This is a genomic window from Sphingomonas liriopis (assembly GCF_024211255.1).
GTDB classification, from domain to species: domain Bacteria; phylum Pseudomonadota; class Alphaproteobacteria; order Sphingomonadales; family Sphingomonadaceae; genus Sphingomonas; species Sphingomonas liriopis.
In genome coordinates this window covers 1-56,590 of sequence record NZ_JAMLDY010000015.1, presented here as the reverse complement: position 1 = coordinate 56,590, position 56,590 = coordinate 1, and the positions used below count along the sequence as shown (strand labels likewise).

At 69.5% G+C, this 56,590-nt stretch carries 55 protein-coding genes and 1 pseudogene (1 of these 56 cut by a window edge); 38 read left to right on the top strand and 18 right to left on the bottom strand.

Annotated features, from left to right (window positions below; genetic code table 11):
* From M9979_RS12825 to M9979_RS12805, 5 genes are all read left to right on the top strand, one after another.
* A protein-coding gene (locus M9979_RS12825; RefSeq protein ID WP_254289757.1) for an SDR family oxidoreductase crosses the window boundary here: on the top strand, positions 1-588 show its 3' portion. Its footprint begins 474 nt before the window's first position; the window shows 588 of its 1,062 coding nt (coding positions 475-1,062); its start codon lies off the left edge, out of view; the stop codon is at positions 586-588.
* A gap of 112 nt (positions 589-700) precedes the next feature.
* Positions 701-1,723, top strand: coding sequence for a glycosyl transferase family 2 (locus tag M9979_RS12820; RefSeq protein WP_254289756.1), 1,023 nt, complete (start codon positions 701-703; stop codon positions 1,721-1,723).
* Complete coding sequence (locus M9979_RS12815) at positions 1,720-2,709, top strand: acyl-CoA dehydrogenase family protein (protein WP_254289755.1); 990 nt, start codon at positions 1,720-1,722, stop codon at positions 2,707-2,709. The genes M9979_RS12820 and M9979_RS12815 overlap by 4 nt, the downstream gene beginning before the upstream one ends.
* A complete protein-coding gene (locus M9979_RS12810; RefSeq protein ID WP_254289754.1) occupies positions 2,706-3,344 on the top strand; it encodes a PIG-L deacetylase family protein in 639 nt (212 codons plus the stop codon). The genes M9979_RS12815 and M9979_RS12810 overlap by 4 nt, the downstream gene beginning before the upstream one ends.
* Complete coding sequence (locus tag M9979_RS12805; protein WP_254289753.1) at positions 3,341-3,910, top strand: class I SAM-dependent methyltransferase; 570 nt, start codon at positions 3,341-3,343, stop codon at positions 3,908-3,910. The genes M9979_RS12810 and M9979_RS12805 overlap by 4 nt, the downstream gene beginning before the upstream one ends.
* Before the next feature lie 23 nt (positions 3,911-3,933).
* Here M9979_RS12805 and M9979_RS12800 read toward each other — a convergent pair whose 3' ends face one another.
* Positions 3,934-6,021 carry a catalase gene (locus M9979_RS12800; RefSeq protein WP_254289752.1) on the bottom strand — a complete coding sequence of 696 codons (2,088 nt, stop codon included), beginning with the start codon at positions 6,019-6,021 and terminating at the stop codon, positions 3,934-3,936.
* A gap of 200 nt (positions 6,022-6,221) precedes the next feature.
* On the opposite strand from M9979_RS12800, the gene M9979_RS12795 reads away from it, so the two are divergent.
* From M9979_RS12795 to M9979_RS12740, 12 genes are all read left to right on the top strand, one after another.
* Positions 6,222-8,963 (top strand): TonB-dependent receptor, encoded by a 2,742-nt coding sequence (locus tag M9979_RS12795; RefSeq protein ID WP_254289751.1) that lies wholly within the window; start codon positions 6,222-6,224, stop codon positions 8,961-8,963.
* Positions 8,964-9,013: 50 nt separating this feature from the next.
* Positions 9,014-10,801: a methyl-accepting chemotaxis protein gene (locus tag M9979_RS12790; protein WP_254289750.1), complete on the top strand. Its 1,788-nt coding sequence runs from the start codon at positions 9,014-9,016 to the stop codon at positions 10,799-10,801.
* A 26-nt stretch (positions 10,802-10,827) separates the two neighbouring features.
* Positions 10,828-11,937 carry a DUF2332 domain-containing protein gene (locus tag M9979_RS12785; RefSeq protein ID WP_254289749.1) on the top strand — a complete coding sequence of 370 codons (1,110 nt, stop codon included), beginning with the start codon at positions 10,828-10,830 and terminating at the stop codon, positions 11,935-11,937.
* A 46-nt stretch (positions 11,938-11,983) separates the two neighbouring features.
* On the top strand, positions 11,984-13,483 hold the full coding sequence (locus tag M9979_RS12780) for a carboxylesterase/lipase family protein (RefSeq protein WP_254289748.1): 1,500 nt from the start codon (positions 11,984-11,986) through the stop codon (positions 13,481-13,483).
* Between the two features lie 202 nt (positions 13,484-13,685).
* On the top strand, positions 13,686-14,447 hold the full coding sequence (locus M9979_RS12775) for an SDR family NAD(P)-dependent oxidoreductase (protein WP_254289747.1): 762 nt from the start codon (positions 13,686-13,688) through the stop codon (positions 14,445-14,447).
* Positions 14,448-14,564: 117 nt separating this feature from the next.
* Entirely contained in the window at positions 14,565-16,742 is a 2,178-nt protein-coding gene (locus M9979_RS12770) for a TonB-dependent receptor (protein WP_254289746.1), read from the top strand.
* 4 nt (positions 16,743-16,746) lie between these two features.
* Positions 16,747-18,144, top strand: coding sequence for an FAD-binding oxidoreductase (locus M9979_RS12765; protein ID WP_254289745.1), 1,398 nt, complete (start codon positions 16,747-16,749; stop codon positions 18,142-18,144).
* A gap of 148 nt (positions 18,145-18,292) precedes the next feature.
* Complete coding sequence (locus tag M9979_RS12760) at positions 18,293-19,597, top strand: MFS transporter (protein WP_254289744.1); 1,305 nt, start codon at positions 18,293-18,295, stop codon at positions 19,595-19,597.
* Between the two features lie 44 nt (positions 19,598-19,641).
* The gene (locus M9979_RS12755) at positions 19,642-20,385 is read left to right on the top strand and encodes a helix-turn-helix transcriptional regulator (RefSeq protein WP_254289743.1); all 744 of its coding nucleotides are present in this window, start codon (positions 19,642-19,644) and stop codon (positions 20,383-20,385) included.
* Positions 20,382-21,068 carry a FadR/GntR family transcriptional regulator gene (locus tag M9979_RS12750; protein ID WP_254289742.1) on the top strand — a complete coding sequence of 229 codons (687 nt, stop codon included), beginning with the start codon at positions 20,382-20,384 and terminating at the stop codon, positions 21,066-21,068. Before M9979_RS12755 ends, M9979_RS12750 begins: the two co-directional genes overlap by 4 nt.
* 516 nt (positions 21,069-21,584) lie before the next feature.
* A complete protein-coding gene (locus tag M9979_RS12745; protein WP_254289741.1) occupies positions 21,585-22,634 on the top strand; it encodes a metallophosphoesterase in 1,050 nt (349 codons plus the stop codon).
* A gap of 54 nt (positions 22,635-22,688) precedes the next feature.
* Complete coding sequence (locus M9979_RS12740) at positions 22,689-22,997, top strand: hypothetical protein (RefSeq protein WP_254289740.1); 309 nt, start codon at positions 22,689-22,691, stop codon at positions 22,995-22,997.
* Positions 22,998-23,031: 34 nt separating this feature from the next.
* Here the strand turns inward: M9979_RS12740 and M9979_RS12735 are convergent, their stop codons facing one another.
* On the bottom strand, positions 23,032-23,310 hold the full coding sequence (locus tag M9979_RS12735) for a hypothetical protein (protein ID WP_254289739.1): 279 nt from the start codon (positions 23,308-23,310) through the stop codon (positions 23,032-23,034).
* A 180-nt stretch (positions 23,311-23,490) separates the two neighbouring features.
* Here M9979_RS12735 and M9979_RS12730 point away from each other — a divergent pair, with 180 nt between their 5' ends.
* A complete protein-coding gene (locus M9979_RS12730) occupies positions 23,491-24,219 on the top strand; it encodes a Crp/Fnr family transcriptional regulator (RefSeq protein WP_254289738.1) in 729 nt (242 codons plus the stop codon).
* Positions 24,220-24,233: 14 nt separating this feature from the next.
* On the opposite strand, the gene M9979_RS12725 is transcribed toward M9979_RS12730, so the two are convergent.
* Positions 24,234-24,899 carry a UPF0149 family protein gene (locus tag M9979_RS12725; RefSeq protein WP_254289737.1) on the bottom strand — a complete coding sequence of 222 codons (666 nt, stop codon included), beginning with the start codon at positions 24,897-24,899 and terminating at the stop codon, positions 24,234-24,236.
* Positions 24,900-24,944: 45 nt separating this feature from the next.
* Positions 24,945-25,115, bottom strand: a complete 171-nt coding sequence (locus tag M9979_RS12720; RefSeq protein WP_254289736.1) for a hypothetical protein — start codon at positions 25,113-25,115, stop codon at positions 24,945-24,947.
* Positions 25,116-25,277: 162 nt separating this feature from the next.
* Here M9979_RS12720 and M9979_RS12715 point away from each other — a divergent pair, with 162 nt between their 5' ends.
* Complete coding sequence (locus M9979_RS12715; RefSeq protein ID WP_254289735.1) at positions 25,278-25,895, top strand: OB-fold-containig protein; 618 nt, start codon at positions 25,278-25,280, stop codon at positions 25,893-25,895.
* A gap of 34 nt (positions 25,896-25,929) precedes the next feature.
* Complete coding sequence (locus tag M9979_RS12710; protein ID WP_254289734.1) at positions 25,930-27,645, top strand: flotillin family protein; 1,716 nt, start codon at positions 25,930-25,932, stop codon at positions 27,643-27,645.
* 250 nt (positions 27,646-27,895) lie between these two features.
* Here the strand turns inward: M9979_RS12710 and M9979_RS12705 are convergent, their stop codons facing one another.
* Positions 27,896-30,064, bottom strand: coding sequence for a prolyl oligopeptidase family serine peptidase (locus tag M9979_RS12705; RefSeq protein WP_254289733.1), 2,169 nt, complete (start codon positions 30,062-30,064; stop codon positions 27,896-27,898).
* A gap of 178 nt (positions 30,065-30,242) precedes the next feature.
* Here M9979_RS12705 and M9979_RS12700 point away from each other — a divergent pair, with 178 nt between their 5' ends.
* From M9979_RS12700 to M9979_RS12680, 6 genes are all read left to right on the top strand, one after another.
* A complete protein-coding gene (locus tag M9979_RS12700; RefSeq protein WP_254289732.1) occupies positions 30,243-30,875 on the top strand; it encodes a peroxiredoxin in 633 nt (210 codons plus the stop codon).
* A 2-nt stretch (positions 30,876-30,877) separates the two neighbouring features.
* Positions 30,878-31,792: a fatty acid desaturase gene (locus M9979_RS12695; protein ID WP_254289731.1), complete on the top strand. Its 915-nt coding sequence runs from the start codon at positions 30,878-30,880 to the stop codon at positions 31,790-31,792.
* Entirely contained in the window at positions 31,789-32,598 is an 810-nt protein-coding gene (locus M9979_RS12690) for a phosphate/phosphite/phosphonate ABC transporter substrate-binding protein (RefSeq protein WP_254289730.1), read from the top strand. Before M9979_RS12695 ends, M9979_RS12690 begins: the two co-directional genes overlap by 4 nt.
* A 100-nt stretch (positions 32,599-32,698) precedes the next feature.
* Positions 32,699-33,226 (top strand): DUF3526 domain-containing protein, encoded by a 528-nt coding sequence (locus tag M9979_RS12685; protein ID WP_422922066.1) that lies wholly within the window; start codon positions 32,699-32,701, stop codon positions 33,224-33,226.
* Positions 33,196-33,387, top strand: coding sequence for a DUF3526 domain-containing protein (locus M9979_RS17425; RefSeq protein WP_422922082.1), 192 nt, complete (start codon positions 33,196-33,198; stop codon positions 33,385-33,387). Before M9979_RS12685 ends, M9979_RS17425 begins: the two co-directional genes overlap by 31 nt.
* 122 nt (positions 33,388-33,509) lie before the next feature.
* Positions 33,510-33,968 carry a vgr related protein gene (locus M9979_RS12680; RefSeq protein ID WP_254289729.1) on the top strand — a complete coding sequence of 153 codons (459 nt, stop codon included), beginning with the start codon at positions 33,510-33,512 and terminating at the stop codon, positions 33,966-33,968.
* A 16-nt stretch (positions 33,969-33,984) separates the two neighbouring features.
* Here the strand turns inward: M9979_RS12680 and M9979_RS12675 are convergent, their stop codons facing one another.
* A complete protein-coding gene (locus M9979_RS12675) occupies positions 33,985-35,211 on the bottom strand; it encodes a threonine synthase (RefSeq protein WP_254289728.1) in 1,227 nt (408 codons plus the stop codon).
* 72 nt (positions 35,212-35,283) lie between these two features.
* On the opposite strand from M9979_RS12675, the gene M9979_RS12670 reads away from it, so the two are divergent.
* Together M9979_RS12670 and M9979_RS12665 are read left to right on the top strand one after the other, a co-directional pair.
* Positions 35,284-35,553, top strand: coding sequence for a BrnT family toxin (locus M9979_RS12670; protein WP_254289727.1), 270 nt, complete (start codon positions 35,284-35,286; stop codon positions 35,551-35,553).
* Complete coding sequence (locus M9979_RS12665) at positions 35,522-35,776, top strand: BrnA antitoxin family protein (protein WP_254289726.1); 255 nt, start codon at positions 35,522-35,524, stop codon at positions 35,774-35,776. Before M9979_RS12670 ends, M9979_RS12665 begins: the two co-directional genes overlap by 32 nt.
* A 21-nt stretch (positions 35,777-35,797) precedes the next feature.
* On the opposite strand, the gene grpE is transcribed toward M9979_RS12665, so the two are convergent.
* Both grpE and hrcA read right to left on the bottom strand, forming a co-directional pair.
* Positions 35,798-36,352 carry a nucleotide exchange factor GrpE gene (gene grpE / locus M9979_RS12660; protein WP_254289725.1) on the bottom strand — a complete coding sequence of 185 codons (555 nt, stop codon included), beginning with the start codon at positions 36,350-36,352 and terminating at the stop codon, positions 35,798-35,800.
* Between the two features lie 16 nt (positions 36,353-36,368).
* Positions 36,369-37,409: a heat-inducible transcriptional repressor HrcA gene (gene hrcA, locus M9979_RS12655; protein WP_254289724.1), complete on the bottom strand. Its 1,041-nt coding sequence runs from the start codon at positions 37,407-37,409 to the stop codon at positions 36,369-36,371.
* A 260-nt stretch (positions 37,410-37,669) separates the two neighbouring features.
* On the opposite strand from hrcA, the gene rph reads away from it, so the two are divergent.
* Genes rph through M9979_RS12640 form a run of 3 tightly spaced genes read left to right on the top strand, consistent with a single transcriptional unit; the run spans position 37,670 to position 39,669 of the window.
* Positions 37,670-38,383: a ribonuclease PH gene (gene rph, locus M9979_RS12650; protein WP_254289723.1), complete on the top strand. Its 714-nt coding sequence runs from the start codon at positions 37,670-37,672 to the stop codon at positions 38,381-38,383.
* Entirely contained in the window at positions 38,380-39,006 is a 627-nt protein-coding gene (gene rdgB, locus M9979_RS12645; RefSeq protein ID WP_254289722.1) for an RdgB/HAM1 family non-canonical purine NTP pyrophosphatase, read from the top strand. Before rph ends, rdgB begins: the two co-directional genes overlap by 4 nt.
* Positions 39,007-39,009: 3 nt before the next feature.
* Complete coding sequence (locus tag M9979_RS12640; protein ID WP_254289721.1) at positions 39,010-39,669, top strand: GNAT family N-acetyltransferase; 660 nt, start codon at positions 39,010-39,012, stop codon at positions 39,667-39,669.
* A gap of 99 nt (positions 39,670-39,768) precedes the next feature.
* Here M9979_RS12640 and M9979_RS12635 read toward each other — a convergent pair whose 3' ends face one another.
* A complete protein-coding gene (locus M9979_RS12635) occupies positions 39,769-40,329 on the bottom strand; it encodes a CAP domain-containing protein (RefSeq protein ID WP_422922062.1) in 561 nt (186 codons plus the stop codon).
* Positions 40,330-40,350: 21 nt separating this feature from the next.
* Here M9979_RS12635 and hemW point away from each other — a divergent pair, with 21 nt between their 5' ends.
* Positions 40,351-41,511 carry a radical SAM family heme chaperone HemW gene (gene hemW, locus M9979_RS12630; protein WP_254289719.1) on the top strand — a complete coding sequence of 387 codons (1,161 nt, stop codon included), beginning with the start codon at positions 40,351-40,353 and terminating at the stop codon, positions 41,509-41,511.
* Positions 41,512-41,729: 218 nt separating this feature from the next.
* Here the strand turns inward: hemW and M9979_RS12625 are convergent, their stop codons facing one another.
* Positions 41,730-42,929: a penicillin-binding protein activator gene (locus tag M9979_RS12625; protein WP_254289718.1), complete on the bottom strand. Its 1,200-nt coding sequence runs from the start codon at positions 42,927-42,929 to the stop codon at positions 41,730-41,732.
* Here M9979_RS12625 and rsmI point away from each other — a divergent pair.
* From rsmI to M9979_RS12605, 4 genes are all read left to right on the top strand, one after another.
* On the top strand, positions 42,928-43,794 hold the full coding sequence (gene rsmI, locus M9979_RS12620; protein WP_254289717.1) for a 16S rRNA (cytidine(1402)-2'-O)-methyltransferase: 867 nt from the start codon (positions 42,928-42,930) through the stop codon (positions 43,792-43,794). The two genes, M9979_RS12625 and rsmI, sit on opposite strands and share 2 nt — an antisense overlap.
* A gap of 69 nt (positions 43,795-43,863) precedes the next feature.
* Entirely contained in the window at positions 43,864-44,247 is a 384-nt protein-coding gene (locus M9979_RS12615) for a YraN family protein (protein ID WP_254289716.1), read from the top strand.
* A gap of 255 nt (positions 44,248-44,502) precedes the next feature.
* On the top strand, positions 44,503-45,459 hold the full coding sequence (gene gshB / locus M9979_RS12610; protein ID WP_254289715.1) for a glutathione synthase: 957 nt from the start codon (positions 44,503-44,505) through the stop codon (positions 45,457-45,459).
* A 146-nt stretch (positions 45,460-45,605) separates the two neighbouring features.
* Positions 45,606-46,208, top strand: coding sequence for a DedA family protein (locus M9979_RS12605; RefSeq protein ID WP_254289714.1), 603 nt, complete (start codon positions 45,606-45,608; stop codon positions 46,206-46,208).
* A 34-nt stretch (positions 46,209-46,242) separates the two neighbouring features.
* On the opposite strand, the gene M9979_RS12600 is transcribed toward M9979_RS12605, so the two are convergent.
* Positions 46,243-47,139 (bottom strand): tyrosine recombinase XerC, encoded by an 897-nt coding sequence (locus M9979_RS12600; RefSeq protein ID WP_254289713.1) that lies wholly within the window; start codon positions 47,137-47,139, stop codon positions 46,243-46,245.
* Positions 47,140-47,215: 76 nt separating this feature from the next.
* On the opposite strand from M9979_RS12600, the gene M9979_RS12595 reads away from it, so the two are divergent.
* Together M9979_RS12595 and M9979_RS12590 are read left to right on the top strand one after the other, a co-directional pair.
* Complete coding sequence (locus M9979_RS12595) at positions 47,216-48,670, top strand: diguanylate cyclase domain-containing protein (protein ID WP_254289712.1); 1,455 nt, start codon at positions 47,216-47,218, stop codon at positions 48,668-48,670.
* A 41-nt stretch (positions 48,671-48,711) separates the two neighbouring features.
* On the top strand, positions 48,712-50,883 hold the full coding sequence (locus M9979_RS12590) for a primosomal protein N' (RefSeq protein ID WP_254289711.1): 2,172 nt from the start codon (positions 48,712-48,714) through the stop codon (positions 50,881-50,883).
* 30 nt (positions 50,884-50,913) lie between these two features.
* On the opposite strand, the gene M9979_RS12585 is transcribed toward M9979_RS12590, so the two are convergent.
* The 7 genes and pseudogenes from M9979_RS12585 to M9979_RS12555 form a co-directional block, all read right to left on the bottom strand.
* A complete protein-coding gene (locus M9979_RS12585) occupies positions 50,914-51,165 on the bottom strand; it encodes an ATP synthase F1 subunit epsilon (protein ID WP_254289710.1) in 252 nt (83 codons plus the stop codon).
* Positions 51,166-51,303: 138 nt separating this feature from the next.
* Complete coding sequence (gene atpD / locus M9979_RS12580) at positions 51,304-52,785, bottom strand: F0F1 ATP synthase subunit beta (protein ID WP_254289709.1); 1,482 nt, start codon at positions 52,783-52,785, stop codon at positions 51,304-51,306.
* 27 nt (positions 52,786-52,812) lie between these two features.
* Positions 52,813-53,085 (bottom strand): hypothetical protein, encoded by a 273-nt coding sequence (locus tag M9979_RS12575; RefSeq protein ID WP_254289708.1) that lies wholly within the window; start codon positions 53,083-53,085, stop codon positions 52,813-52,815.
* Between the two features lie 66 nt (positions 53,086-53,151).
* A complete protein-coding gene (locus M9979_RS12570; RefSeq protein WP_254289707.1) occupies positions 53,152-54,045 on the bottom strand; it encodes a F0F1 ATP synthase subunit gamma in 894 nt (297 codons plus the stop codon).
* A gap of 148 nt (positions 54,046-54,193) precedes the next feature.
* Positions 54,194-55,723: a F0F1 ATP synthase subunit alpha gene (atpA, locus tag M9979_RS12565; protein ID WP_254289706.1), complete on the bottom strand. Its 1,530-nt coding sequence runs from the start codon at positions 55,721-55,723 to the stop codon at positions 54,194-54,196.
* A gap of 5 nt (positions 55,724-55,728) precedes the next feature.
* The gene (locus M9979_RS12560) at positions 55,729-56,310 is read right to left on the bottom strand and encodes a F0F1 ATP synthase subunit delta (RefSeq protein ID WP_254289705.1); all 582 of its coding nucleotides are present in this window, start codon (positions 56,308-56,310) and stop codon (positions 55,729-55,731) included.
* 168 nt (positions 56,311-56,478) lie between these two features.
* Positions 56,479-56,590 (bottom strand): annotated as a pseudogene (locus M9979_RS12555) (IS110 family transposase); the annotation flags it as partial.

The following is a 56,590-nucleotide window of genomic DNA, read 5'->3' as shown; positions in this document are numbered from 1 at the left end:
GGCTTCACGTGGAGCGTCCACCGCCCGCATACGGTGATCGGCATGGCGGTCGGCAATGCGATGAACATGGGGACGACGCTCGCCGCCTATGCGACGCTGTGCCGCGAGACCGGGCGGCCGTTCACCTTCCCCGGCTCGGCGGCGCAGTGGAACGGCCTCACCGACATGACCGACGCGCGCCAGCTCGCGCGGCACCTGCTGTGGGCGGCAACCACGCCCGCCGCGGCGAACGAAGCCTTCAACGTCGTCGATGGCGACGTCTTCCGCTGGAGCTGGATGTGGCCGCGGATCGCCGACTGGTTCGGGGTGGAGGCCGCGCCGTTCGACGGCACCGTCCGCCCGCTCGAAGCGCAGATGGCGGATGACGCCGGCCTGTGGCGCGCCATCGCCGCACGCGAAGGACTCGCCGAAGCCGATCTGTCGCGGCTCGCCTCGCCCTGGCATACCGACGCCGATCTGGGCCGCCCGATCGAGGTGGTGACCGATATGTCGAAGAGCCGCCGGCTGGGCTTCACCGCCTACCAGCCGACCGACGACGCCTTCTTCGACCTGTTCGCGCAACTGCGCGACCAGCGCCTGATCCCCTGAGGGCGATATGCGCCGATAACGCGTTAAACTTGATCCAGATATAGTGGACCACCCCCCGACTTGCGCTACGGCAAGGGCCGGCATCACCGCCGTCGTTGGAGGCATGATGCCCGTGCCATTGCCCGTCATCGTCTGCATCCCCGCCCGTGACGAGGCGGCGGCGTTGCCGGCGCTGTTCGCAGCACTGTCCGCGCTGGCGGCGGACGAGCCAGCGATGGCGGTCTGCCTGTATCTCGACGGCGACGACGGCGGCAGCGCCGAATGGCTGCGGCGCAACGCGGCGCTTCATCCCTTCGCGCTCGACGTCGCGGTCGGCGATGCCGCGGGCGAGCCCAATGCCGGCGCCGCGCGCCGTGCCGCGATGGCGATGGGGCTCGACCGGCTGGGCACGCGCGACGGGCTGCTGTTCACCACCGACGCCGACAGCCAGCCGCGCCGCGGCTGGATCGCCGCGGGCCGCGCCGCTTTGGCTTCGGCCGATGTCGCCGCCGGCCGGATCGTCCGCCGCGCCGCCACCGCCGACCCCGAACAGGCGCGGATCGAGCGCTATTACGACCGCCTCCACGCCTATCGCCGGCTGGTCGATCCGGTGCCGTGGGAAGCGCGCGACACGCATCATTTCAGCGGCGGCGCCAATATCGCGATCCGCGCGGCCGCCTATCGCGCGATCGGCGGGTTCCGACCGCTGCCCTTCGCCGAGGATGCGACGCTGCTCGACGATGCCGCACGCGCAGGCCTGCGCGTGCGGCGCGACGGCGCGATGCTGGTCGAAACCTCGTCGCGCCGCCACGGCCGCGCCGTACAGGGGCTCGCCAGCGCCTTGCGCGCGCTCGACGACGGCCAGGCGCCGCGCATGTCGCATCCCGACGGCGCGGCATGGCAATGGGCCGCGCAGGCCGCCGCCCGCCACGCCTTCGCGACGATCGACGATTCCGCGGTGCGCCTGCGGCTGGCCGAGCGGCTGGGGCTGACCGGCGACCATATCCTGGGCGTCGCGCGCGATTGCGCCAATGCGGAGGCGTTCGCGATGCGCATCGTCCCCGCCGCCTCGCTGCCGACCGACGGCGTCTCGCTCGCCGAAGCGGAGGAGGCATTGGCCCGGCTCGAGGCGGCATTATGCGAGGTGGCGGCATGACCGACATGGCGATCCGCCTGCGCGCGGCGATCGCGGCGGCGGGCTGGGATCATGCGCCGCCGCGCGACCCGCGCGATGCCGCCGAGTATCTCGCGATCCTGCGCCCGCTCCATGCCACCGGCCGGCGCGATCTGCCGCTCGGCCGGCTGCTGGAGGGGCATGTCGACGCCGGGCAGATCGTCCAGCGCTACGGCAACCCCGATCAGGTCGCGCGGCTGCGCCACGCGCTCGCCGGTGGGGCGATGCTCGGCGTGTGGAACGCCGCGCTGCCCGGCGAGCCGCTGGCCCTCGCCGACGGGCGGCTGCGCGGCGCCAAGAGCTACGCCTCGGGCGCCGGCGTCCTGACCCATGCGCTGGTCACCGCGCAGGGCGACGGCGGCACCCGCCTGCTGCTGCTCGACCTCGCCGCGACACCGCCGGTCGTCGACCGCGACTGGTGGCGGACGACCGGGATGCAGCGGTCGGAGACGCATCGGGTCCGCTGGCCCGACGTGGCGGTCGACGACGACGCCGCGATCGGCGAACCCGATTCCTACGCGCGCGAACCGTATTTCAGCGGCGGCGCGCTGCGCTTCGTCGCGGTCCACGCCGGCGGCATCGCCGGGCTGTGCGATCAGGTCCGCGACCATCTCGTCGCCACCGGCCGCGCCGACGATCCGTTCCAGGCCGCCCGGCTCGCTGAGGCGTTCTGGCTTGCCGATCAGGCCGCGGCCTTCGTCCGCCGCGCCGCCGTCGACTGGTTCGAGCACGACGGCGAGGCCCGGCTCGCACGCATCGCCGCGACGCGGCTCGCCGTGACCGACGCGGCGGAACGCGCCATCGCGCTCGCGCAGGCCGCGGTCGGGCTCGCCGGGCAATTCCTCGACCATCCGCTGTCCGCGCTGCTCGCCGACCTCGCCGTCTATCTGCGCCAGCCCGCCCCCGATGCGCAGCGGCTGCGCGTCGGCCGCGCGGTGCGCGACGGCCTGCTGTCGCCATCGCTGTGAGGCTGGCGCTGCGTCGCCCGCGGCGGGCATTGATCGTCGCGCCGCATCCCGATGACGAGGTCATCGGCGCCGCCGGCCTGATCCAGCTGCTCCGCCGCCGCGGCACGCGCGTGGGCGTCGCGATCGTCAGCGATGGCGCCGCCTCGCATCCCGGCAGCCTGCGCTGGCCCCGCCCCCGCCTGATCGCCGCACGCCGCCGCGAAAGCCTGCGCGCGCTGCGCCGGCTCGGCATCCCGGCGGGCGACGTCGCCTTCCTCGGCCTGCCCGACAGCCGCCTCTCCGATGGCGTACCGTCCGGCACCCTCCGCCGCCTGACCCGCGGCATCGACCTGATCGTCGGCCCGGCGGCGAGCGATGCGCACCCCGATCACCAGGCCGTGGCGGCGGCGTTGCATCGCCTGCCCGGCCGCGCGCGCCGCCTGACCTATCAGGTCTGGCCACCGCGCACCGCGATCGGCGCGCGGGCCCGCACGCTCGTCGTGCCGGGTGGAACGGCCGCCAAACGCTCGCTGATCCGCCTCCACGCGACGCAATTGGGGATGATCCGCGACGACCCCGCCGGCTTCGCGATCGCGGCCCACGAACTCGCCGCCTTCGCGCACCCGATCGAGACGTTCGTCGAGCTGCGGCGATGAGCGCGATCCGCCTCGACGGCTTCGCCGACAAATTCGCCGCCGACGCCGATCCATGGGGCACGTTCCGCAACCGCGACGAGGCGGTCAAGCGTACCGCGATCCTCCACGCGCTGGGCCCGGGCCCCATCGGCCGCGTGCTCGAACTCGCCAGCGGCAACGGCTCGAACAGCGCCGAACTCGCCCCGCGCGCGCTCCGCCTCGATGCGACCGAGGGCACCGCGGAGGGCACGCGGCTGACCGCACAGGCGATCCGCCCCTACCCCCGCGCCCGCGCGATCGAGCTGGCGCTCCCCGCCCGCCCGCCGCGCTGCACCTACGATGCGATTCTCATCGCCGAACTGCTCTATTATCTCGACCGCCACGCGATGGCACAGGTCGCCCGCGAATGCGTCGCGGCGCTACGCCCCGGTGGCCGCCTGATCCTCGCGCACCATCGCATCGACTTCTACGATTTCGCGCAGCACGCCGCGGGCATCCACACCCGGTTCCTGCACGAAACGGCGCGCGACTGGCGGGTCACCCCCGTCCGCGCCACGCGCCGCTGGCAGGTGATCGTCGCGCGCTGACCGGCGCGACGATCACGCCGTCTTCACGCCAGCGTACGGACGTTCGGTTCGCGATCCCAATAGCGCTTCTTCGCCGCCTCGACGAAGCCACCCAGATCGGTCACGCCCTCGTCCGCCTCGACGCCCGCCTTGTCGAGCAACGGCTTGGCCTCGGCATTGAAGCCGATCGCCTTCAGATGCCCGAACGCATCCATCACCCATTGCACCGCCGCGCCTTCCTTGACGAGCTTGGCGGTCGCCTCCTTCGACAGGATCACCGCGCAGGCATCGAGCGTCGCCGAGGGCTGGCCGAACAGCTGCGAATCCGCCGCCACCGACGATCCGTCCGACAGCGGCACCTTGCCGACCTTCGGCGCTACGACGATGGCACGCCCGCCGGCGTCCTTCACCGCATCCTTGAGCGACGCCAGCGCCTTGGCATCGCTGCCGTCGGCGATCAGGATACCGACCGAGCGCCCCTCAAGCGTATGCTTCTCGAGCGGCCCGCGGATGATCCGCAGCGCCGGCGACGGGTCCATGTCGAGCACCGGCGCCGCGGTCGGTGACGCTTCCGGCAAGTCCATCGCCAGCCCGTCGGCAACGCGCGCGGCCAGGTCCTCGTCGACGTTGCGCAGATTCGCCATCACCGCGGTGCGGATATGCTCGATGCCGACCTTGGACAGTTCGAACACCAGTGCCGAGGCGAGATGCGCCTGCTCCGCCGGATCGATCGAGCGGAAGAACAATCGCGCCTGGCTGTAATGATCCGCGAAGCTCTCCGGCCGGATGCGCAGCTTCTGGCCCTCTTCCTCCGACGGGAAGGTCTTGTACCCCTTGTCCGGGTCCTCGCGCGCGCCGGCCTCCTCGCCGACCTTGGCGAGGCTGTTGGGCTCGTAGTTCGCACGCCCCTTGGGCACCGCCATCTGCATATGCCCGTCGCGCTGCTGGTTCATGAAGGGGCAGCCCGCCGCCTCGGCGCGCCCCTTGGCCGCATTGATCGGCAGCTGGTGGAAGTTCACCGACCCCAGCCGCGACAGCTGCGTATCGGTATAGGAGAACAACCGCCCCTGCAGCAGCGGATCGTTGGAGAAGCCGATGCCCGGCACGACATGGCTCGGCACGAACGCCGCCTGCTCGGTCTCGGCAAAGAAATTGTCGGGATAGCGATCGAGCACCATCTTGCCGACGATCTTCACCGGCAGCACTTCCTCCGGGATGATCTTGGTCGCGTCAAGCACGTCGTAGGGCTGGCTGTTGGCGAACTCCTCGTCGAACAGCTGCACGCCCAATTCCCACGTCGGGAAATCGCCGCGGTCGATCCGCTCGAACAGGTCGCGGCGCTGGAAATCGGGATCGGCGCCGGCGATCTTCACCGTCTCGTCCCAGATCGTCGAGGCGAGGCCCGCCTTCGGCTTCCAGTGGAACTTGACGAAGGTGCTCTTTCCTTCCTTGTTGATGAAGCGGAAGGTGTGGACGCCGAACCCCTCCATATTGGCAAAGGTGCGCGGCAGCGTGCGGTCCGACATCGCCCACATGATCATGTGGGTCGATTCGGGCATCAAACTGATGAAGTCCCAGAAGGTGTCGTGCGCGGTCGCCGCCTGCGGATAGCCGCGGTCGGCCTCCATCTTGGCAGCGTGGATCAGGTCGGGGAATTTGATCGCATCCTGGATGAAGAACACCGGGATGTTGTTGCCGACGAGGTCCCAATTGCCCTCACGCGTGTAGAATTTCACCGCGAAGCCGCGCACGTCGCGCGGCGTGTCGACCGATCCCGCTCCGCCCGCGACGGTCGAGAAGCGGGTGAACACCTCGGTACGCTGGCCCTTCTTGCTGAACAGGTCGGCGACGGTGATGTCGGCGAGGCTTTCGGTGCATTCGAAATAGCCGTGCGCCGCAGACCCGCGGGCATGGACGATCCGCTCGGGGATGCGCTCGTGATCGAAATGGTTGATCTTCTCGCGATAGACCTCGTCCTCCAGCAGCACCGGGCCGCGGGCGCCGGCCTTCAACTGGTTCTGGTTGTCGCTGATCGGCGTGCCGTGGTTGGTGGTCAGCACGGGATGATCGGCATCGGTCGCCTGATGCGTTTCGCCGCCGTTGCCGGGGTGAAGGTCGGTATGGCTGGTCATGCGGGATCCCTGATAAAGTCCCGACGCCAACGGTCGGGACGATCCGCAGGTTGCACCGTGACGCCAATATTCGACCGGCCCTGCCCCTCCACCCGTATCGACCGATAAAACCGGCCGGAATCGGACACGATTAACGCGTCATTATCCTCTTTCGTGCAGGTCAACCGTCGGGGAAACAACCGAAAGAGTGGGCATCATCAATGCGTAAATGGGTGTATCTGCTGGCCGCCACGACCTGTGCCGGCGTGTCGACGTCGGGACATGCGCAAGGGTTGCGCGGCGTCGCACCGACCGCGAAACAGGCCGAAGCCGACAAGGCGCAGCAGGACGCGTCGAAGAACAGCGCCGACATCATCGTCACCGCGACCCGCCGGTCGCAGCGCCTGTCGAACGTGCCGATCGCGGTCAGCGCCTACAGCACCGCCGCATTGCAGAATTCGGGCGCGACGGACATCCGCCAGATGGCGCAGCTCGCGCCGTCGCTGATCGTCTCGTCGACCGGTTCGGAAGCCAACGCCACCGCCCGCCTGCGCGGCATCGGCACGGTGGGCGACAACCCCGGCCTCGAAAGCTCGGTCGCGGTGTTCATCGACGGCGTCTATCGCAGCCGAACCGGCTCGGGCCTCAACGACCTCGGCGAAGTCGAGCGGATCGAGGTGCTGCGCGGGCCGCAGGGCACGCTGTCGGGGCGCAATTCGTCGGCCGGCGCGATCAGCATCTACACCAAATATCCCGAATTCAAGTTCGGCGGCTATGGCGAGGCGAGCTACGGCAACTACGACGCCGTGCGCCTTGCCGGCGCGCTGACCGGCCCGGTGCTGAAGGACGTCCTCGCCTTCCGCATCGACGGCGTCTACGGCAAGCGCGACGGCTTCTATCGCGACGTCGTCAACAACACCGACTATAACGACCGCAACCGCTATTTCGTCCGCGGCCAGCTGTTCTTCAAGCCGAGCTCGGACTTCTCGATCCGCTTGATCGGCGACTATACGCATCGCGACGAAAAGTGCTGCGGCGCGGTCTATGTCGATACCCGTGAAAAGGTCGATCCCACGCCCGGCACGCCCGGCGACTTCACCGTCGCCCCGCAGAACCGGATCGTCTCGATCCTGCAGAGCCTCGGCGGCGTGCTGCCCAGCGACGGCGATCCCTACAACCGCCAGATCGCCAATACGAAGGGCCGCGCCTACAGCAACGTCACCACCGACTACGGCGGCTCGGCGCGCATCGGCTGGAACATCGGCCAGGTGCAGCTCATTTCGATCAGCGCGTATCGCGAATATAAATCGGGCGGCGCCGCCGACATCGATTACGGCAACGTCGATATCGGCTATCGCCCCGACGACGGCAACGCCTATCGCCAGTTCCACACCTTCACGCAGGAAACGCGCCTGTCGGGCAGCCTGTTCGGCAACCGCCTCGACTGGCTGGTCGGCGGCTATTACGCGCACGAAAAGCTGCAGGTCGTCGACAATCTGAAGTTCGGCACGCAGTACGGCGCCTTCGCCGCGTGCCGCATCGTCGCGACGATCAACCCGACCGCCGCGCTGCGCAACCCCGCCGCCACCGGCTGCCTCAGCGCCGCCGGCCGCGCCGTGCTGACGCCTGCGGTGGGGCCGCAGATCATCGCCGGCATCGACCTGCTCGGCACGCTCAACGACCGCGGCAGCCTGCGCGACGTCTACAACCAGACGAGCGAGAATTTCGCCTTCTTCACCCACAACATCCTGCGCATCACCGACACGCTCAGCGTGACCGGCGGCCTGCGCTACACTAACGAACACAAGTCGCTCGACGCCAGCTTCAACAACAACAACACCGTCTGCCCGGTGCAGCAGGCCAATCTGGCGCCGCTGCTCGCCAGCAGCAACGCGACCGCGCGCACGCTGGCGGCGGGCATCATCACGCTGACCTGCACCGGCAATTCGACCGCGGCGCTGACCGGCGTGCCGATCAAGGATTCGATGCGCGAGGGCCAGTTCACCGGCACCGGCGTGCTGTCGTGGAAGCCCGCGCCGAGCACCCTGCTCTACGCCTCCTATGCGCGCGGCTACAAGGCGGGCGGCTACAACCTCGACCGGTCGGACCTCACCGCCACCGTCTTCGCGACGCCGACCGCGGCGAGTGCAAGCAACCTGCGCTTCGACCCCGAAACCGTCCAGGCGTTCGAGGTCGGCATCAAGTACAGCAGCGCGAAGTTCACCGCCAACCTCGCCGGCTTCCGCTCGGCGTTCAAGAACTTCCAGCTCAACACCTTCAACGGCACCAACTACATCGTCCAGAACATCAGCGCCTGCAACGCGAGCCTGGGCGGCGCGGATCGCGACGAATCCTCGGCGACCGGCACCTGCACCGGCGGCGTCAAGGCCGGCGTGGTGACGCAGGGGTTCGAGATCGAGGCGGGCGCCTATCCGACCCCCGACGTCACCTTCAACCTCGGCTATACCTACGCGCATACCCAGTATCGCGACAATCTGGTCGGCAGCGACGCGGGCGAGGCGCTCAACGCCGCGCTGTTCCTGCTGCCCGGCAACCAGATGTCGAACGCGCCGCGCCACACCGTCACCAGCTCGGCGAGCTGGACGCCTGCGATCGGCGGGAACGGCCTCTCGGCGCTGTTCTACGTCGATAGCCGCCTGACCAGCGACTATAATACCGGGTCGGACCTGTTCGCCGAAAAGCGCCAGGACGGCTTCTTCCTGGTCAACGCGCGCGTCGGCATCCGCGGGCGCGACCAGCGCTGGGCGGTGGAATTCTGGGGGCAGAACGTGCTCGACACCCGCTACCAACAGGTCGCCTTCTCCGCGCCCTTCCAGGGGGCGGGCAGCCAGTCGCAGGTGACGCAGTTCGGCTCGCCCAATTTCGCGACCGGCAATGCGATCGCCGCGGCCTTCCTCGCCGAACCGCGCACCTACGGCATCACGCTGCGTTCGCGCTTCTGATCCGCCCCGCCGCCTGACTCCTGCCGTCTGACCAGGGACCGTTCGACATCATGAAGATACCGCGCAAGCTGGGCCTGTCCTTCCTCGTCATCAACGCATCGGCGGTCGCCGTGATGCTGGTGCTGTTCGCCAGCCTGATGATGATCGAGCGATCGACGCAGCGGAACAATTTCAGCCAGACCGTCTATGCCAAGGCGCTGACGCTGGAAACGTCGATCCTGCGGCAGAACAGCCAGTTCCGCGGGTTCCTGGTCACCGGCGACCCCACCTACCTCAAATCCTACGACGAGGCGCGCAAGGAGTTCGACGACACCGCCGCCGAACTCCAGCGGCTGCTCACCGATCCGGCCAAGCTGGCGCAGGTGCGCGAGGCGCAGCGCCAGACGCTGGCGTGGCGGCGCGACTGGGGCGACCGGCTGATCGGCTGGGTCAAGGCCGGGCGCCGCGACGAGGCGCAGGACCTCGTCCGCGGCGCGGGCAAGGCGGTGCTGGTCAGCAAGGTGGCGTTGCCGCTGCGCGACCTGCGCGCCGAGGAAACGCAGGAGATGGCGGCCAATGCCGCGCGGCAGGACAGCGCGATCCGCTATGCGATCATCGCGCTGGTCATCGGCGCGATCGCGCTGGTCGGCATCGCCATCACGCTGTCGATGCTGCTCAGCCGCCAGATCGCCCGGCCGATCACCGCGCTGACCGATGCGATGGCCGCGCTCGCCGCGGGCCGGCACGACATCGCGATCGATGCGGCGGAGCGCGGCGACGAACTGGGCGACATGGGCCGCGCGGTGCAGGTGTTCCGCGACACCGCCACCGCCAAGGTCGCCGACGACGCCGATCGCGCCGCGGCGATGACCGCGATCGGCGGCGGGCTGCACCGCCTGGCCGAAGCCGATCTGACCGCGCGCATCGCCGACGTCCCCGACGCCTTCCGCAGCCTGTCGGCCGATTTCAACAACGCCACCGCCAGCCTGTCGCGCGTGCTGGGCGAGGTGCGCGGCAGCGTGCACGCCATCAAGCGCAACTCGGGCGAGATCAATCAGTCCGCGCTCGATCTGGCGCAGCGCACCGAACAGGAAGCCGCCGCGCTACAGGAATCCGCCGCGGCGCTCGACGAAGTCACCAGATCGATCCGCGACGGCGCGGGTGCGGCGACCGGCGCCAGCAGCGCGATGGCGGACACCCGCGACGAGGCCGAACGCGGCGGTACGATCGTCCGCAAGGCGATCGGCGCGATGAACGGCATCGAGACCGCGAGCAACGAGATCGCCGAGATCATCAGCCTGATCGACGGTATCGCCTTCCAGACCAACCTGCTGGCGCTCAACGCAGGGGTCGAGGCGGCGCGCGCCGGCGATGCGGGCCGCGGCTTCGCGGTCGTCGCCTCCGAAGTCCGCGCGCTCGCGCAGCGATCGGCCGATGCCGCCACCGAGGTGAAGAGCAAGGTCACCTCCGCGCATGCCCACGTCCGCGCCGGCGTCGAGCTGGTCGACCAGACCGGCCAGGCGCTGTCGCGGATCATCGATCGCGTCGCCACCGTCAGCGGCTCGATCGACGCGATCGCGCAACAGTCGGATCATCAGGCCAAAAGCCTCGGCCAGATCAACGTCGCGATCAGCGAGATGGACGCGATGACGCAACAGAATGCCGCGATGGTCGAGGAAACATCGGCCGCGGCGCGCCAGCTGGTCGCCGAGGCGGAACAGCTCGCCGGTTCGGTCGCGACCTTCGTGATCGACGGCGCACCGCCGGCGTCGACGCCACGGCTGGTCACCCGCGATGCCGCCCCGCGCCATGCCGCCACGCCCCGTCGCGTCGCGAACGGCGACTGGAACGCATTCTGACCTCCATGACGGCGATCGCCAGACCGATGCAGTACGATTCCTCGCCCGCCGACCCGCTCGCGCAGGCGCCGATGGGTCCGCTCGCGCGGCAACCTATGGGTCCGCTCGCGCGGCAGGGCGCCGCCGTGCGGACGATGGGGTCGGACTTCGTCGCCGCGATCCTCGAGGCGGGCGAGCGCCAGCTGTATCGCGCGCCACGCACCGCCGCGCTGATCGCCGCCTGGCCGCGCGACGCCGCCGCCGACGCGATCGCGATGCGCTTCAACGCCGCGCTGCATGCGCTCGCGCGCGGCGGCACGCTGCCCGCGCTCGCCGCGCTCTACCGGAGCTACACCGGCGATATCGATCGCGTCGTCGGCGATGCGATGGCGGCGGCGGACGCGGCCATCGCCGAGGCGATGCAGGCGTGTCCGCAGACCAACGAGGTCGGCCGTACCGCCGCGATCATGGCGGCGCTGACCGTCCTGCGCGGGCTGCACGACATGCCCTGCGACCTGCGCGAACTGGGCGCGAGCGCCGGTCTCAACCTCAATCTCGACCGTTACGCCTATGATCTCGGCGGCCATCCGGCGGGCGACCCCGCCTCGCCCGTGCGTATCGCGCCGTCGTGGACCGGCCCCGCGCCGCACCCGCGCGCCGTGGAAATCGCCTCGGCGCGCGGCGTCGATCTCAGCCCGATCGACGTCGCCGATGCGGCAGCTTGCGAGCGGCTGATGGCCTATGTCTGGGCCGACGAACCCGAGCGCGCCGACCGCCTCGCCCAGGCGCTCGCCATCGCGCGCATGCGCCCGCCGCAGGTCAATCGTGGCGACATCGCCGGCTGGCTCCCCGCCGAGCTCGCCGCGCCGCAGCCCACCGGCGTCTGCCGCACCTTCGTCCACGCGATGGCGCTGCAGTATCTTGACGCCACCAGCCGTGCCGCGGTCGAGGATGCCTTCCGCGACGCCGGCGCGCGCGCCACCGCGGCGCGCCCGCTCGCGCGGATCGGCTTCGAATGGACCCCGGCGCGCGATGCCGTGCATCTGCTGCTGACCAGCTGGCCCGACGGCGTCACCCGCCATCTCGCCACCTGCCATGCCTATGGCGCGTGGATCGACTGGCACGTACCGGCACGCCAAATATCCCGCTCGGCATAGCCGCCCCCGCTACGAAGACGGATCGCGACGCGGCATAAGACGGGGCATGTCCGACCCCGCCCCCGCTCCGATCCAGACCCGCGCCGGACTGGTCGCAGGCCACGCCCACGGCGCCCTCACTTTCTATCGCGACATCCCTTATGCCGCGCCGCCGGTCGGCGCGCTGCGCTTCGCCCCGCCCGCGCCGGTCGCACCCTGGTCCGGCGTCCGCACGGCGAGCGGCGCCAATGCGCCGCAGCGCACCCGCACGGTGCCGCAGCTCGACGCCGCGCCGCTGATCGGCCACGGCTGGGCGAAGGGCGACGATTATCTGACGCTCGACGTCTGGTGCCCGGCCGGCGACGCCACCGCGCGGCCGGTGATGGTCTTCATCCACGGCGGCGGCTTCGTCGTCGGCAGCAAGAATGCGAGCGTGCAGGACGGCGCCAGCTTCGCGCGCGACGGCATCGTCTATGTGGCGATTCAGTATCGCATGGGCGTCGACGGCTTCCTGCCGATCCCCGGCGTGCCGACCAACCTCGGCCTGCGCGACATGATCGCGGCGCTCGGCTGGGTCCGCGACGAGATCGCGGCATTCGGCGGCGACCCGGCCAACGTCACCGTCTTCGGCGAGAGCGCCGGCGCGATGGCGATCGCCGACCTGATCGCCTCGCCGCTCGCCAGGGGGCTGTTCCAGCGCGCGATCGTGCAGAGCGGCCACGGCGGCATGACCCGCAGCGTTCCCGTCGCGCAACGGCTGGTGAAGGCGATGGCGAAACGGCTCGGCATCACCCCCGACCGCGCCGGCTTCGACAGCGTCGCGCCCGGCGAACCGTTGCTCGATGCGGTGGAACAGGTGTCGCTCCCCACCACCCGCCTCGACCTGCGCGAAGCGGACGGACGCGAACCGGTGTTCGGGATCAGCCGCTTCGTCCCCGTCCACGGCGACGACGTCCTCCCCCTCGCCCCGCTCGACGCGCTGAAACAGGGCGCCGGCGCCGAGGTCGATCTGCTGATCGGCAGCAACGCCGAGGAGATGAACCTCTACCTCGTCCCCAGCGGCGTCCGCGACAAACTGAACACCGCCGTCGGCAAGTTGCTGGCGTGGGTCGTGCTGCGCAAGTCGCAGCCGCGCGCCTGGAGCGTGCTCAAGGCGTACGGCATGGGATCCGGCAAGCGTGCGGGCCAAGCGCTGACCGACGCCATGGCCGACCTCGTCTTCCGATGGCCCGCGCGCCGCTACGCCGAGGAGCATCGCGGCCGCACCCATATGTACGAATTCGAATGGCGCTCGCCACGCTTCGACGGACAGCTCGGCGCGTCGCACGGCATGGAGCTGCCCTTCGTCTTCGACAGCCTCGCCACCTGTACCGGCAACGAGGGACTGTGCGGCACCGCCCCGCCGCAGGAACTGGCGACGCGCGTCCATGCGATCTGGGTCCAGTTCGCGCGCGACGGCTCGCTCCCCTGGGCACCGTTCGATCGCGACACCCGCACCGTCTACCGGCTCGCCGCCGGCGAAGCGGTGACCGAACCGCCAATGCCCGCCGCCGCCTTCCTGCCCTGACGCCTGCCCGTTCGCCCGCCCCCTCACCGTTCGCCCCGCCCCCTTCCCCGTTCGCATCGCCCCCTTCCCCCGTTCGCCCTGAGCCTGTCGAAGGGCTGCTCTCCCCAAGCGCGACGCCCGCGGAAATCAGGGCTTCGACAAGCTCAGCCCAAACGGGCGGGATGGTCGGTCCACCCGTCAACACCCCACCCCGGAGTCCGCCATGTACCTCGACCGCCTGCGCCTCGACGGCCGCACCGCCTTCGTCACTGGTGGCGCGCAGGGCATCGGCTTCGCCTGCGCCGATGCGCTGGCCGAGGCCGGCGCCCGCGTCATCGTCGCCGATCGCGATCCCGACGCGCTCGGCGCCGCGATGGAGGCTTTGCGCGCCAAGGACCACGCGATCGACGGCGTCATCCTCGACGTCACCGATTCCGCCGCGGTCACCCGCATCGCCGACAGCGCCGGCGCGATCGACGTGCTCGTCAACAACGCCGGCATCGCGCGCAGCGATACCCCCGCCGAAGACGTCGCCGACGAACATTGGCTGGGTGTCCTCGACGTCAACCTCAACGGCACCTTCTGGTGCGCCCGCGCCTTCGGCCGCCACATGCTCGCCCGCGGCAAGGGCAGCATCGTCAACGTCGGATCGATGTCGGGCTTCGTCGTCAACCGCCCGCAACCGCAGAGCTATTACAACGCCAGCAAGGCCGCGGTGCACCAGCTGACCCGCAGCCTCGCCGCCGAATGGGCGCCGCGCGGCGTGCGCGTCAACGCGGTCGCGCCGACCTATATCGCCACCCCGCTCAACGCCTTCGCCGACAGGGAAGGCGAGATGTACAAGCGCTGGATCGACGGCACGCCGCAGGGCCGGCTCGGCGAACCCGAAGAAGTCGCCTCGATCGTCCATTTCCTCGCCTCCGACGCCGCCAGCCTGATGACCGGCAGCATCGTCATCGCCGACGGCGGCTACACCTGCTGGTGATCGGCCAAGCGCGAGAGCCGATCGGCATAGTCGCGCAACCTTTCCGATAGGTTGCAGAAGGTGCACAACCTATCCGACAGGTGGGCACAGACTCACCGATCGTAGAGAGGATTACCGATGCGCCTTCGCTCCCTGTTCGCCGCTTCCACCGCGCTTGCCCTCGCGCTTCCCGCGCTGGCCCAGGCGCAGGTCGCCGAGGCGCCCGACGCCACCGACACCGCCCCCGGCAAGGCGACCGGCCCCGCGCCGCAGACGGGCGACCAGGAAATCGTCGTCACCGCCCGCAAGCGCGCCGAGACGTTGCTCGACGTGCCGATCGCCGCCACCGCGATCAGCGGCAACACGCTGACCGAACGCGGCATCAATTCGGTGCGCGAGGCGGCGACGCTGACCCCGGGCCTCAACATCACCAGCGACGGATCGGGCCGCGCCTTCGTCTCGATCCGCGGCGTCGGCGTGACGCTGGTCCAGTCCGTGCAGCCGGGTGTCGGCCTGTTCATCAACGGCATCTACCAGCCCAATACCTCCTACCTCAACAATCCGCTGCTCGACATCGACCGGATCGAGGTGCTGCGCGGGCCGCAGGGCACGCTCTACGGCAAGAACACGCTGGGCGGCGCGATCAACGTCATCACCCGCCAGCCGTCGAACACCACCGAGGCGCGCGGCAATTTCAGCTTCGCCGGCCCCGACGACAGCTTCCTCGCCTCCGCCTCGGTCAGCGGCCCGATCATCAAGGACGTGCTGCAGGTGCGCCTCGCCGCCGGCCACCGCCAGCAGGACGGCTTCCTGCGCAACAGCATCCTCGGCATCGACGCGAGCCCGTTCAAGACCGATTCGCTCAACGGCACGATCCGCTTCGTCCCCACCGGCGACGTGGTGCTGACGGTGAACGGCTATTACGACTGGGTGAAGGGCGCCAACACGCCCTATTCGCGCGTCACCGGCCCGACCGATTATTCGCGCATCGTCCAGTTCAACGTGCCGACCCGCGTCGAATATCGCTATCGCGGCGTCAACGCGCGGCTGGAGGCGCCGATCGACGGCATCAATTCGAAGTTTACGCTGGTCGGATCGTATGACGCGCGCGACGGCCTGTCGCCCGATGCCGACGCGGACTTCGGCCCCGCCGACATCGCCCGCGCCAACGGCACCGATCGCCTGCGCACCAAGACGGTCGAGACGCGCCTCGATACCGAGATCGGCGGCACGATCAGCACCCTGCTCGGCCTGTTCTACAGCCGCGAGGAGACCACCGCGTTCGACCGCACGCGCATCCTCCCCGCCAACCTCACCCGCCTGACCAACAACGCGACCAAGGCGGATACCTATGCCGCATTCGGCACCATCTTCTGGAAACCGACGACCGCATGGGAGGTCGCGCTCGGCCTGCGCTACGATCACGAAAAGCGCAGCGCCGACGGCAACGTGTCGATCAGCGTCGGCGCGGCGACCTTGCCGACCACCTTCACCACCGCGCAGCTGAAGTCCGACCAGGTCGAACCGCGCCTGTCGGTGACGCGCCACTGGTCCAGCCAGCTGATGACCTATGCCTCGGTCGCGCGCGGCTATCGCGGCGGCGGCTTCAACGCACCGACCGCGCCGATCCGCCAGTACAAGGGCGACAGCGCCTGGACGTACGAGATCGGTACCAAATACGTTTCCCCCGACCGCAAGCTCAGCCTGTCGGGCGACGTCTTCTACAACGACTACAGCGATTACATCGGCCTCAACTCGATCGCGCCGGCGGCCGGCGGCGGCCTCGTCACCGTCGACCTCAACTCGGGCGACGTGAAGAGCTACGGCGCCGAGCTGGAGGCGACGATCCGCCCGGTGCGCAACTGGTCTATCAACGGCAGCGTCACCTACATCCACGCACGCCTGACCAATTCGGCGCCCTACACGCTGGTGACCGGGCGGACGCTGTCGTCCGACCGGCTGACCTTCCAGCCCGATTTCGCCGGCAACCTCTACACCGATTACACCATCCCCTTGAGCGGCACCGACAGCGTCACGCTGACCGGCGGCGTCGTCGCCAAGGGCAGCCGCCTCGCCGGCACGCTCAACCAGACGACGCCGACGATCCTGCGCCCCTATGCGCTGGTCAACGCCGCGATCACCTATCGCACCGGCCCGCTCGAGGTCGCGGTGTTCGCCAACAACCTGCTCCAGAAGCAGTATTTCGACGCCTATATCGAAAAGACGACGCTGCAGCTCGCCGGCCTGCCCGCCTCCGACCTCGGCATCATCGGCGATCGCCGCCGCATCGGCGCGCGCCTCGGCTTCCGGTTCTAGGCCGGTGCAGCACGCTCCCATCACCCGTGCCGAGGTCGACCCGGCGTTCATCGACCGGTTGCGCGAACGCTTCGGCAACCGGCTCCACCTCACCGACGCGATGTTGCGCCAGCATGGCTCGAACGAGGCGCATTTCGATGTCGTCCTGCCCGACGCGGTCGTCTTCGCGCATTCGACGCAGGATGTCGTCGATCTCGTCAACCTGTGCGTCGCCGCCGACGTGCCGATCGTGCCGTTCGGCGCCGGCACCTCGATCGAGGGCAATGCCGTGCCGGTGCGCGGCGGCGTCAGCGTCAACCTCGGCGAGATGAACCGGATCGTCGCGGTCAACGCCGAGGATTTCGACTGCACCGTGCAGGCCGGCTGCCGCCGCGAACAATTGAACGAGCATCTCCGCGACACCGGCCTGTTCTTCCCGATCGATCCCGGCGCCAATGCGACGATCGGCGGCATGGCCTCGACCCGCGCCAGCGGCACCAACGCGGTACGCTACGGCACGATGCGCGAGGCGGTGCTGAGCCTCAAGGTCGTCACCCCCGACGGCAAGGTCGTCACCACCGCCCGTCGCGCGCGCAAATCGGCGGCGGGCTACGACCTCACCCGCCTCTACGTCGGCAGCGAGGGCACGCTCGGCATCATCACCGAGGTGACGCTGCGCCTGCATCCGATCCCCGAAACCATCTCCGCCGCGGTCTGCGGCTTCGATAGCCTCGAAGGCGCGATCACCACCGTCGTCCAGTCGATTCAGGCCGGCGTGCCCTTGGCGCGCGTCGAGATCCTCGACGACATGCAGATCCGCGCGGTCAACGCCTGGTCCAAGCTGACCCTGCCCGAAGTGACGACGCTGTTCTTCGAATTCCACGGCTCGCCCGGTGGCGTCGCCGAGCAGGTCGAGATGGTCGGCATGCTCGCCGCGGAGAACGGCGGCGGAGACTTCGCCTGGTCCAACCTGCCCGAGGAACGCGGGCGTCTGTGGAAGGCGCGGCACGAGGCCTATTACGCCGCGGTCGCGCTGCGCCCCGGCGCGGTCGGCTGGGCGACCGACGTCTGCGTGCCGATCAGCCGCCTGCCCGAATGCATCACGCAGACCAAGGCGGACCTCGCGACCTGCAGCGTCCCCGCGACGATCCTCGGCCACGTCGGCGACGGCAATTTCCACGTCGTCTTCGCGATGGACCCGGCGTCCAAGGAGGACCTGCACGAGGTCGAGGGCGTAAACGCCCGCCTCGTCGCGCGCGCGCTGGCGATGGACGGCACTTGCACCGGCGAACACGGCATCGGCATCGGCAAGCAGGACTGGCTGGTCGAGGAACTCGGCGACGCCGTCGACGTGATGCGCATGCTCAAGCGCGCGCTCGACCCCAAGGACCTGTTCAACCCGGGCAAGATCTTCAGTCTGTGATGGTCGGGTCTTCTTAAGCCCCTCCCCTTGAGGGGAGGGGTTGGGGTGGGGCGGTGTCTCACCGAGACCGACGCTCGCGGACAGCCCCCACCCCAAACCCCTCCCCTGAAGGGGAGGGGCTTTGATTAGCCGTCCCTAGGAACCAGCCATGCCCGCCACCCCATCCTTCACCCGCTCGCTCCTCCCCCTCCTCGCGCTCGCGCTCGCCATGACGCTGGGCTTTGCGATGATGGGCTCGTTCGGCACCGTGCAGGAAGGCGCCAAGGCCGAGCTTCACCTCAGCGACTACACCCTCAGCCTCATCCAGGGGCTCAGCGCCGCGCTGCCGCTGGCGCTCTTCTCGATCCCGATCGGCATCTGGGTCGATCGCCACAACCGCGTGCGGCTCATGATCGTGCTCGTCGCCACCTTCGTCGTCGGCACCGTCCTCACCGCGGTCGCGCGGAGCGTCGGTATCCTGTTCGTCGCGCGCATGCTGACCGGCATCGGCACCACCGGCGCGCTCACCGCGGCGCTGTCGCTGTGCGCCGACCTCTGCCCGCCGACGCAGCGCGGCCGCGCGCTGCTCGTCGTCAACCTCGGCAAGTCGCTGGGGCAGGCGATGGCCTTCGCGCTCACCGGCGCGCTGTTCGGCCTGTTCCTCCATGGCGGCACCCCCGACTGGTTCTGGCACGCCGCCCCGTGGCGCAGCGCGCACCTCGCGCTCGGGCTGCTCGGCGCCGCCTTCATGATCCCGCTGTTCCTGCTGCGCGAACCCAAGCGGCACGAGGTCGCGGCGAGCACCCACGCCCCCTTCCGCATCGTCGCCGGCGAACTGTGGGCGCGCCGCACCTTCCTGCTGCCGCTGTTCATGGGACAGGTCAGCGTCGTGATGGCGGACGGCGCCGCGGCGATCTGGGCCGCGCCCGTCCTCTCGCGCAGCTTCGGCCTGCGCCCCGATCAGGTCGCCGGCTGGATGGGCCCGCTGATCTTCGGCGCCGGCGTCATCGGCGCGGTCGTCGGCGGCCTCTCCGCCGACTGGGGCCACAAGAGCGGGCGGCGCGGCGGCCTGCTGTTCGGCGCGGTGATCGCCGCCGCGCTCGGTATCCCCGCCGGCCTGTTCCCGATCGCGCCCTCCGTGCCGCTGTTCGGTGCCGCGCTCGGCCTGCTGCTGCTGTGCGGCGCGGTCACCGGTGTCGTCACCTCGGTCGCGCTCACCGTGCTCATCCCCAACGAGCTGCGCGGGCTGTGCATCGGCGCGTTCATCGCGGTCGCGGGGTTGATCGGCTTCGGCGTCGCGCCCACGCTCGTCGCCGCGGCGAGCGGCCTGTTCGGCGGCGAATCGCACCTCGACCAGGGTCTCGCCGCCGTCGGCGCGGTCACCGGCGCGCTGTCTCTGGTCGCCTTCTGCGTCGCGATGCGCCGCGCACCGCTCGCTGCTATCGCCGAACCTATCCGAAAGCTCTTGCCATAGCTATCGGATAGGTCCATTCTCCGTCAAAAGAACGAGAGGATGGTATGAAAGCCAGGATCGACGTGTCGCCGGAGATGATCGCCTTCGTCGGCGATGGGCCGTTGCCGGCGGCGGCATGGCCCGCGGGTGCGATCGGCTTCGCTTATCGCCTCGCCGCGGCGACCTTCGTCTTCCACCCCGATCCGCAGGCCGACGACCTGACCGACGCCGACCTGATCTTCGTCGTCTGTCCCGCCGCCTGCACCCGCATCTTCGGCGCGGTGCCGGTGACCGGCGGCGCCTGGCATCTGTCTTCGGACATGCGCGCCATCGCGCTCGCCATCCAGCATTGCCGCCTCACCGGCAATGCCGCCGTCACGCTGCGCGGCGCCAAGAGCATCGAACTGCTCTGCGCGACGTTCGAGAAACTGGGCGACGACAGTCTGGTCCCCGCCGACGGCGCCGGCGCGCTGCGCGCCGCCGAGGCGCAGCGGATCGCCGATGCCCGCCGCCTGATCGACGAACGCTGGCACGAGAAGCTGACGCTCGATTCGATCTCGCGCGCCTGCGGCCTCAACCGTGCCAAGCTCACCCGGGGTTTCCGCTCGATGTTCGCGATGAGCGTCGCCGACGCGATCACCGACCGGCGCTTGAGCGGCGCGCGCGACATGCTGCTGGCGACCGACCTGCCGGTCTCTTCGATCGGCTATCGCTGCGGCTATCTCAACAACGCCAGCTTCACCCGCGCCTTCTCGCGCCGCTACGGCCAGGCGCCGACGCAGCTGCGCAACCACCGGCTCGCCGCATGACCCCCGCCGTCCCCGGGTCGCTGGTCGACCAGGCGGTGCGCCGCGTCCGCGACCATATCCGCGATTGCGACCTCAAGGTCGGCGACACCCTGCCCGGCGAGGGGCAGTTCGCCAGCGATCTGGGCGTCAGCCGCGCGGTGATGCGCGAAGCGTTCGGCGCGCTCGCGGCGCTGCGCGTCCTCGACGTCGGCAACGGCCGGCGCGCGCGCGTCGGGGCGATCGACGGATCGGTCATCGCCGCCTCGATCGACCACGCCGTCGCCACCGCGCAGATCACGACGAGCGAGGTGTGGGACGTCCGCCGCACGCTCGAACTGCGCACAGCCGCGCTCGCCGCCGAACATCGCAGCGACGCCGACGCGCGGCTGATCGTCGATCATGCCGCGCGGATGACCGCCAGCAGCGACGACCTCCACCAGCTCATCCGCCACGACATCGCCTTTCACCAGACGATCGCGCACGCCAGCGGCAACGGCCTGTTCCACCAGATCGTCCGCTCGTTCGAACAGCTGATGCGCGTCGCCGTTCCCACCGCCTGGCACACGCGCCAGACGCCGGTGCAGCGCGACACCGTCTTCGCGATCCACCGCGACCTCGCCGCCGCCATCGCCGACCGCGACCCGCGCGCCGCCGCGACGCTGATGGACGCGCACTTCGATCGCGCGATCAGCGATATCTTCTGAGAGTCGATTGGAAATGCGCTGCAGGCGCATTTCGGCGGTGCCGGCCCGCTCCCCCACCCGAGGGCGGCGGCCCGGAATACTTCGTCACCCCGGACTGGTTCCGGGGTCCACCGTGCCGCGAGCGTCGGAAAAGAGCCTCGAAACGACAGGTGCGCCGAACCGTGGACCCCCGAACCAGTCCGGGGTGACGAAGGAATTGGGGAGCCGCCGACCAAACACTCATATGCAATAGCCCTGCGTCGGCCGCCCACACGGTATCCTGATGGGCGCCCGACGGGTCCCAGCAAACTAATACTTTGCTGGGCGCCCTCGGGTGGGGGAGCGAGCCGGCACCGCGTGAAATTGGCTCTTTCGCCAATTTCCAAACAGGCTCTGAACCGCCGGCGCGTTCGGGCGTAACGGTATCGCCGCCATCGCACCGGCGCTTTCAGAAGGACACCGACGATCTTCCACCTCATCTTCGCGAGCCCCGCGCTCTATGTCCTCGCCCGCACGCTCTGGCCGCTGGCGCTGCCGTTGTGGGCGAAGGGCGGCATCGCGCTGCTGTTGATCGCCGCGTCGCAATATCATGGCTGGAGCCGGCTCTCGTCGGGATCGGTATTCGCCCCCGAATTCCCCCGCGCGCTCGTCATCCTGTTCAACTGGACGTTCGGCGCGATCCTGCTGCTCGCGCTGCTGCAGATCCTGCTCGACCTCGGCACGCTCGCCGCGATGCTGGTCCGCTGGCAGCGGCTCGCGCTGCCCGACGGCGTCCGCTACGCCGCGGCGGCGCTGGCCGCCCTCCTCGCCGCGATCGGCGTCGCCAACGCCATCCGCGTGCCGCCGATCCGGGACGTCGCGATCGCCATTCCCGGCCTGCCGCCGCAGTTCGACGGTTACCGGCTGGTGCAGCTGACCGACCTGCACATCAGCCGCCTGTTCCCCGCCCCCTGGGCGCAGGCGGTGGTGACGCGTGCCAATGCCGCCGGCGCCGACCTGATCGTCGTCACCGGCGACTTCATCGACGGATCGGTCGCGATGCGCCGTGCCGACGTCGCCCCCTTGCGCGACCTGCACGCCCCCGACGGCGTCTACGCCATCCCCGGCAACCACGAATATTTCTTCGATTACGACGCATGGATGCGCCACCTCGCCGACCTGGGGATGCGCATGCTCCCCAACGCGCACGCCATCCTCTCCCGCGGCGCGGCGCAGCTGGTCGTCGCCGGCGTCACCGATTTGTCCGCGCCGCAGCACGGCCGCCCCGGCCCGGACCTCGCCGCGGCGCTCGCCGGCGCCCCCGCGGAGGCGCCGATCCTGCTGCTCGACCACCAGCCGCGGCAAGCCCGCCACGCCGCCGCCCGGGGCGTCGCGCTGCAGTTGTCCGGGCATACCCACGGCGGCATGATCCTCGGCCTCGACCGCCTGTTCGCGCGGCCCAACGGCGGCTTCGTCTCGGGCCGCTATGCGGTCGGCGCGATGACGCTCTACGTCAGCAACGGCACCGGGCTGTGGCCCGGTTTCGCGCTGCGCCTCGGCCGCCCGTCCGAACTCACCCGCATCACGCTGCGCACGGCGGCCCGATAGCGGACCCGGATCGGATCGCGACGCGTTCCGCCCTCCCCTGCTTCGGAGATTCCCATGACCGCCAGCCTCACCGCGACCTTCGACACCCGCCGCGAAGCCGAAATGGCGGTCGAACGCCTCGTCCAGCAATTCGATCTCGACCGCGACGCGATCCGCATCATTGCCGAGGGCGAGGACAACAGCGTCGGCGAGGACACGGCCGGCGCCGACACCGAAGCCGGCGCGCCCAGCCCCGACGACCGCAGCGACGCCCCGCTCAACGGCGCGATCCGCGTGACCGTCGATCTCGCCGACGACACCGCCGCCGCAGAAGTGCGCGACGCCTTCGCCGAATTCGACGCCTCGGACGTCGACCGCGCCTAGCGCCGTCTGGTCCGCGCGCACCGCGTGCCGCAACTCAGCGCCGCGCGATATCGATCCGCAGCGTCTCCGCCACGCGGGTCAGCAGCGCATGCGCCTGCCACATCGGCGCCCCGGCGGCGCCGGCGGCGCGTGCGACGTCGACCTGCACGTCGATCGCGGTCTGGACGATCTCCACCCCCTCCTCCAGCGTCATCACCGACCGTCCGACCAGCGCGTGGATCAGGCTTTCGACCAGCAGCAGCGCCGCCTGCCCCTGCGCATCGGGCGGCGGCGCCTCGACCGGCGGCGGGAGGTGATTGTCGTTGGAGGACATCGGGTTCGTGCCTTGGCAGCCAGGCGAAGGCACGGTCGCCCCCGATCGTCGTGGCCGGCGGGAATGGCGACGATACCGTCCTCCATAGCGGCAAAGCGCGGTGCCGACACAACCCAACTCAATATTGGTCAATAACACTCGTCAATATTGTTGCGCGGGACAACGGTGTACGCATCGGTCATGTCCAACCGGTTCATCAAGAAATTGGCCAATCTGGCCGAATTGTCCGCTGATGACCGCAGGGCGTTGGAGATCGTCACCGCGCACCCGCGCCGGTTCGCCGCGCGGCAGGACCTGATCCGCGAGGGCGACGAGCCCGGGCCGGTGTTCGTGGTGCTCGACGGCTGGGCGTGCCGGTACAAGATCCTGCCCAACGGGCTGCGCCAGATCATGGCCTTCCTGATGCCGGGCGATGCCTGCGACCTGCACGTCAACATGCTCGCCGCGATGGATCACGGCATCCAGGCGATCGGCCCCGCCTCGGTCGCGATGATCTCGCGCGCGCAGATGCAGGCGATGATGCACGATCATCCCGCGATCGCGCGCGCCATGTACACCGCGCAGCTGGTCGACGAAGGGATCATGCGCGCCTGGATCGTCAGCATGGGCCGGCGCAGCAGCATCGAACGCGTCGCGCACCTGATGTGCGAACTCTACCTGCGCGCCCGCGGCGCCGGCATGACGCAGGACACCGAATTCGCGCTGCCGCTGTCGCAGATCATCCTCGCCGACGCGCTCGGCATGACCCCCGTCCACATCAACCGCGTCCTCAAGGAACTGCGCCTGGCGGGCGCGATGGCCCTCCGCCGCGGCAGTTTAACGATCCTCGATCCGGTGAAATTGGTACAAATCGCCGGCTTCGACGAAAACTACCTCCACCGCCGCCTCCGCCAGGCCACAGCGATCTGATCGCCTTCGTTACCTCACCCGCAACAGCGCTTGAACTTCTTGCCAGAGCCGCAGCGACATGGATCGTTCCTGCCGATCTTGCTCACCCGCTCCGTGCCCACCGGCTCCGGAACGGCGCCGCCCCGGCGCTGCCGCGCGGCATGGAGCTGCACGATGGCGGCGGCGATGTCGGACGGCGCACCGTCCTGCAACGCATCGATCTGCATGCTGTCGAGCGTGCCATCATCCTCGGCCACCGCGATCAGGGTCATCATGCGCACCGCCGCATCGGCGGCTTCCACATCCGCACCATCGACGACCGCAGCCCAGGCGTCGGGGCGCAACTCCATCGCCGCGGCGAAGCCGTCGATCCATGCCTCCCACAGCACGTCGCCGTTGCGTTCGTCGATGTCGAAGACCGGCTGCGGCTTGCCGCGCCCCAGATCGCGCGCGATGGCATCGTGCTGTGCCATCACCGCGTCGGCGAACCATCGCACGTCCTCGGGCTCGTCGAACGGCGGCGCGTCGCTGTCGTCCGAACCCCAGACGCTCTGCATCCATTCGGCCGGGACGATGGGTTCGGGCCCGACGACGATCCCCGTCAGGAACCCGTCGAGTTCGGTCAACAGCATCGGCTCGTCGAGCGGCAGGGCGGCGAGCGCATCGTCGAGCCGACGCAGGCGCGAGGGAAGCTGACGCATGCGGTTACGCGCGCCCATGCCATGCCGCGATGACGGTCGCGACCATCACAGGCTGAGCTTGCGCCGACGCATCTCGGTCGCCGCCATCCCGGCCAGCGGCGTACCCGGCGCGTTCGCGAAGATATCCGCCAGATCGAGCAGATCCTCGTCGCCCAGCGCCACCACCGCCGCCTCGATGTCGCTGAGCCGGGCGGCGGCGCGCTCGGCCTCCGCCATCGTGCGTTTGATCCGTGTCCTGAGCATCCCGCGCGGGTAGCAGCATCACGCCCGCGATAGCACGCGATTTCCTGTTCGTGGCGTAGTGGCCACCCGTGTCGCCGGAGGTTGTACCCCTCAATTCGGCCTGACAGGACGCGATCCGCATGATAGCGTCGTCGTATGTTCGCGCAGTTCCTGACGCCGGCGTACCTTCCGTTCGCGATCGCCTTCGTCGTCATGCTGGGGATCGGGCTGATCGAGGGGGTCGGCCTGGGGCTCGGCCACTTCGACCTCGACGCGGACGTCGCGGCCGACGGGCATGCGGGCGTGCTCGACTGGCTGGGCCTCGGCGGCGAACTGCCGATCCTGATCTGGCTCACCTCGCTGCTCGGCTGCTTCACCGTGGCGGGCATCGCGCTCCAGCAGGGCGCGTCGGCGCTGTGGGGCGCGCCGCTTGCCTGGCCGCTGGCGTCGGGCGGCGCGCTGCTCGCCGGCGGGCTTCTCAACACCGTCGTCGCCAACGGGCTCGCGCGGATCATGCCCGGCTTCGAAACCAGCGTGATCTCGACCGAAGACCTGCTGCGCCGGCGCGGCACCGTGCTGGAGGGCGTCGCGCGTCGCGGCTCGCCCGCCCGCGCCAAGATCGTCGACCAGTTCGGCCAGGCGCATTTCGTCATGGTCGAGCCGCATAACGATACCGCCGTCATCCCGGCCGGCGAGACGGTGCTGCTCGTCCGCCGCCACGGCACGCTGTTCTTCGCGCTGCCCGATCGCGACACGCTTCTTCAATCGATCTGACCTACCGCCATTCGGCACGCCACGGGGAGGGTTTATGCCTGCATCGCTTCTGAACGTCCTGATCTACGCCGGCATCGTGCTGTTCGCGCTCGTCGTGATCGGCATCATCCTGACCCGCCTCTACCGCCGCGCGACCAAGGACGTGGCGCTGATCCGCACCGGCTTCGGTGGGGAAAAGGTGGTGCTGAACGGCGGCATCATGGTCATCCCGGTGCTGCACGAGCTGATGCAGGTCCGCCTGACGACGGTGAAGCTGGAGGTGTCGCGCCTCAACAAGGACGCGCTCATCACGCTCGACAAGTTGCGCGTCGACGTCGTCGGCCTGTTCCACATCAAGGTGAAGCCGGACGCCGAATCGATCGCCGCCGCCGCGCAGACGCTGGGCGATTCGGTCAACAGCCCCGATGCGGTGAAGTCGCTGCTCGACGGCAAGCTCGTCTCCGCGCTGCGCTCGGTCGCGGCGACGATGACGATGGAGCACCTCCACGCCAACCGCGCCGACTTCATCCAGAAGGTGCAGGAGGCGCTGATGACCGACCTCGACATGAACGGCTTCCAGCTGGAATCGGTCAGCATCACCCATTTCGACCAGACCGCGTTCGAACATTTCAATGAAAACAACGCCTTCGACGCCGAGGGGCTGACCGTGCTCACCCGCACGATCGAGGAGCGCAAGAAGATCCGCAACGACATCGTCGCGACCAACCGCGTCGAGATCGAACAGCGCAACCTCGCCGCCAACAACCAGAGCCTCGAGATCGCGCAGGCCGCCGAACAGGCGCGGCTGACGCAGGAGCAGACGCTGGCCGCGCTCCGCGCCGAACAGGCGACCGCGATCGCCACGGCGGAGGCCGAGCAGACCCGCCTTGCCGAGATCGCGCGCATCACCGCGACGCAGGCGCAGACCGTCGCGCAGACCGAGGCGGACAAGGTCGTCAAGACCGCCACCATCGCCCGCGACGGCGCGATCCAGACCGCGACGATCGAACGCGACCGCACGATCGAGATCGCGCGCATCACGACCGCGGTGCAGACCGCGCAGAAGTCGGAGGAAGAATCGACCGCCACCGCCGCCGCCAACGAAGCGCGCGCGCTCGCCGTCCGCGCCGAGGAAAGCGTCATCACCGCCAAGGCGACCGAGATCGCCAACCGCAACAAGAACGTCGCGGTCATCGCCGCGACGCAGCGCGCGCAGGAAGAGGCCGTGCAGATCACCGTCGCCGCCACCGCGGAAAAGGAAGCCGCGGAAGCGCGCGCGATCGCGCTGCGCACTGAAGCGACCGCCGAGGCCGACGCCGAAAAGGCGCGTGCCGAGGGCCGCGAGGCGGCGTTCAAGGTCGATGCCGCGGGCCAGGCGTCGATCAACGAGGCGACCAACATCCTCAGCGACGCGCAGACCGCGCTGCTGATCCGCAAGGCGATGCTCGACGCGCTGCCCGCGATCATCGCCGCGGCGGCCAAGCCGATGGAGGCGATCGACCGGATCAGCATCCTCGATGCGCGCGGGCTGCACGGCGACGGCGGCGGCGACCATGGCGCGAGCGGCGGCCAGGGCAATCTCGCCGACGCCGCGGTCGCCGCCGCGATGCGCTATCGCGTCGGCGGCCCGCTGATCGACGGGCTGATGGCCGAACTCGGCATGACCGGCGGATCGCTCAACGGCATCCTCGACGGCAGCGCCGCACCCGCACCGCGCGCCGCGAACGGCAGCGCCGCACACGACGCCGCCGCCCCGTCACCGGGCAATTAGAGCAAGAAGACTTCACGCGAACCCGTTCGTGCTGGTGAGCAGGTCGTCGAGGCCCCCGGCCTCGACTGAAACGTCCGGGGGACGTTTCACCTGCTCACTGTCGAAGCACAGGTGAGTCTCAGGCCCTTCGACAGGCTCAGGGCGAACGGTAGAGAGTTGGATCAACCAAAAGTATCAAACGATTGCCCTTCCTGTTCGATGGAAGTGCCCCGAGGTTATCATATCGTGGCCGCCCGCCGCGCACCGCGCGTTACCGGACGAAGCCGGGCGCGCCGAAGCGGTTCAGGAAAAAGGCGAAGATATCGGCGCGTTCCTCGATGGTCTGGTCGCGGGTCGAGCCCAAACCGTGGCCCGCCTTGCCGTCCGAACGGATCAGGACAAGGTGCCGGTCGCCCCATCTGGCGCGCATCATCGCGGCAAGCTTCGCCGACATCCACGGATCGACGCGCTTGTCGTTGAGGCCGATCGTGAACAGGAAATCGGTGCCGCCCGGCGCCTTACCCAGCAGCAGCGTCGAATCCTGCGCCGCCAGCGCCTTGAACCCCGCCTCGGTCCCCGGATCGCCCATCTCGCCATATTGGTTGGGGCCGTTGTTCGCCGCCGCCAGCCGGGTCGCGTTGACGATGCCGACGCGCGTCACCACCGCGGCGAACAGGTCGGGCCGCTTGAGCGCCGACGGCGGGATCAGCAGCCCGCCCGCGCTGGAACCGAAAATGCCGAGCGTCTTGGGCGTGGCATAGCCCAATTTCACCAGCCGCTCACCGCACGCGATCAGATCGGCATGGGCATTGACCTTGTTCGCCAGCATGCCGCCGCGATGCCACGCTTCGCCCAACTCACCGCCACCGCGGATATGGCAATAGGCGTAGACGCCGCCGCGCTGGTTCCACACGTCCCAGTTCGACGAATAGAAGGGCTGGCCCGACACGCCATAGCCGCCATAAGCGTCGATCACCGTCGGCGCCGGCCCCTTGCGCGGGCCGGAATAGACGCCTGAATAAACGATGGTCAGCGGCACCCGCGTGCCGTCGGCGCTGTTCGCCCATTCCTCGACGACGGTGCGCGCCTTCGCCGAGGGCGGCGTCGCATTGGCCAGCCCAAGCGGCGTGACCTTGCCCGCGACCGCGCGGTAATAAGCGTCGGTCACGGTATAACCGCCCATCGCGAAGGTCACCGCCTTGCGATCGGGCGTCACCGCCATGTCGTTGATCGACTGGCTCGCCGGCAGCGCCAGCTTCTCCGGCGCGCCACCGCTGCGGGGCAGGAACCACAATTCGCTCGCCGCCGATGGCAGCGTGGTCGTGACGTACAGCCCGCTGTCGGTGGCGGTGATCCCGCTCAGCACGCGTCCGCCCGACGCCATCACCATCCGGCTGCGCGCGAGCGATGGCGCGCCCGCGGCCAGGTCGATCGCGCGCAGCTCGCCATTCTCGTCGGTCTTGCTCGTCAGGTAATAGAGCGTGTCGCCGACGATATCGGCGCTGTTGATCCGGTCGTCATAGTCGGCGACTTTGGTCCAGACGGGCTTGCCGGTGCGCAGGTCGGCCAGCCGGCCGACCGCGATCGGGATTTCCGCACGCGCATTGGCCGCGATCGCCAGCACCCAGGGCGACGTCGGATCGGGCAGGACGATGGGAAATTGCGCAGGATCGACCTTGAAGCCGTGATCGGGACCGCTGCCGCCCAGCACCGCCACGTCGCGCGTGACCGGCGTGCCGAGGACGTGCAGATAGGCGACCATGTTCTTCATCTGGTCGCCGCCCGCCGCGGTCGGTGCCAGCCGGGTGTAGGTGACCGTGCGGTCGTCGATCCAGCCGACGCGGAATTCGCCCCATACCGGGGTCAGCACGTCCGCGCCCGGTTGCCCGGTGGCGACGTCGTAGATGCGGATCGCGCCGGTCTCGCCACCGCCCTCGCCGATATGGATCGCGACATAGCGGCCATCGGGCGACACCGAGAAGCTGGAGATCGCGCGCGGCGTCTTGCCGTCGGTGCCCGCCATCGGATCGAGCAGCAGCCGGTCCTTGCCGCCCTCGCGCACCATCAGCACCGGGATCTGCTTGTCCGGCGCCAGTTTCTCGTAGAACAGCCGGCCGCCCGCCTCCTGCGCGGTGAAATAGCGGCTGTCCGCGCGGCTCAGCGCCTGCATGTCCTTGAACAGCGCTTCGCGTCCCGGCAGCGCGGCTAGCTCGGCGGTGGTATGCGCGCTCGACGCATTGACCCATGTCTCGAGCGCGGCGCGCCCGTCGGCCTTTTCCATCCAGCGATAGGGATCGTCGATCGCGACGCCGAACACCGTTTCGCGGAACGGTTCGGCCCGCGGCAGCGTGGGAAAGTTCGTCAGCCCCCGCATCGCCACCGTCTGCGCCGGCGCCGTCGCCGGCATCAGCAACGCCGCCGTGAACAGGATCCTCTTCATCGTCCGCCCCCTTCGTCTTCACCCCATGGCGATCAGTCTCGCTCCATCGCGCCCGGCTCGTCAACCGGCCTGCGAACCGCGTCGCGCCGGGCGGACGAAGGGCAGCTTTGCCCCACCCCAGCAAAGCTCCCTTCATATCCCACCAACTTAGTAGAGAATGGCGGCAGGAGGACCTGCCATGTCACTGAAACTCGGCGATACCGTTCCCGACTTTACCCAGGATTCGACGATCGGGCGGTTCGGCCTGTACGACTGGGCCGGCGACAGCTGGGTCGTGCTGTTTTCGCATCCGCGCGACTTCACCCCCGTCTGCACCACCGAACTCGGCGCGGTCGCCGCGCTGAAACCCGAGTTCGAACGGCGCGGGGTGAAGGTCGTCGGCCTGTCGGTCGATGCGGTCGACAGCCACGCACGCTGGGCCGACGACATCGCCCGGACGCAAGGGACCGCGCTCAATTTCCCGCTGATCGCGGATCACGACCGTTCGGTGTCGGAGACGCTCGACCTCATCCACCCGCATGCGTCGGACACGACGACGGTGCGCACCGTGCTGGTCATCGATCCGGCGAAGAAGCTGCGGCTGACGCTGACCTACCCCGCCTCGACGGGGCGCAATTTCGCCGAGATCCTGCGCACGATCGACAGCCTGCAGCTGACCGACCGGCACAAGGTCGCGACCCCGGCGAACTGGCAGCAGGGCGGCGACGTCATCATCGTCCCCTCGGTCGACGACGACGCGGCGCGCAGCCTGTTCCCGGACGGCTGGGCGGCGCCGACGCCCTATCTGCGGGTCGTCAAGCAGCCGGCGTGACCATGGCCGCGCCATCGCAGCCGCCGCACGCGCGACGCGGCGTCGAATGGCCGACGGTCGCGCTCGCGGCGGCGATCTATGGCGGATGGCTGGCGCTGACCTGGTGGCACGCCGCGCTGCCCACAATCGCGATCGTCGCGATCGGCGGCTGGCTGATCGCGTGGCAGGGATCGCTGCAGCATGAGACGATCCACGGCCATCCGACCGGCATCGGCATGCTCGACGACGCCATCGGCTATCCGCCGCTGGCGCTGTGGCTGCCCTATCCGCTCTACCGGCGCAGCCATATCGCGCATCACGCCAGCGCGCGGATCACCGATCCGGTCGAGGACCCCGAATCGCGCTATCTCGCCACCGACGCCGCGCCGTGGCACTGGTTCGCGGCGCTCCAGTCGACGCTGGTCGGACGGCTGGTATTCGGGCCGCCGCTCGCCGTGCTGGCGCTGCTGCGCGACGAGCGCGTGCGCTGGCGCCGCGATTCCAGCGCGGTGGTGCGCGACTGGCTGCCGCACCTGCTGGCCATCGCGCCGATCCTCGCCTGGCTCGACTGGACCGGCTTCGGGATCGGGCGCTACCTGCTGTTCGTCGTCTATCCGGGGATGGCGCTCACCCTGTTGCGGTCGTTCGCGGAGCATCGCGCCGACCTGCCCGGACCGGCACGCGCGGCGACGGTGCGGCACGGCGGCGTCTTCGCGCTGCTGTTCCTCAACAACAACCTGCACGCCGCGCATCACGAGCGTCCCGGCGTGCCCTGGTATCGCCTGCCCGCCTATCACCGCCACCATGCCGCACGGCTGGAGGCGCTGGCCGGCCGCACCTACCGCAGCTATGGCGAGATCGTCCGCCGCTTTGCGCTGCGGCGGCACGATGCGATCCTCCATCCGGCCCCCCATCCGGCGCAGGATGCGCGCGAATGACCGCCGGTATCGCCTCGCTCGGCATGTACGACCACCCCGCACAACAGGCGGCGAACGATGCGCTGTGGACCGCGCTGGGCGAGGCGTTGCGCCGTCGCGGCGTCGCGGCGCCGGAGCGGCTCGATCGAACGCGCCCGCCCGAGGCGATCTGGCGCGACCCCGCGCTGCTGATCGCGCAGGCGTGCGGCTATCCGCTCGTCACCGATCCCGATCTCGACCTGCGCGTCGTCGCCGTGCCCGTCTATGCCGTGCCCGGCTGCGCGGGGGCGCGCCATTTCAGCCATATCGTCACCCGCCGCGACGACGGCCGTCGCGGCATCGCCGATTATCGCGGCGCCCGCGCCGCGATCAACGCCGCCACCTCGAACAGCGGCTACAACCTGTTCCGCGCGGCGATCGCCCGCTGCGCCGGGCGCACGCCGATGTTCGCCGCGGTGATCGACACCGGATCGCACCGCGGCAGCGTCGCTGCGGTGGCGGGCGGCGACGTCGATATCGCCGCGATCGATGCGGTCACCTGGGCGGCGATCGCCCGTTTCGAGCCGGAGGCGGTGGCGGGGTTGCGCATCCTCGCCGCGACCGATTCCTCGCCCACGCTCCCCTTCGTCACCAGCCGCCACACCTCGCGCACCACGCTGGCGCTGCTGCGCGCCGCACTCGACGAGGTGTCGACCGCACCGGCTCTGGCGGAGACGCGCGACACACTGTTCCTCGAGCGCATCGTGCCCGCCAGCATCCACCGCTTCGCCGCGCTCCGTGGCCTCGAACGCGACGCCGCCCGCGCCGGATACGCCCGCCTGCAATAGGGCCGCCTACAACGCGACCGCGATCCGTCCCCGCACCGTGCGCCGGCTGCCCGGCGTGATCCACACCGTGCTGAACGAGCTTTCGAGTTAATAAGCGTCGGTGACGTTCTCGTTCGTCGTCGGCGCGGCGCTGTCCGGCGTCGCCGTGGGGACGATCGCGCTCGTGCTGCTGATCGCCGCTGGCTATGCCGCCTTCTGGATCCTGCTCGCCGCGCTGGTCGCGCGCCTCGGCTGGAGTTCGGTCGCCAATGCGGCGACGCTCGGCGCGGCGTGGTTGCTCATCGTGCTCGTCGCGCCGACACTCGCGCATGTCGCGATCGATCGCGCCGTCCCCGTCGTCCAGGGCAGCGAGATCGCGCTCGCGCAGCGCGAGACGGTGAACCGCGCCTGGGACATCCCGCGCGAGGAAACGATGCGCCGCTTCTACGCCGCCCACCCCGAATGGTCCGGTTCGCCGCCGCTGCCCACCGCCTTCCACTACAAATGGTATCTAGCCTTCCACGAGAACGGCGATGCCGCCGTCGCCGGCCGCGTCGCTGCCTATCGCGCCGGGCTGGAGCGCCGCGCCGCCGCGGCGGAGGCGCTCTCGGCTGGGTCCTGCCGCCGGTCGGCATCCAGGCGGCGCTGACCCGGCTCGCCGGCACCGATCTGCACGCGCAGCTCGCCTATCGGAATCGCATCCGCGCCTTCCACTGCGACCTGCGCCGCTTCTATTACGGCTATCTGTTCACCGATCGCCCGTTCGGCGCGGCGGACTTCGCCAAGGCCCCGCGCTTCGATTCGCGATGACGGGGCGATGCCGCGCTGGTCGGGGTGATCGCCTTCGCTTATGGACGACGGGTAGAGAGGGGACATGCATGACCGATCGACCGCGGTTTCGCCGGACCCTTATCGGGTGCACGCGCTAATCGATGCCCGCCCCGACACGCCCCCTCACCGACGGCGAACGCGCGCTCGCGGCGTCGGTGTTCCACGACACGATCGACTATGACGCCGTCCGCCTGTCGCGCAGCAAATGGGCGTTCTTCCAGCCGCGCGACACGGTGATGGCGCCGCGCGGCTGCATCCATTTCCACCCCAAGGGCCATGCCTGGCGCGACGATTTCGCCGCCGCCGCGCTGACCGACCAGGGCCTCTTCATCCACGAGATGGTGCATATCTGGCAGCATCAGCGCGGGATCTGCCTGCCGCTCGCCCGCCATCCCTTCTGCCGCTACGATTATGCGCTCAAGCCCGGCCGGCCGCTCCACCGCTACGGCATCGAACAGCAGGGCGAGATCGTCCGCCACGCCTTCCTCCTCCGCCACGGCGCCCGCATCCCCGGCGCGCCCGCGCTGGCACAGTACGAGACGCTGCTGCCGTTCGGGTGAACCCCGAACGGCAGCCCTACAACAGATCGAAATCGATCGCCGCATGCCGGTCGAGCGTCCGCGGCGCCTCCGGCATCGGGTATTTGAGCCCCGTCGCGCAGTTGAACAGCACCACCCGTTCGTCGGCATCGACCTCGCCGGTCTTCAGCGCCTCGCGATAGGCGGCGAGCGTCGCGCCGCCCTCGGGACACAGCAGCAGCCCGTCCCTGCGCGCCGCCTCGTCCACCGCCTTCAGGATCGCCGGATCGCCGACGCCGACCGCCTTGCCCCCGCTTTCCCGCACCGCACGCAGGATCAGGAAATCGCCCACCGCCTTCGGCACGCGAATCCCCGCCGCGACGGTAGCTGCATCCTCCCACCGCTCGGCATGCTCGACCCCAGCCTCGAACGCGCGCACGATCGGCGCACACCCCGACGCCTGCACCGCATACATCCGCGGCCGCTTCGCGCCGATCCAGCCCATCGCCTCCAGCTCGGCGAACGCCTTCCACATGCCGATGAGGCCCGTCCCGCCGCCGGTCGGATAGAAGATCGCATCGGGCAATTCCCACCCCAGTTGCGCGGCGAGCTCCAGCCCCATCGTCTTCTTGCCCTCGATGCGATAGGGTTCCTTGAGCGTCGAGAAATCGAACCAGCGCCCCTCGGCGGCGCCCTTCCCCACGATCGCCCCGCAATCGTCGATCAGGCCGTTGACCCGCCACACCCGCGCGCCCTGCATCGCGATCTCGCGCACGTTCACCTCGGGCGTATCCTCGGGGCAGAAGACGATCGTCTCGATCCCCACCCGCGTCGCATACGCGGCGAGCGCCGCGCCGGCGTTGCCGTTGGTCGGCATCGCGATTCTGGTGACGCCCAGCTCCTTGGCCATCGCCACCGCCATCACGAGGCCGCGCGCCTTGAAGCTGCCGGTCGGCAACCGCCCCTCGTCCTTGACCCACACGTTGCCGCCACCGCCGCTGGCGAGCAGCGGGATCAACGGCGTCTCGATCTCGCCCAGGCTGACGACATTCTCCGTCCGCCGCACCGGCAACAGCTCGCGCCACCGCCACAGATCGGTCGGCCGGCCCTCGAGCGCGGCTCTGGACAGCGCAGCACCGATCGCGTCGAGGTCGTAGCGCACCAGCAACGGCCGCCCGGCGCGCGACAGCCCATGCAGCCGATCCGCGTCATAGCGCTCGCCGGTCAGCGAACATTCGAGGTGGGTGACGAAGGTCGGCCGATCGGTGGTGAGATTGGGGTTCATGAGGGAAGCGATAGCCTTCTCAAGGCCATAGCGTCCACTTGATTGAACGCCTGATCGTAGCTACAATCAGCCATGGACATCACGTTCGACCCGGCGAAGGACGTGATAAACCGGGCCAAACATGGCGTATCGCTGGCCTTTGGCGAACAGATATGGGCCGATGATGCCGTCGTGATCGTTCCGACTATTCGCGTCGAAGACGGCGAGCGCCGGTTCAGAGCGATTGGCATAGTGGACGGACGATTATGGACTGCCGTTCACGTCTATCGCGATCGGACAGTCCGAATGATCTCGGTCAGGAGAAGTAACGATGGCGAGCGCCGCATCTACGATAGCAATTAAGGCCGATCCCAACGATCCCGAGGATGGCGACATCACCGAAGAGGCGCTGCAACAGGCGCTCGCCGAACGGCGTGAGCGCCTGCGCGTGCGCGGCGCGCAGGCGGCGCCGACCAAGCAACAGGTGACGCTGCGCCTCGACGCCGACATCCTCGCCAAGTTCCGCGCCACCGGCCCCGGCTGGCAGGCGCGGATCAACGCGGCGTTGAAGGCGGCGCAGGTCTGAACCCCGCGCCGCCCGCCACGCTCAATCCGGCTTCTTCGCCACCCCGACCAGCGCCGGGCGGAGCAGCCGGTCCTTGAGCATATAGCCCGCCTGCATCTCCTGCACGATCGTGCCGGGCGCGGCGTCGCTCGGCACTTCCATCATCGCCTGGTGCTTGTTGGGGTCGAGGCTCGCGCCCATCGCCTCGATGCGGGTGATGCCGTTGCGTGCGAACACGCTCTCCAGCTCGCGCCCCGTTGCCTCCAGTCCGGTGACGAGGCCCTTCAGCTTCTCGTCGGCGCGCAGCTCGGCGGGGATCGCCGACAGGCCGCGTGACAGATTGTCCGCCACCGACAGGATGTCGCGCGCGAACGACGTCGTCGCGTAATTGCGCGCATCGGCCACTTCCTTTTCGGTGCGGCGGCGCACGTTCTGGATCTCGGCCTGCGCGTACAGCGTCTGCTGCTTCGCCTCGGCCAGCTGGTTCTCCAGCTCGGCGACGCGATCGTGTTCGGCCACTTCGGGCGCGGCCTCCGCCGTCTCCTGGCGCAAGGCGTCCGCGCCAGAGTCCTGAGGCATCTTGGTCTCTTCGGTCATGTAGGTCCCTGTAGTATCAGCCCATCAATCGGGCGAGCGTCGCCGCCGTGAAATCCACCATGGGCACGACGCGCGCATAGTTCAACCGCGTCGGCCCGATCACGCCGACCACGCCGACCACCCGCCCGCCGGCTCCGCGAAAGGGTCGCGCGATCACCGAAGAGCCTGACAATGCGAACAACTTGTTCTCCGCGCCGATGAAGATGCGGGTCGCATTGCCGGCGCTCGCGCTGTCGAGCAGCTGCGCGATTTCCTGCTTGCCCTCCAGATCGTCGAGCAGGTCGCGCACCCGGTCGAGGTCGGCGGCGGCGGCGGCGTCGATCAGCCGCCCCTGCCCCCGCACGATCAGCACCGGGCGGCGCGAATTGTCCTCGCTCCACACCACCAGCCCCGCCTCGACCAGCGCACGCGCCGCGCCGTCGAGCGCCGCCGCATCCTCCTCCAGCTGCCGCCCGATCCGCGCCCGCGCCTCGGCAAGCGTCAGCCCGCCCAACGTCGCGGTCATGTAATTGCCCGCCTCGACCAGCGCGGAGGGCGTCATACCGACGGGCAACTGGATGACCCGGTTCTCGACCGAGCCGTCCTCGCTGACCAGCACCGCCATCGCCTGAGTCGCGGACAAGGCGACGAAGCCGATCGAGCGCAGCGCCAGCTCGCGCTTGGGCACCATCACCAGCCCCGCGCACGCCGACAGGCCGGACAGCGCCGCCGTCGTCGCCGCCAGCGCCTCCTCGACCGGCCCGTGATAGCCGACGCGCGATTCGATCGCCGCGCGCTCCTCGGCGGAGGGTTCGAGCGCCTGCATCATGCCGTCGACGAACAGCCGGAGGCCGCGCTCGGTCGGGATCCGCCCGGCGCTGGTATGCGGGGACGCGAGCAGCCCCAGCTCCTCCAGCTCCTGCATCACCCCGCGGATCGACGCCGGCGACAGATTGAGGCCGGACGCCGCCGCGATCGTCTTCGACCCCATCGGCATGCCATTGGCGACGTAGCCGTCGACCACCGTGCGAAAGATGTCGCGCGCGCGATCGGTCAGTTCGGTGACGGGCGGGGTCATGCGCCTTTATCTAGGGCGGATCGCGGCGCGACAACAGGTCTTGGGCTGTCCTCACGCCAATCCCTTCGTCACCCCGGACTTGTTCCGGGGTCCACCGTTCCGCAGGCGTGCGCTCTCCCCTTAGACCGCACGCCTCGCCGCGGAGTGGACCCCGGAACAAGTCCGGGGTGACGGAGGAGGGAGGCAACCTCGCCCCTCCCTACTGGCGTCGCACCGCACCGCCGTCTAGGGCTGCCGCATCAGACCTTGAGGAGAGTTGAATGCGCCCCAGCGGCCGCGCCCCCGATCAGATGCGCCCCATCAGCATCGAACCGAACTTCACCCGCCACGCCGAAGGATCGGTGCTGGTCGGCTTCGGCGATACGAAGGTGCTGGTCACCGCCAGCCTCGAAGAGCGCGTGCCGCCGTTCCTGCGCGGCAAGGGCGAAGGCTGGGTCACCGCCGAATACGGCATGCTCCCCCGCGCCACGCATACCCGCGGCAGCCGCGAGGCCGCCAAGGGCAAGCAGTCGGGCCGCACGCAGGAAATCCAGCGGCTGATCGGCCGCAGTTTGCGCTCGGTGGTCGACATGAAGTTGCTCGGCGAACGCCAGATCACGCTCGATTGCGACGTCATCCAGGCCGACGGCGGCACCCGCACCGCGGCGATTTCGGGCGCGTGGGTCGCGCTGCGCCTCGCGGTCAACACGCTGCTCGCCAGCGGCAAGCTGACCGTCGACCCGATCGTGCAGAAGGTCGCCGCGGTCAGCTGCGGCATCTATCAGGGCACGCCCGTCCTCGACCTCGATTACGTCGAGGATTCGGGTGCGGATGCGGACGGCAATTTCGTCCTGCTCGAAAACGGCAATATCGCAGAGGCGCAGGCGACCGCCGAACACGCCACCTATGACGAAGAGGCGCTGCTCCGCCTGCTCCGCCTCGCGCGGATCGGCTGCACCGAGATCTTCGCCGCACAGGACCGCGCGGTAAAATGAGCGGCGAGGGCGACATCCCCCAGGCGATCCGCAAGCTGGCGCCGGGCCAGCTGGTCATCGCCAGCCACAACTCCGGCAAGGTCCGCGAGATCGCCGAGCTGCTCGGGCCCTACGGCATCGAACCCGTCTCCGCGGCGGATCTCGACCTGCCCGAGCCCGAGGAGACCGGCACCACCTTCGTGGCGAACGCCGAATTGAAGGCGCGGATCGCCGCCGATCTGTCGGGTCTGCCCGCGCTCGCCGACGACAGCGGCCTGTGCGTCGATGCGCTGGGCGGCGATCCCGGCATCTTCTCGGCACGCTGGGCCGGCGAATCGAAGGACTTCGGCCACGCGATGCGCCTCGTCGAGGACCGCCTCAACGAGGAACCCGACCAGCCCCGCGACGCGCATTTCGTCTGCGCGCTGGCGCTCGCCTGGCCCGACGGCCACGTCGAATGGTTCGAAGGCCGCGTCGACGGCACGCTCGTCTGGCCGCCGCGCGGGGGCAACGGCTTCGGCTATGACGCGATGTTCCTGCCGGTCGGCGGGACCGAGACGTTCGGCGAGATGGACGCGGATGCCAAGCACGCCGTCAGCCACCGCGCCGACGCGTTCCGCCAGCTGGTCGCCGCGGTGCTGTAGGCGATGGCGGGCGTCGATCCGGTCCTCGTCCAGGGCTGGCTCGCCGCCCGCTCGCTGTCGCGCGGCCTGCCCCGGCCGGTCGCCGACCATGGCGGCTGGCGCGTCGATACCGGCGGCGAGGCGGAACTGCGCCGCTATGTCTTCGCGCAGGCGAGCCCCGGCCTGACGCAACTGCTCGCGACGGTCGCCGAACCGCGCGTGTTCGTGAAACTCTGCGCCGACGCCGCCACCTTCGGCGCGCTGCTGCCGGCGGACTGGACGATCACCGACGCCAATTACATGATGGTGCCGGATCGCGTGGTCGCCGCGTCCTGCGCGCTGCCGCCCGGTTACGACCTCGCATCGACCAGCGCCGGCGGCGTCACCCACGTCACGATCACCGATCCGGCAGGCGACACCGCGGCCAGCGGCTATGCCGCGCAGCTGGACGGCATCTTCGTCTACGACCGCATCGTCGTGCAGGAAGCCCACCGCCGCCGCGGCCTCGGCCGCGCGCTGATGGCCGCGCTGGGCGCGGCGCGCGATCCCGCAACGCGCGAAATCCTCACCGCCACCGCAATGGGCGCGGCGCTGTATGGGTCGCTCGGCTGGCGGGTGTACGCGCCCTACACGACCGCGACACGCCTCAAATCCTCCCCGGCACGGGGAGGTGGCGCCGCGTAGCGGTGACGGAGGGGGGCTTCCCCAAACGATTCGCTCGCGGAAGCCCCCCTCCACCACTCGGCTGACGCCGAGCGGTCCCCCTCCCCGTACCGGGGAGGATCAGTAGGCCACGCTCCCCACCACATTCCCCGGCGGCGCATAGCGGCACACCAGATAATCGTCCGTCGCATTGCTCGCGAGCGCGCAGCCGACCGTCGTCGTGCCCCGCCAGACCACCTGCCCGTAATGGCCGACATCCTGCCACCGCCCGGTGCGGCTGAAGTTGGGCACCGGCAGGTTCACGAAGTCGCGCTTCTCCGCGACCCAATGCCCGACCATCTCGTCGTAGCGATAGGCGCCGCGCGTGCCGGTCCACAAATTCTCGCCCTGCCGGTCCATGCCGATCGACTGCACGGCATGTTCGAACCGCCCGGTCCGCGCCATCGTCTCGGCATAGCCCTGTGCCGACGCCGCCAGCGTCTCGCTCCACGCCAGCGGCGCCACGCCCACCGCGGCGCGCGCGCGATTGTGCCCGCTCAGCATCGCCGCGCGCAGTACCACCGATCCACGCGCCGCCGGCTCGCTACCGGTGCGCGGCTCGACCACGCGCTCGGGCGCTTGCGCACACGCCGCGACGAACAGCAGGGCGGCAGCAAGCCATGGATGGCGTTTCGGCATCATCGCCGCCATATCGGCACCATCATGAATTCCGACAAGACGCCGCTCGCGCTCTACGTCCACTGGCCGTTCTGCGTCTCCAAATGCCCCTATTGCGACTTCAACAGCCACGTCCGCGATGTGGTGGACCAGCAGGCGTGGCGCGACGCATTGCTCGCCGACCTCGCGCACGAAGCCGGCATGCTGCCCGGCCGCACGCTGGGGTCGATCTTCTTCGGCGGCGGCACGCCCTCGCTGATGCCGCCCGCGACGGTCGCCGCGATCCTCGACGCCGCGCAGACCCACTGGTCGCCCGCCCCGGACATCGAGATCACGCTGGAGGCGAACCCCTCCTCGGTCGAGGCGGCGCGCTTCGCCGACCTCGCCGCCGCCGGCGTCAACCGCATCTCGCTCGGCCTGCAATCGCTCGACGACACCGCGCTACGCTTCCTCGACCGCGCGCACGGCGTCGACGAAGGCCTCGCCGCGCTCGCGACCGCCCAGCGCCATTTCGAACGCGTCAGCTTCGACCTGATCTACGCCCTCCCCGGCCAGAGCCTCGCCGCGTGGGAGGCCGAACTCGCCCGCGCTTTATCGTTCGGCACCGAGCATCTGTCGCTCTACCAGTTGACGATCGAACCCGGCACCCGCTTCGCCACCGAGGCGGCACAGGGCCGCCTCATCATCCCCGACGGCGACACCGCCGCCGACCTGTTCGAGGCGACGCGCGCGATGACCGGCGCCGCGGGCCTCCCCGCCTACGAAACCTCGAACCATGCGCGGCTCGGCGCGGAGAGCCGCCACAACCTCACCTACTGGCGCTATCGCGATTACGCCGGCATCGGCCCCGGCGCGCACGGCCGCCGCCGGGCGATGGCGACGCAGCGCCACAAGAAGCCCGAAAACTGGCTGTCCGCGGTCGCCCGCAACGGGCACGGCACGCAGATCGAGGACCCCCTCGTCCCCCACGACCGCGCCACCGAAGCGCTCATCATGGGCCTGCGCCTGCGCGAAGGCGTCGACCTCACCCACGTCGCCACTCTCGCCGGCGGCACCGCCCCGATCGCCTGGGACGCGGTGACGCGCCTCGCAGCACAGGGCCTGATCGCGCACGACGCCGACCGCCTGCGCATCACCGAGGCGGGCGCGCTGTTACTCGATGCGATTTTGCCGCTGGTGGTGACGGACGAACCGTCTCGCCGATAAAGAAGAGATGTTCACGCGGAGACGCGGAGGCGCGGAGAAGAAGATTTTTTGCGTGCGCAGAGGCGCAGAGGACGCAGAGATGAGTACCGGCGGCGCAGCGGCCTCGAAGTCTCACAAGTTACTTAAGCGCTGCGCGCGAGATCAAAGCCTCTCTGCGTCCTCTGCGCCTCTGCGCGAACCCACTCTTTCTCCTTCTCCGCGCCTCCGCGTAAAAAACGTTAGCGCCCGAACCCCGCAGGCGCCGGCGACACGACCACCGTCGTGCCGCCCTGGACCTCCTGCACCTCCAACGCCCGCTCCGCCACGCCATCGCGCCCGAAGCGGAACGCCCCGTCGATCCCGGCGAAACCATCGCCATCCCGCAACCGCCCCTCGGGAAACGCACGCCCGACCGGCCAGTCGCGCGAGATGCGCACCGTCAGCAGCACCGCGTCATAGCCCAGGCTCGACAACCGGTACGGCGCCGCGCCGTAGCGCGCGCGGTATTTGGTCGCATATTGCCGGTACAGATTGTCCGCCACGCTCGCGAACCACGCGCCGTTCAGCCCCGGCCGTGCCGCCAGCCCGCTCTCCGAATTCCACAATTCGGTGCCGAGGATGCGCGTCGACGCCCCGCTGCCGCGCTTGACCAGCGGCGCCGCCACGCCCGCGCTCGCGCTGCCGTCGGCGACCAGCACCGCGCCATAGGGCGCCTTGGCGTTGAGCCGCGTCACCGCGCCGGCGATGCCGCCCGCCACCCGGCCATAGGTCTGCAGCGAGACGACCTCGCCCCCCGCCCCCTCGACCGAGCGCAGGAACGCCGTCGACGCGCGCTCGCCGTACAGCCCGTTGGGGATCAACCCGGCAAAGCTCGTCACCCCGCGCCCGCGCGCATATTGCACCACCCGGTCGATCGATTGCGCCGGCGCATAGCCCATCAGATAGACGCCGTTGCCCGCCACCGACACGTCGTTGGAGAAGCTCAGCACCGGCACCCCCGCCGCCTTGGCGATCGGCGCCACCGCGCGCACGTCGTCGGACAAGAGCGGCCCCAGGATCAGCTGCGCGCCCTCGGCGATCGCGCGTTGCGCCGCGGCGCCCGCGCCGGTCGCGGTGTCGTAATTGGTGATGCGCACCTTGTCGGTGCCGGTGTCGAGCACCGCCAGCATCGTCGCATTGGCGATCGAGCGGCCGACCCCGGCGTTGCTCCCCGACAAGGGCACCAGCAGCGCGACGCGGTTGCGCGCGGCATCGCGCGGCAGGCCCGCCTCGACCGCCTCGGGCCGGTTCGCCTGCGGCCGTGCGACGGGGCGATCGGGCGCCGCCACCGGCCCGCGCGGCACCACGGTCGAGCAGGCGGCGAGCATCGCCGCGCCCAGCACCGCGACCCAGCGCGCCACGATGCGCGAGCGCTGTCCAACCCGTGCTGCCTCTGCCATGACGTGTCCCGTGGCCATATTCGAAAATCCCCCTGAATCCAGGCTGTCCCCCGGTCTGTACATCGTCGCGACGCCGATCGGCAATCTTGCTGACCTAAGTCCCCGCGCCGCCGACATCCTGACCCGCGCCGACGTCGTAGCGGTCGAGGACAGCCGCGTCACCGCCGGCCTGCTCCGCCATATCGGCGCCAAGCGCCCGATGGTTCCCTATCACGACCACAATGCCGAAGGCGTCCGCCCCGGCCTGATCGCGCGCATGGCCACCGAAGCGGTCGCGCTCGTCTCCGACGCCGGCACCCCGCTGATTTCCGACCCCGGCTACAAGCTGGTCCGCGACGCGCGCGCCGCCGGCCATCTGGTCGTCACCATCCCCGGCCCCTGCGCCGCGATCGCCGCGCTGACGCTCGCCGGCCTGCCGACCGACCGCTTCCTGTTCGCCGGCTTCCTGCCCAGCAAGGCCAAGGCGCGTAGCGACGCCATCGCCGAGATCGCGACCGTCCGCGCCACCCTGATCCTCTACGAATCGGGTCCGCGCCTGTCGGCCTGCCTGTCTGCACTCGCGGAGGGCCTGGGCGACCGCGACGCCGCCGTGACGCGCGAGATCACCAAACGCTACGAAGAGGCGGTCACCGGCACGTTGACGACGCTCGCCGCCCGCTACGAAGACGCTCCCCCGAAAGGCGAGATCGTCATCGTCGTCGCCCCGCCGGGAGAAGCCCCGCCCCCCGATGCAGCAGATGCCGACGCCGCGCTGGCGGAAGCGCTCACCCGCCTGCCGGTTGCGAAGGCGGCGGGAGAGGTGGCGAAGGCGTTCGGGCTGGACCGCAAGGAGCTGTACGCGAGGGCGCTGGCGATGAAGGGGTGAGGGCTGCGTCTGCTGAAACTTGACGTCGGCGTACTTGCCGGACGGTGTGCGCCGCGGCACCTTCCCACAATGCCCCGTCCGCCCCGCCGACCCACCACGCACGCGCGCCAGAACGCCGAAGTCGCCGGGCGACGCGGCGAGCGGCTCGCCGGCTGGTGGTTGCGGCTGAAGGGCTGGTCGATTCTCGACCGCCGAGTCCGCACACCGGCGGGCGAAGTCGACTTGGTCGCACGCCGCGGGAAATTGATCGCCTTCGTCGAGGTCAAGACGCGGGCCACCGCCGCCGAACTCGATGTCGCGATCGACCAGCGCCGCCTCGCCCGCGTCGCCGCGGCGGCGGAGGTGCTGATGCCGCGCTATGCCGGCCCGGGCGACGACATCCGCGTCGACGTCATCCTCCTCGCCCCCGGCACCCGCCCGCGCCATATCGAGAATGCGTGGATCGGGGAGTAGGATGCCCTCCCAACTCCCGCCGTCACCCCGGACGTGTTCCGGGGTCCACCCATCCACTACGGCAGGACTCGAGCCTCTTTCCATATGCCTCGCCGCGGAGTGGACCCCGGAACAAGTCCGGGGTGACGGAGGATATGGGCGAGCGCCGCCCCTCCTCCACGCGAACCACAGCTACACCGCCCCCAAGCCCCACGCAGGTGACATTCGCCCGGGCGCGCCCTACCTGCCGTTGGAAATTCCAATCGGAGTGCCCCGATGTCCCTCACCGTCGCCGTCCAGATGGACCCGCTCGCGCAGATCGCCATCGCGGGCGATTCGACCTTCGCGCTGATGCTGTCCGCGCAGGCGCGCGGCCACCGGCTGTTCCATTACACCGCAGAGGACCTCAACTACCGCGACGGCCGCGTCTGGGCGAAGGCGCACCCCGTCACCGTGCAGCGCGTCGAGGGCGACCATTTCCGCTTCGACGCCCCCGTCAGCCTCGACCTCGGCGACACCGCGGACGTCGTGCTCATGCGGCAGGACCCGCCCTTCGACCTCGGCTATATCACCGCAACGCATCTGCTCGAACGGATCGCCGACCGGACGCTCGTCGTCAACGATCCGGTCAGCGTCCGCAACGCGCCCGAAAAGGTGTTCGTCCTCGACTACGCGCGCTTCATGCCGCCGACGCTGGTGACGCGAAGCCTCGACGAGGCGCGCGCCTTCCTTGCCGAACATGGCGACATCGTCGTCAAGCCGCTGCACGGCAACGGCGGCAAGGCGATCTTCCGCGTTGGCAGCGACGGCGCCAACCTCTCCGCGCTGATCGAGGTGTTCAACCAGACGTGGCGCGAACCGCACATGATCCAGGCGTTCCTGCCCGCCGTCGCGCAGGGCGACAAGCGCATCGTGCTGGTCGACGGCGAGGTGGCGGGCGCGATCAACCGCCTGCCCGGCGAGGGCGAGATCCGCTCCAACCTCGCGGTCGGCGGCTCCGCGGTGAAGACCGAACTGACCGAGAAGGAGCGCGAAATCTGCGCCGCGCTCGGGCCGGAGCTCAAGCGCCGTGGCCTGCTGTTCGTCGGCATCGACGTGATCGGTGGCGAATGGCTGACCGAGATCAACGTCACCTCCCCCACCGGCATCGTCGCGATCGAACGCTTCGACGGCACCGACGTCGCCGGCCTCATCTGGGACGCGATCGAGCACAAAGTGGCGGAACGCGGCTGACGCGTCCGCCGTTGAGGACAGAAGCAACACCCCGAACCGCCCGAACCGTTCGTGCTGAGCCTGTCGAAGCACCTTGGGTCTCACTTGCCCTTCGACAGGTTCAGGGCGAACGGAGGCTATATGTCCAGCACCCCACACCAACGCCCATGACCGAGTTCATCCTCAACGCCATCGCCTGGGGCGGCTATCTCGGCATCTTCCTGCTGATGGCGCTGGAGAACATCATTCCGCCGATCCCGTCGGAGGTCATCATGGGCCTCGGCGGCATGGCGGTCGCGCGCGGCGACATGACGATCGTCCCGCTGGTGCTGTGGGGCACCGCCGGCACCACCGCGGGCAATTACGTCTGGTATCATGTCGGCCGCCACATCGGCTACCAGCGCTTCCGCCCGTTCATCGACCGCCATGGCCGCTGGCTGACGATGGAATGGGAGGACGTCGAAAAACTCCATCGGTTCTTCGTCAAGCGCGGCGGCTGGGTGGTGTTCGTGTTCCGCTTCATGCCGACCTTCCGCACGTTGGTCTCGCTGCCCGCGGGGATCACCTGCATGCCGCTATGGCGATTCCTGATCTGGACCTTCGCCGGCAGCCTGATCTGGAACGCCATCCTCGCCGCCGCCGGCCTGTACCTCGGTTCGCGCTATGCGGAGCTCGACAAATACGTCGGCCCGCTCGCCATCGCGCTGACCGTGGTGATGATCGGCGGTTACCTCTGGCGCGTCGCGACGTGGAAACCGCGACGGCGGTGAGCCCTGAGCGTCTCGCGACCAAACTCGCGCGCCCTCAGCCGTGCGGATGCGCGTTCCGGTACACGTCGAGCAGATGCGCCGCATCGACCGCGGTATAGATCTGCGTCGAGCTGAGGCTGGCATGCCCCAGCAGCTCCTGCAACGCGCGCAGGTCCGCGCCCCGCCCCAGCAGATGCGTCGCGAAGCTGTGGCGCAGCGCATGCGGCGTCGTCCGCTCGCCCAGCCCCAGCCGCCCCCGCGCCATCCGCACCGCGCGGCGGATCATCACCGGCGACAGCGGCCCGCCCTTGGCGCCGCGGAACAGCGGCTCGTGCGGCGCCAGCACCCACGGCTGTTGCGCGGCGTAGGCGTCGATCGCGTCGCGCACCTGCGGCAGCAGCGGCACGATCCGCGTCTTGTCGCGCTTGCCGGTCACGCTCAGCGTCGGCCCCAGCGGCAGCACCCGCGCCGGCAGCGCGATCGCCTCGCCGATGCGCAGCCCCGCGCCATACAGCAGCAGCAGTACCGCCCAGTCGCGCGCGCCGATCCACGGTTCGGCCGCATCGTCCGCCACCTCGCCGGCGAGCGCCATCACCTCCTCGGGCGCGATCGGCCGCGGCACGCCTTTCCTGACCCGCGGCCCCTTCAGGCCCGGCGGCGCCGCCTGTGGCGCGGCGAAAGCGAGGAAGCCGCGCACCGCCGACAGTTCGCGCGCGGCGGACGCGTTGCCCAGCCCCTCGGCCCGCCGGGCCGCCAGGAACGCGCGCAGGTCCGCCGCGGTCACCCGCGCCAGCATCGCCGCGCTCGCCGCCTCGCCCCAGTGCCCCTGCAGAAAGGCGACCAGCCGCTCCGCCGTCGCGCGATAGGCGCGCACGGTATGCGCCGATCGCCGCCGGTCGCGTGCCAGATGCGCCGCCCATTGGATCGATAGCGGAGGCGCGGGATCGTTCATGTCACCGTACTTGTGACGCGCGCCGGCCGCCGGGGGAAGGACATTTTAACCGATAGCATGCAAGGGCTTGGCGACCATGAGCGATGCAGCCTGCTTCTCCGATCTGCGTTACGACGAAACCGGCCGACTGGCCGCGTTGCACGCGCTGGACATGCTCGACAGCGATCCCGAACGCGAATTCGACGCGCTGGTCGCGCTGGCCGCGCAGATGCTCGGCTGTCCGGTCGCGCTCATCACGATGATCGACCGCGAGCGATTGTGGATCAAGGCGACCACGATGCCCGGCGAACGCAATGTCGACCGCGACATCGCGATCTGCGACTGGACGATCCGCCAGGACGTGCCGATGATCGTCGACGACCTGGCGCAGGACGATCGCTTCCGCGACAATCCGCTGGTCGTCGATCATGGCAACCGCTTCTACGCCGGCACCGCGATCCATGTCGCCGACGGCGACGGCATCCGCCAGCCGATCGGCACCTTGTGCGTGCTCGACGACAGTCCCCGCTCGCTCAACGCCGCGGGCGAAGCGGCGCTGCGCCATCTCGCCAGCCTCGCCGAGGCGCTGATCGCGGCGCGGCGCACCGCATTGGAGGCGCTGCGCATCGCCAAGACGGGGGAGGAGCTCGTCGGCCGGCTCGCGCGCAACGACCGCATCTTCCGCCAGGCGGAACGGATCGCGATGATCGGATCGTGGCGGCTGTCGGTCGCCGATTCGACGCTCGACTGGTCCGAAAACGTCTTCCGCATCCACGACCTGCCGGTCGGCGCGATTCCCGCGCTGGCGAACGCGCTGGACTTCTATCCGCCGCACGCCCGCGCCATCGTCAGCGACGTGCTGGCGCGGACGATGGCGACGGGTGAGCCGTTCGACTTCGAAACCGACTTCATCACCGCCGACGGCCGCCAGCGCCGGGTACGCTCGGCGGGCGAGGCGGAGATGGCGAATGGCGTCGTCACCGCGTTGGTCGGCGTATTCCAGGACCTGACCGAACGCCACCAGCTCGAGGTGCAGTTGCGCCGCTCCGCCGACATCGACGCGCTGACCGGCATCGCCAACCGCGCGGCGTTCGACCGCGAGCTGGATGCGGCGATGGACGCCGCCCGGCGCGACGGCTCGCCGCTGATGCTCGCGCTGATCGATCTCGACGGGTTCAAGGGGATCAACGATTCGCTCGGCCACGATGCCGGCGACGACGTGCTGCGGCTGACCGGACTCGCGCTGACCCAGCCCTGGCTGCGCGACTGCTTCGCCGCGCGCATCGGCGGCGACGAATTCGCCATCGTCGTCACCGACCCGCAGCTCATCGCGCACGCCGCTCAGTTCCGCCTCGATATCGAGGCGGCGCTGCGCGTGTCGGTCGAGGCGGGCGGGATCACCATGACCAGCGGTGGATCGGTCGGCACCGCGGCGTTCGACGCCGACTGCCATTCGCTGCGCGACTTCGCCCGCCGCGCCGATGCGATGCTCTATGCCGCCAAGCGCGCCCGGGTCGGCGGCCGGCGTGCGCTGCCGCGCCGGGCGGCTTAAGGCTTCACGCCGACTCGCCCAGCCCCCATATGGGGCGGGTCATGTCTTCGCGTGCCCGCGTCCTCGTCCTCAATTCCGCGCTCGGCCCGCTCGACTATCGCGTGCCGGCAGGCATGGCGGTCGAGCCGGGGTCGGTCGTCATCGCGCCGCTCGGGCCGCGCCAGCTGCTCGGCGTGGTGTGGGAGCCGGAACGGCTGCCCTCCGACGCGGAGGTCGGCGACAACCGCCTGCGCCCGCTGCTCGGCGTGGTCGACGTGCCGCCGCTCGCCGCGCCGCTGCGCCGGCTGGTCGAATGGACCGCCGGTTATTATCTCAGTCCCCCGGCGTCGGTCGTGCGGATGGCGCTCGCCTCGACCTCGGCGCTGGAGGGCGCGCGCACCGCGACCGAATATCGCGTCACCGGCCACGTCCCGCCACGCCTGACGCCGCAGCGTGAGCAGGCGCTGGAGCGGATCGGCGACCGTCAGGGCCTGATCCGCGAACTGGCTGCCATCGCCGACGTCTCCGACGCGGTCATCCGCGGCCTGGTGAAGACCGGTGCGATCGAGGCGGTCGAGGTCGATATCGACAGCCCTTACCCGCGCCCCGATCCGGCGTTCGGCCCCCCGACGCTGGCCGAGGCGCAACGCGCCGCCGCGCAGACGCTCGTCGAAGGGGTAGCCGCGCACGCATTCCGCCCCACCCTGCTCGACGGCGTCACCGGATCGGGCAAGACCGAGGTCTATTTCGAGGCGGTGGCGGAGGCGATCCGGCAGGGCGGCCAATGCCTCGTCCTGCTCCCCGAGATCGCGCTGACCGAACCCTTCCTCAAGCGCTTCCACGACCGTTTCGGGTGCGAGCCGGTGGCCTGGCATTCGGGCCTACGCTCGACCCAGCGCCGCCGCGCCTGGCGGGCGATCGCGACCGGCGAGGCGCTGGTGACGGTCGGCGCGCGCTCGGCGCTGTTCCTGCCCTATCGCAACCTCGGCCTGATCGTCGTCGACGAGGCGCACGAGACGAGCTTCAAGCAGGAAGAGGGCGTTCATTACCACGCCCGCGACGTCGCGGTGATGCGCGGCAAGTTCGAAGGCTGCCCGGTGATCCTCGCCAGCGCCACCCCGGCGATCGAGACGCGCCAGCAGGTCGCATTGGGCCGCTACGAAGAACTGAAGCTGCCCGGCCGCTACGGCGCCGCCGAGATGCCGACGATCGAGCCGATCGACCTGATCCAGTCGCCCCCCGAACGCGGCCGCTGGCTCGCCCCCAAGCTCGTCGCCGCGCTGGAGGAAACGCTCGCCAGGGGCGAACAGTCGCTGCTGTTCCTCAACCGTCGCGGCTATGCGCCGCTTACCCTGTGCCGGACGTGCGGGCATCGTTTCCAATGCCCCAATTGCACCGCCTGGATGGTCGAGCACCGGCTGACCCGCCGCCTCGCCTGCCACCATTGCGGCCACGTCATGCCGACGCCGCGCGCCTGCCCGGAATGCAAGGAAGAGGACAGCCTCGTCGCCTGCGGCCCCGGTGTCGAACGCATCGCCGACGAGGTCACCGCGCTGTTTCCCGAGGCGAAGACCGCGGTCGTTACCTCAGATACGATCTGGTCCCCGGCCAAGGCGGCGGAGTTCGTCGGGCGGATGGAGGCGGGCGACATCGACATCGTCGTCGGCACGCAATTGGTCACCAAGGGCTATCACTTCCCCAATCTGACGCTGGTCGGCGTGGTCGATGCCGACCTTGGGCTGGAGGGCGGCGACCTGCGCGCCGCCGAACGCACGTTCCAGCAGATCCGCCAGGTGTCGGGGCGCGCCGGGCGCGGCGCCAAGCCCGGCCACGTCTTCATCCAAACGCACAGTCCCAAGGCGCAGGTGATGCAGGCGCTCATCACCGGCGACGCCGAGGCCTTCTATGACGCCGAGACGGAGGCACGCCGCGACGCCGGCGCCCCGCCGTTCGGCCGCTACGCCGCGATCGTGATATCGTCGGAGGATCAGGCCTGCGCCAACGAGATCGCCCGGCTGGTCGCGCGATCGGCGCCGCGGGTCGACGGCATGGCGGTCTACGGCCCCGCCCCTGCCCCGCTGGCGATGCTACGCGGCCGCCACCGCTACCGCCTGCTTGTCCACGCCCGCCGCGCGCTCGACGTGCAGGACGTCATCCGCGACTGGCTCGGCGCGCTCGACTGGCCGGCGAAGGCGCGGGTGACGGTCGACGTCGACCCGTACAACTTCCTGTAGCGACCCCCGTCCGTTGCGGGGGCTGGCGCGTCAGGCGGCGCGTTCGGCCAATACGGTCAGGCCCTTGGCGTTGACCTCGGCGAAGCCGCCCTGGATCGCGATCGTTTCGGGCGTGGCGCCTTCGGTGCGATAGACCGACAGTGCGCCGTCGCGGACGGTGGACATCAGCGGCGCATGGCCCTCCAGCACGCCGAAGTCGCCCTCGGTGCCGGGAACGACGACCATGTACACGTCCTCGGAACGGACGAGCTTTTCGGGCGTGACGAGTTCGAAGTGGAGCATGGTGTTGCCTATACTCCCTCTCCCCTCCGGGGAGAGGGTCGGGGTGAGGGGAAGGTGTCTCGCAGAGAGGCCGGTCTCGGTGAGACGCCGCCCCTCTCCCAACCCTCTCCCCGGCGGGGAGAGGGCTTTTGCATCGGCTTACGCGTCCTGCGCCATCTTCTCGGCCTTGGCGACGACTTCGTCGATGCCGCCGACCATGTAGAACGCGCCTTCGGGCAGGTGATCGTATTCGCCGTCGACGACCGCCTTGAAGCTGCGGATCGTGTCCTCGATCTGCACGAACTTGCCGCTGATGCCGGTGAAGACCTCGGCGACGTGGAACGGCTGACTGAGGAAGCGCTGGATCTTGCGGGCGCGCGTGACGGTCAGCTTATCCTCTTCGGACAGTTCGTCCATGCCGAGGATGGCGATGATGTCCTGCAGGCTCTTGTAGCGCTGGAGCAGCGACTGGACGGCGCGCGCCGTCTCGTAATGCTCCTGGCCGACGATGCGCGGCTCGAGGACGCGGCTGGTCGAATCGAGCGGATCGACCGCCGGATAGATGCCGAGTTCCGAGATCGCGCGGTTGAGCACGGTCGTCGCGTCCAGGTGGGCGAAGGACGTGGCCGGCGCCGGATCGGTGAGATCGTCCGCGGGGACGTACACGGCCTGCACCGAGGTGATCGACCCCTTGTTGGTCGAGGTGATGCGCTCCTGCAGCGCGCCCATGTCGGTCGACAGCGTCGGCTGATAGCCCACCGCCGACGGGATGCGGCCGAGCAGCGCCGACACTTCGGCGCCCGCCTGGGTGAAGCGGAAGATGTTGTCGACGAAGAACAGCACGTCCTGCCCTTCCTGATCGCGGAAATATTCGGCGATGGTCAGGCCCGACAGCGCGACGCGGGCGCGGGCGCCCGGCGGCTCGTTCATCTGGCCGAACACCAGCGCGACCTTCGAGCCCTCGCTGATCGGATTGCCCTCGGCATCCTTGGCGATGACGCCCGCGTCGAGGAATTCGTGATAGAGGTCGTTGCCCTCACGCGTGCGCTCGCCGACGCCGGCGAACACCGAGGTGCCGCCGTGGCCCTTGGCGATGTTGTTGATGAGCTCCTGGATCAGCACGGTCTTGCCGACGCCGGCGCCGCCGAACAGGCCGATCTTGCCGCCCTTCGCGTACGGCGCGAGCAGGTCGATGACCTTGATGCCGGTCACGAGGATGGCGCTCTCGGTCGACTGGTCGACGAACAGCGGCGCGGGCGCATGGATCGGCGCGCGCAGATCGGTGGCGACGGGCCCGCGCTCGTCGATCGGCTCGCCGATGACGTTCATGATGCGGCCGAGCGTCGCCGGGCCGACGGGGACGCTGATCTGGCTGCCGGTGTCGCGCACCGACTGGCCGCGGGTCAGGCCCTCGGTCGCGTCCATCGCGATCGTGCGGACGGTGTTCTCGCCGAGATGCTGCGCGACCTCGAGGACGAGGCGCGTGCCGTTGTTGTCCGTCTCGAGCGCCGAGAGGATGGCGGGCAGGTTGTCCGGGAAGTGGACGTCGACGACCGCGCCGATGATCTGCGAGATCGTGCCCGTCGTGTTGCTGCTGCCCGTGTTCTGCGTTGGGCGGATGTCGTCTGCGGCGGTTGCCATGGCGGTTCTTCCTCTGTTTCGACCGGACTAGCTGCGCTCTACCCAGCTACCTGTAATCGTTCGTCTGTACCGGCGCTCGACCATGGCCCAATCGCCTGTCGCTCCGCCAAACTCAATCAATCTCATTTCGAACGAGCAGACTTGGACTCGCTCTTCACTTCGACACTTCAATCCGCGAATCTCGACCTCGGGCTGAAAAGCCACACCGGGGGCGGAAGCGGTCTGTGCTGCCTTTGCCCGCGCTATTCCGATCTTGCCGGCTTCCTGCATGGCAATGTTCGCTTCGTTTATCGTCTTCATTTCAGCGCCTGCTGCCGGTGACGCGATTAGCATCAACACGGAGACATAGCCCATATCCGTCCAGCTCTACAGCGCCTCCGCACCCGAGATGATCTCGACCAGTTCGGTCGTGATCGCGGCCTGACGCGTGCGGTTATACTGGATCGACAGACGGTTTATCATGTCGCCCGCGTTGCGGGTGGCATTGTCCATCGCGTTCATGCGGCTGCCCTGTTCCGACGCGGCGTTTTCGAGCATCGCGCGGAAGACCTGGATCGCGACGTTGCGCGGCAGCAGGTCGGCGAGGATGCCCTCTTCGTCGGGTTCGTATTCGACGACGGCGCCGGCGGACGTGGCCGAAGTGGAGGGCACGTCGGCCTTGGAATCACTCACCGCGACCGGGATGATCTGCTGTCCGACCGGCAGCTGCACCAGCGCCGAGACGAACTTGGCGTAGAACAGGTGCGCGACGTCGAACTCGCCCGCGGCATAGCGCGCGAGCAGGTCGTCGGCGACTTCGCGGGCCTGCTGGAAGCCCAGGGTCTTGTGCCCGCCCAGCTCGTGATCGGCGGCAATCGCATTCGGGTAGAAGCGGCGCAGCACGCGGCCCTTCTTGCCGGCGAGGTAGAAGCGCACGGTCTTGCCCTGCGCCTCCAGCTCCTCCGCCTTGCGGCGGGCGGCGCGGACGATGTTGGTGTTGAACGCGCCCGCAAGACCGCGTTCCGACGTCGCGACGACGAGCAGATGCACCTGGTCCTTGCCGGTGCCCGACAGCAACGGCGAGACGGTGGCGCCGCCGGCGAGCTGGCGCGACAGGCTGGCAACGACCGCCTCCAGCCGCTCGGCATAGGGACGCCCGGCCTGCGCCGCCTCCTGCGCACGGCGCAGCTTGGCGGCGGCGACCATCTTCATCGCCTTGGTGATCTTCTGGGTCGATTTGACCGAGTTGATCCTGATCTTGAGGGCCTTCAGGCTTGCCATTCTAGTTCGTCACCATTCCCTCGAACCGTCATGCCGGACTTGTTCCGGCATCCACTTCTCCTCAAGACCCGGCGGGATTTGAGGCGCGGTGGACCCCGGAACAAGTCCGGGGTGACGGCGTGTGTGTGTCAGCCGCTATGCACCAAACTCAGGCGAAGGTCTTCGCGAACTGGTCGAGCGCGGCCTTCAGCCCCGCCTTCGCCTCGTCGCCGAGATCGCGCGTCTCGCGGATCTTGGTGAGGACGCCGGCGTGATTGGCGCGCAGGTCCTGCAGCATCGCCGCTTCGTAGCGGACGACGTCGTTCACCGCGACCTTGTCGAGATAGCCGTTGGTCCCTGCGAAGATCGACGCGGTCTGTTCCTCGAACGGCATCGGCGAGAACTGCGCCTGCTTGAGCAGCTCGGTCAGGCGCGCGCCGCGGTTGAGCAGCTTCTGCGTGCTCGCGTCGAGGTCCGAACCGAACTGCGCGAACGCCGCCATCTCGCGATACTGGGCGAGCTCGAGCTTGATCGAGCCCGACACCTTCTTCATCGCCTTGGTCTGCGCGGCCGAGCCGACGCGGCTGACCGACAGGCCGACGTTGATCGCGGGGCGGATGCCGGCGAAGAACAGGTCGGTTTCGAGGAAGATCTGGCCGTCGGTGATCGAGATCACGTTGGTCGGGATATAGGCCGACACGTCGCCTGCCTGCGTCTCGATGATCGGCAGCGCGGTGAGCGAACCGCCGCCATTGGCGTCCGACATCTTGGCGGCGCGCTCCAGCAGGCGGCTGTGCAGGTAGAAGACGTCGCCCGGATAGGCTTCACGGCCCGGCGGGCGGCGCAGCAGCAGCGACATCTGGCGATAGGCGACCGCCTGCTTCGACAGATCGTCGAACACGATCAGCGCATGCATGCCGTTGTCGCGGAAATACTCGCCCATCGCGGCGCCCGTATAAGGGGCGAGGAACTGCATCGGCGCCGGCTCCGACGCGGTCGCGGCGACGACGATGGAATATTCCATCGCGCCATTCTCTTCGAGCGTCTTGACGAGCTGCGCGACGGTCGAGCGCTTCTGGCCGACCGCGACGTAGACGCAGTACAGCTTCTTCGATTCGTCCGAACCCTGGTTCACCGTCTTCTGGTTGATGAACGCGTCGATCGCGACCGCCGACTTGCCGGTCTGGCGATCGCCGATGATGAGCTCGCGCTGGCCGCGGCCGACCGGCACGAGCGCGTCGATCGCCTTGAGGCCCGACTGCATCGGCTCGCTGACCGACTGGCGCGGGATGATGCCCGGCGCCTTCACCTCGACGCGGCTGCGGCCTTCGGCGACGATCGGGCCCTTGCCGTCGATCGGATTGCCGAGGCCATCGACGACGCGGCCGAGCAGGCCCTTGCCGATCGGCACGTCGACGATCGTGCCGGTACGCTTGACGATGTCGCCCTCGCGGATTTCCGAGTCCGACCCGAAGATCACAACGCCGACGTTGTCGGCCTCGAGGTTGAGCGCCATGCCCTGCACGCCGTTGGCGAATTCGACCATCTCGCCCGCCTGGACGTTGTCGAGGCCGTAGATGCGGGCGATGCCGTCACCGACGCTCAGCACCTGGCCGGTTTCGGACACCTGGGCCTGATCGCCGAAATTGCTGATCTGGTCCTTGATGACCTTGGAGATTTCTGCGGCGCGGATATCCATTTGCGTTAGCCCTTCATCGCGTGCGCGAGAGTGTTGAGACGGGTGCGGATCGACGAATCGATCATTTGCGAACCGATACGGACGACCAGGCCGCCGAGCAGTTCGGGATCGACCGTGAGGTCGACAGAAACGTCGCGGCCGACACGCTGGCGGAGCTGCTGCTTCAGCTCGGACACCTGTTCGTCGGTCAGCGGATGCGCGCTGGTCACGTCCGCGGTCGCTTCGCCGCGGTGGCGGCTGGCGAGCTGGCGATAGGCGCGGATGATCTGCGGCAGCGCGGCGAGGCGCCGGTTCTCGGCGAGGACGCCTAGGAAACTCCTGGTGGTCGCATCGACGCCGAGCGCGTCGGCGGTGGCGAGCACCGCCTTCACCGCCGCGCCGCGCGCGACGAGCGGGCTGGTGGTGAGGGTACGGAAATCCTCGCTGTCGGCGAGCGCCGTGCGCACCGCGGTCAGGCTCGCCTCGACCGCGTCGATATTCTTGCCGTCGCGCGCGAGTTCGAAGAGCGCGAGCGCGTAGCGGCCGCCCAGGCTCGCCTGTACGCCGCCACCCGAATTACCGCCCAAGTTACCGCTGGATGTCTCCACGGATGCGAAGTCCTCGTGCCGAATGTTGGCCCATGGGGAAGAGGGCGCGCAAACGCGCACCTGCTATGGGTGGCGGGCGGCTAGCATGGGGGTGGCGGGAGTGCAAGTCGAGTGGTGGGATGAGCGGTGGGTTGGAATGACGTTTGCCCCCATCCCTCCGTCATCAAGTCAGTTGTTGTGTGGTGGGAGGGCATCGCGGATGCGTGCGTTGGCGATGGTGATGATCTTACGCATGAGGGCGGCGATGGCGAGGCGCTTGGGTTTGCCGTTGGCGAGGAGG

Bases quoted from the DNA above. Each gene is read 5' to 3' on its own strand.
- M9979_RS12815 (WP_254289755.1), top strand. From the start codon at position 1,720: ATGACCGACATGGCGATCCGCCTGCGCGCGGCGATCGCGGCGGCGGGC.
- M9979_RS12805 (WP_254289753.1), top strand. From the start codon at position 3,341: ATGAGCGCGATCCGCCTCGACGGCTTCGCCGACAAATTCGCCGCCGAC.
- M9979_RS12800 (WP_254289752.1), bottom strand. From the start codon at position 6,021: ATGACCAGCCATACCGACCTTCACCCCGGCAACGGCGGCGAAACGCAT.
- M9979_RS12795 (WP_254289751.1), top strand. From the start codon at position 6,222: ATGCGTAAATGGGTGTATCTGCTGGCCGCCACGACCTGTGCCGGCGTG.
- M9979_RS12790 (WP_254289750.1), top strand. From the start codon at position 9,014: ATGAAGATACCGCGCAAGCTGGGCCTGTCCTTCCTCGTCATCAACGCA.
- M9979_RS12785 (WP_254289749.1), top strand. From the start codon at position 10,828: ATGCAGTACGATTCCTCGCCCGCCGACCCGCTCGCGCAGGCGCCGATG.
- M9979_RS12780 (WP_254289748.1), top strand. From the start codon at position 11,984: ATGTCCGACCCCGCCCCCGCTCCGATCCAGACCCGCGCCGGACTGGTC.
- M9979_RS12775 (WP_254289747.1), top strand. From the start codon at position 13,686: ATGTACCTCGACCGCCTGCGCCTCGACGGCCGCACCGCCTTCGTCACT.
- M9979_RS12770 (WP_254289746.1), top strand. From the start codon at position 14,565: ATGCGCCTTCGCTCCCTGTTCGCCGCTTCCACCGCGCTTGCCCTCGCG.
- M9979_RS12760 (WP_254289744.1), top strand. From the start codon at position 18,293: ATGCCCGCCACCCCATCCTTCACCCGCTCGCTCCTCCCCCTCCTCGCG.
- M9979_RS12755 (WP_254289743.1), top strand. From the start codon at position 19,642: ATGAAAGCCAGGATCGACGTGTCGCCGGAGATGATCGCCTTCGTCGGC.
- M9979_RS12750 (WP_254289742.1), top strand. From the start codon at position 20,382: ATGACCCCCGCCGTCCCCGGGTCGCTGGTCGACCAGGCGGTGCGCCGC.
- M9979_RS12740 (WP_254289740.1), top strand. From the start codon at position 22,689: ATGACCGCCAGCCTCACCGCGACCTTCGACACCCGCCGCGAAGCCGAA.
- M9979_RS12735 (WP_254289739.1), bottom strand. From the start codon at position 23,310: ATGTCCTCCAACGACAATCACCTCCCGCCGCCGGTCGAGGCGCCGCCG.
- M9979_RS12730 (WP_254289738.1), top strand. From the start codon at position 23,491: ATGTCCAACCGGTTCATCAAGAAATTGGCCAATCTGGCCGAATTGTCC.
- M9979_RS12725 (WP_254289737.1), bottom strand. From the start codon at position 24,899: ATGCGTCAGCTTCCCTCGCGCCTGCGTCGGCTCGACGATGCGCTCGCC.
- M9979_RS12720 (WP_254289736.1), bottom strand. From the start codon at position 25,115: ATGGCGGAGGCCGAGCGCGCCGCCGCCCGGCTCAGCGACATCGAGGCG.
- M9979_RS12715 (WP_254289735.1), top strand. From the start codon at position 25,278: ATGTTCGCGCAGTTCCTGACGCCGGCGTACCTTCCGTTCGCGATCGCC.
- M9979_RS12710 (WP_254289734.1), top strand. From the start codon at position 25,930: ATGCCTGCATCGCTTCTGAACGTCCTGATCTACGCCGGCATCGTGCTG.
- M9979_RS12705 (WP_254289733.1), bottom strand. From the start codon at position 30,064: ATGAAGAGGATCCTGTTCACGGCGGCGTTGCTGATGCCGGCGACGGCG.
- M9979_RS12700 (WP_254289732.1), top strand. From the start codon at position 30,243: ATGTCACTGAAACTCGGCGATACCGTTCCCGACTTTACCCAGGATTCG.
- M9979_RS12695 (WP_254289731.1), top strand. From the start codon at position 30,878: ATGGCCGCGCCATCGCAGCCGCCGCACGCGCGACGCGGCGTCGAATGG.
- M9979_RS12690 (WP_254289730.1), top strand. From the start codon at position 31,789: ATGACCGCCGGTATCGCCTCGCTCGGCATGTACGACCACCCCGCACAA.
- M9979_RS12680 (WP_254289729.1), top strand. From the start codon at position 33,510: ATGCCCGCCCCGACACGCCCCCTCACCGACGGCGAACGCGCGCTCGCG.
- M9979_RS12675 (WP_254289728.1), bottom strand. From the start codon at position 35,211: ATGAACCCCAATCTCACCACCGATCGGCCGACCTTCGTCACCCACCTC.
- M9979_RS12670 (WP_254289727.1), top strand. From the start codon at position 35,284: ATGGACATCACGTTCGACCCGGCGAAGGACGTGATAAACCGGGCCAAA.
- M9979_RS12665 (WP_254289726.1), top strand. From the start codon at position 35,522: ATGGCGAGCGCCGCATCTACGATAGCAATTAAGGCCGATCCCAACGAT.
- grpE (WP_254289725.1), bottom strand. From the start codon at position 36,352: ATGACCGAAGAGACCAAGATGCCTCAGGACTCTGGCGCGGACGCCTTG.
- hrcA (WP_254289724.1), bottom strand. From the start codon at position 37,409: ATGACCCCGCCCGTCACCGAACTGACCGATCGCGCGCGCGACATCTTT.
- rph (WP_254289723.1), top strand. From the start codon at position 37,670: ATGCGCCCCAGCGGCCGCGCCCCCGATCAGATGCGCCCCATCAGCATC.
- rdgB (WP_254289722.1), top strand. From the start codon at position 38,380: ATGAGCGGCGAGGGCGACATCCCCCAGGCGATCCGCAAGCTGGCGCCG.
- M9979_RS12640 (WP_254289721.1), top strand. From the start codon at position 39,010: ATGGCGGGCGTCGATCCGGTCCTCGTCCAGGGCTGGCTCGCCGCCCGC.
- M9979_RS12635 (WP_422922062.1), bottom strand. From the start codon at position 40,329: ATGATGCCGAAACGCCATCCATGGCTTGCTGCCGCCCTGCTGTTCGTC.
- hemW (WP_254289719.1), top strand. From the start codon at position 40,351: ATGAATTCCGACAAGACGCCGCTCGCGCTCTACGTCCACTGGCCGTTC.
- rsmI (WP_254289717.1), top strand. From the start codon at position 42,928: ATGACGTGTCCCGTGGCCATATTCGAAAATCCCCCTGAATCCAGGCTG.
- M9979_RS12625 (WP_254289718.1), bottom strand. From the start codon at position 42,929: ATGGCAGAGGCAGCACGGGTTGGACAGCGCTCGCGCATCGTGGCGCGC.
- M9979_RS12615 (WP_254289716.1), top strand. From the start codon at position 43,864: ATGCCCCGTCCGCCCCGCCGACCCACCACGCACGCGCGCCAGAACGCC.
- gshB (WP_254289715.1), top strand. From the start codon at position 44,503: ATGTCCCTCACCGTCGCCGTCCAGATGGACCCGCTCGCGCAGATCGCC.
- M9979_RS12605 (WP_254289714.1), top strand. From the start codon at position 45,606: ATGACCGAGTTCATCCTCAACGCCATCGCCTGGGGCGGCTATCTCGGC.
- M9979_RS12600 (WP_254289713.1), bottom strand. From the start codon at position 47,139: ATGAACGATCCCGCGCCTCCGCTATCGATCCAATGGGCGGCGCATCTG.
- M9979_RS12595 (WP_254289712.1), top strand. From the start codon at position 47,216: ATGAGCGATGCAGCCTGCTTCTCCGATCTGCGTTACGACGAAACCGGC.
- M9979_RS12590 (WP_254289711.1), top strand. From the start codon at position 48,712: ATGTCTTCGCGTGCCCGCGTCCTCGTCCTCAATTCCGCGCTCGGCCCG.
- M9979_RS12585 (WP_254289710.1), bottom strand. From the start codon at position 51,165: ATGCTCCACTTCGAACTCGTCACGCCCGAAAAGCTCGTCCGTTCCGAG.
- atpD (WP_254289709.1), bottom strand. From the start codon at position 52,785: ATGGCAACCGCCGCAGACGACATCCGCCCAACGCAGAACACGGGCAGC.
- M9979_RS12575 (WP_254289708.1), bottom strand. From the start codon at position 53,085: ATGAAGACGATAAACGAAGCGAACATTGCCATGCAGGAAGCCGGCAAG.
- M9979_RS12570 (WP_254289707.1), bottom strand. From the start codon at position 54,045: ATGGCAAGCCTGAAGGCCCTCAAGATCAGGATCAACTCGGTCAAATCG.
- atpA (WP_254289706.1), bottom strand. From the start codon at position 55,723: ATGGATATCCGCGCCGCAGAAATCTCCAAGGTCATCAAGGACCAGATC.